General features: G+C 38.4%; 38 protein-coding genes and 2 pseudogenes. 12 read left to right on the forward strand and 28 right to left on the reverse strand.

Annotation, left to right across the window (positions count from 1 at the left end; all coding sequences use genetic code 11):
- The 26 genes and pseudogenes from I6F50_RS20350 to I6F50_RS18535 form a co-directional block, all read right to left on the reverse strand.
- A pseudogene (locus I6F50_RS20350) lies at positions 1–236 on the reverse strand (hypothetical protein); the annotation flags it as partial.
- Between the two features lie 115 nt (positions 237–351).
- On the reverse strand, positions 352–1,098 hold the full coding sequence (locus I6F50_RS18415; protein WP_197141863.1) for a hypothetical protein: 747 nt from the start codon (positions 1,096–1,098) through the stop codon (positions 352–354).
- Between the two features lie 100 nt (positions 1,099–1,198).
- The gene (locus tag I6F50_RS18420) at positions 1,199–2,368 is read right to left on the reverse strand and encodes a hypothetical protein (protein ID WP_231613036.1); all 1,170 of its coding nucleotides are present in this window, start codon (positions 2,366–2,368) and stop codon (positions 1,199–1,201) included.
- A gap of 26 nt (positions 2,369–2,394) precedes the next feature.
- Positions 2,395–6,252, reverse strand: coding sequence for a toxin VasX (locus I6F50_RS18425; protein WP_197141865.1), 3,858 nt, complete (start codon positions 6,250–6,252; stop codon positions 2,395–2,397).
- Positions 6,249–7,274: a DUF4150 domain-containing protein gene (locus I6F50_RS18430; protein ID WP_197176955.1), complete on the reverse strand. Its 1,026-nt coding sequence runs from the start codon at positions 7,272–7,274 to the stop codon at positions 6,249–6,251. Before I6F50_RS18430 ends, I6F50_RS18425 begins: the two co-directional genes overlap by 4 nt.
- Positions 7,271–8,170, reverse strand: a complete 900-nt coding sequence (locus tag I6F50_RS18435) for a hypothetical protein (RefSeq protein ID WP_165739414.1) — start codon at positions 8,168–8,170, stop codon at positions 7,271–7,273. Before I6F50_RS18435 ends, I6F50_RS18430 begins: the two co-directional genes overlap by 4 nt.
- Positions 8,160–9,191 carry a DUF2169 domain-containing protein gene (locus tag I6F50_RS18440; protein WP_197176956.1) on the reverse strand — a complete coding sequence of 344 codons (1,032 nt, stop codon included), beginning with the start codon at positions 9,189–9,191 and terminating at the stop codon, positions 8,160–8,162. The genes I6F50_RS18435 and I6F50_RS18440 overlap by 11 nt, the downstream gene beginning before the upstream one ends.
- The gene (locus I6F50_RS18445) at positions 9,181–10,341 is read right to left on the reverse strand and encodes a hypothetical protein (protein WP_197176957.1); all 1,161 of its coding nucleotides are present in this window, start codon (positions 10,339–10,341) and stop codon (positions 9,181–9,183) included. Before I6F50_RS18445 ends, I6F50_RS18440 begins: the two co-directional genes overlap by 11 nt.
- A gap of 4 nt (positions 10,342–10,345) precedes the next feature.
- On the reverse strand, positions 10,346–10,762 hold the full coding sequence (locus tag I6F50_RS18450; RefSeq protein ID WP_165729459.1) for a hypothetical protein: 417 nt from the start codon (positions 10,760–10,762) through the stop codon (positions 10,346–10,348).
- A 17-nt stretch (positions 10,763–10,779) separates the two neighbouring features.
- Entirely contained in the window at positions 10,780–12,801 is a 2,022-nt protein-coding gene (locus I6F50_RS18455; RefSeq protein ID WP_197176991.1) for a type VI secretion system Vgr family protein, read from the reverse strand.
- Positions 12,802–12,826: 25 nt separating this feature from the next.
- A complete protein-coding gene (gene tssH, locus I6F50_RS18460; protein ID WP_197176960.1) occupies positions 12,827–15,562 on the reverse strand; it encodes a type VI secretion system ATPase TssH in 2,736 nt (911 codons plus the stop codon).
- An 18-nt stretch (positions 15,563–15,580) separates the two neighbouring features.
- The gene (gene tssG, locus I6F50_RS18465; protein WP_197176969.1) at positions 15,581–16,564 is read right to left on the reverse strand and encodes a type VI secretion system baseplate subunit TssG; all 984 of its coding nucleotides are present in this window, start codon (positions 16,562–16,564) and stop codon (positions 15,581–15,583) included.
- Positions 16,561–18,279: a type VI secretion system baseplate subunit TssF gene (gene tssF / locus I6F50_RS18470; protein ID WP_197120040.1), complete on the reverse strand. Its 1,719-nt coding sequence runs from the start codon at positions 18,277–18,279 to the stop codon at positions 16,561–16,563. The genes tssG and tssF overlap by 4 nt, the downstream gene beginning before the upstream one ends.
- A gap of 25 nt (positions 18,280–18,304) precedes the next feature.
- Positions 18,305–18,709 carry a type VI secretion system baseplate subunit TssE gene (gene tssE / locus I6F50_RS18475; protein WP_197120039.1) on the reverse strand — a complete coding sequence of 135 codons (405 nt, stop codon included), beginning with the start codon at positions 18,707–18,709 and terminating at the stop codon, positions 18,305–18,307.
- Between the two features lie 56 nt (positions 18,710–18,765).
- Positions 18,766–19,251, reverse strand: coding sequence for an Hcp family type VI secretion system effector (locus I6F50_RS18480; RefSeq protein WP_007584479.1), 486 nt, complete (start codon positions 19,249–19,251; stop codon positions 18,766–18,768).
- 144 nt (positions 19,252–19,395) lie between these two features.
- Positions 19,396–19,899, reverse strand: coding sequence for a hypothetical protein (locus I6F50_RS18485; protein WP_197176977.1), 504 nt, complete (start codon positions 19,897–19,899; stop codon positions 19,396–19,398).
- A complete protein-coding gene (locus I6F50_RS18490; protein WP_024592020.1) occupies positions 19,880–20,212 on the reverse strand; it encodes a hypothetical protein in 333 nt (110 codons plus the stop codon). Before I6F50_RS18490 ends, I6F50_RS18485 begins: the two co-directional genes overlap by 20 nt.
- Before the next feature lie 154 nt (positions 20,213–20,366).
- Positions 20,367–21,893, reverse strand: a complete 1,527-nt coding sequence (tssC, locus tag I6F50_RS18495; protein ID WP_024594497.1) for a type VI secretion system contractile sheath large subunit — start codon at positions 21,891–21,893, stop codon at positions 20,367–20,369.
- Between the two features lie 10 nt (positions 21,894–21,903).
- Positions 21,904–22,425: a type VI secretion system contractile sheath small subunit gene (tssB, locus tag I6F50_RS18500; RefSeq protein ID WP_165729453.1), complete on the reverse strand. Its 522-nt coding sequence runs from the start codon at positions 22,423–22,425 to the stop codon at positions 21,904–21,906.
- Positions 22,426–22,501: 76 nt separating this feature from the next.
- Positions 22,502–24,073 carry a TssA family type VI secretion system protein gene (locus I6F50_RS18505; protein WP_197176979.1) on the reverse strand — a complete coding sequence of 524 codons (1,572 nt, stop codon included), beginning with the start codon at positions 24,071–24,073 and terminating at the stop codon, positions 22,502–22,504.
- Positions 24,070–25,062 (reverse strand): type VI secretion system-associated protein TagF, encoded by a 993-nt coding sequence (gene tagF, locus I6F50_RS18510; protein WP_007584486.1) that lies wholly within the window; start codon positions 25,060–25,062, stop codon positions 24,070–24,072. Before tagF ends, I6F50_RS18505 begins: the two co-directional genes overlap by 4 nt.
- 11 nt (positions 25,063–25,073) lie before the next feature.
- Positions 25,074–28,745 (reverse strand): type VI secretion system membrane subunit TssM, encoded by a 3,672-nt coding sequence (tssM, locus tag I6F50_RS18515; RefSeq protein ID WP_197120036.1) that lies wholly within the window; start codon positions 28,743–28,745, stop codon positions 25,074–25,076.
- Between the two features lie 8 nt (positions 28,746–28,753).
- Positions 28,754–29,476 carry a type IVB secretion system protein IcmH/DotU gene (icmH, locus tag I6F50_RS18520; protein WP_007584493.1) on the reverse strand — a complete coding sequence of 241 codons (723 nt, stop codon included), beginning with the start codon at positions 29,474–29,476 and terminating at the stop codon, positions 28,754–28,756.
- Positions 29,477–29,491: 15 nt separating this feature from the next.
- On the reverse strand, positions 29,492–30,832 hold the full coding sequence (gene tssK / locus I6F50_RS18525) for a type VI secretion system baseplate subunit TssK (RefSeq protein ID WP_165729450.1): 1,341 nt from the start codon (positions 30,830–30,832) through the stop codon (positions 29,492–29,494).
- Positions 30,832–31,299, reverse strand: coding sequence for a type VI secretion system lipoprotein TssJ (gene tssJ / locus I6F50_RS18530; protein ID WP_165729449.1), 468 nt, complete (start codon positions 31,297–31,299; stop codon positions 30,832–30,834). Before tssJ ends, tssK begins: the two co-directional genes overlap by 1 nt.
- Before the next feature lie 21 nt (positions 31,300–31,320).
- Positions 31,321–31,755 (reverse strand): hypothetical protein, encoded by a 435-nt coding sequence (locus I6F50_RS18535; protein ID WP_165729448.1) that lies wholly within the window; start codon positions 31,753–31,755, stop codon positions 31,321–31,323.
- A gap of 336 nt (positions 31,756–32,091) precedes the next feature.
- On the opposite strand from I6F50_RS18535, the gene I6F50_RS18540 reads away from it, so the two are divergent.
- From I6F50_RS18540 to I6F50_RS18590, 11 genes are all read left to right on the forward strand, one after another.
- Positions 32,092–35,661, forward strand: coding sequence for a contractile injection system protein, VgrG/Pvc8 family (locus I6F50_RS18540; protein WP_231613038.1), 3,570 nt, complete (start codon positions 32,092–32,094; stop codon positions 35,659–35,661).
- 11 nt (positions 35,662–35,672) lie between these two features.
- Positions 35,673–36,068, forward strand: coding sequence for an immunity 22 family protein (locus tag I6F50_RS18545; RefSeq protein WP_165729584.1), 396 nt, complete (start codon positions 35,673–35,675; stop codon positions 36,066–36,068).
- 304 nt (positions 36,069–36,372) lie between these two features.
- On the forward strand, positions 36,373–36,894 hold the full coding sequence (locus I6F50_RS18550) for an SMI1/KNR4 family protein (protein ID WP_165729585.1): 522 nt from the start codon (positions 36,373–36,375) through the stop codon (positions 36,892–36,894).
- Between the two features lie 85 nt (positions 36,895–36,979).
- On the forward strand, positions 36,980–37,456 hold the full coding sequence (locus I6F50_RS18555) for an SMI1/KNR4 family protein (protein WP_165729586.1): 477 nt from the start codon (positions 36,980–36,982) through the stop codon (positions 37,454–37,456).
- Between the two features lie 67 nt (positions 37,457–37,523).
- Entirely contained in the window at positions 37,524–37,868 is a 345-nt protein-coding gene (locus I6F50_RS18560; protein WP_165729587.1) for an immunity protein YezG family protein, read from the forward strand.
- 47 nt (positions 37,869–37,915) lie between these two features.
- Positions 37,916–38,713: a hypothetical protein gene (locus tag I6F50_RS18565; protein WP_197176981.1), complete on the forward strand. Its 798-nt coding sequence runs from the start codon at positions 37,916–37,918 to the stop codon at positions 38,711–38,713.
- Positions 38,714–38,733: 20 nt separating this feature from the next.
- Positions 38,734–39,078 carry an immunity protein YezG family protein gene (locus tag I6F50_RS18570; RefSeq protein ID WP_197176983.1) on the forward strand — a complete coding sequence of 115 codons (345 nt, stop codon included), beginning with the start codon at positions 38,734–38,736 and terminating at the stop codon, positions 39,076–39,078.
- A 360-nt stretch (positions 39,079–39,438) separates the two neighbouring features.
- Positions 39,439–40,818 (forward strand): AHH domain-containing protein, encoded by a 1,380-nt coding sequence (locus I6F50_RS20515; protein ID WP_197176985.1) that lies wholly within the window; start codon positions 39,439–39,441, stop codon positions 40,816–40,818.
- Between the two features lie 12 nt (positions 40,819–40,830).
- Positions 40,831–41,355, forward strand: coding sequence for a DUF4303 domain-containing protein (locus I6F50_RS18580; protein ID WP_165723053.1), 525 nt, complete (start codon positions 40,831–40,833; stop codon positions 41,353–41,355).
- Between the two features lie 42 nt (positions 41,356–41,397).
- On the forward strand, positions 41,398–41,730 hold the full coding sequence (locus I6F50_RS18585) for an immunity protein YezG family protein (protein ID WP_197176987.1): 333 nt from the start codon (positions 41,398–41,400) through the stop codon (positions 41,728–41,730).
- Between the two features lie 219 nt (positions 41,731–41,949).
- Positions 41,950–42,294, forward strand: coding sequence for a PEGA domain-containing protein (locus tag I6F50_RS18590; RefSeq protein ID WP_007586203.1), 345 nt, complete (start codon positions 41,950–41,952; stop codon positions 42,292–42,294).
- Positions 42,295–42,349: 55 nt separating this feature from the next.
- Here I6F50_RS18590 and I6F50_RS18595 read toward each other — a convergent pair whose 3' ends face one another.
- A complete protein-coding gene (locus tag I6F50_RS18595) occupies positions 42,350–42,742 on the reverse strand; it encodes a DUF1294 domain-containing protein (RefSeq protein WP_165729441.1) in 393 nt (130 codons plus the stop codon).
- A gap of 52 nt (positions 42,743–42,794) precedes the next feature.
- Here I6F50_RS18595 and I6F50_RS18600 point away from each other — a divergent pair, with 52 nt between their 5' ends.
- Positions 42,795–43,325, forward strand: coding sequence for a hypothetical protein (locus tag I6F50_RS18600; protein WP_197176989.1), 531 nt, complete (start codon positions 42,795–42,797; stop codon positions 43,323–43,325).
- 45 nt (positions 43,326–43,370) lie between these two features.
- Here the strand turns inward: I6F50_RS18600 and I6F50_RS18605 are convergent.
- A pseudogene (locus tag I6F50_RS18605) lies at positions 43,371–43,513 on the reverse strand (IS4 family transposase); the annotation flags it as partial.

The following is a 43,513-nucleotide window of genomic DNA, read 5'->3' on the forward strand; positions in this document are numbered from 1 at the left end:
AACCCCAAAAACATGGGACCAAAGATAAGTGCTCTCATGGGGTCATTACCGCATGAATGGACTTGAAAGCGCTGGGGTTGTGCCTTTAGGCCTAACTTATCGATATATAGCCAATCATAAAGAATACATAATCCACCAAATTTTCTTGTAAGACTTTTACTTGTCTTAGCATTAAAGTATTTATTAAAAATTGTTTTTTTAGCCAGCGGGCCACCTAAGTAATTATAAATAGACATATTATTCCTTTAACAAACTCAAACTATGTATAGCTCAAGCTCAAACTTCCTTTAAGTTATAAAGCGGCTTTTATAATGCGCTTAAGGTATGCCCATAAACAACTACTGCGCTAAGCTATTGCTCATTGTTAGTTTTAGCTAAATTAATTCCATATACTTTACGGTATAGCAACGACAAAAGGGAAAGTAATGTAATTAAAATAAACCACGTTATATTTGAATTTAAAAAAGCGCTTTTAATAAAAGAAGTTGATATGAAACTCAGTGTATTAAAATCTATTTCACCTTTAATATAAAAACTTAAGAAAGGAAATAAAATCATAATAATTAAAGAAAATAAGATTAAAAAACTGTTCAAAAAGAATGATAAGAGTTCTTTTTCAGCAGCCATCCCAGTAAATACGCCTGTTTTATCTAATGTGTTTAAATAATTTCGACAATGAAAAAAACGGTCACTTTTATTCTTTTCTTTTTTATCTTTATTCTGTTTCGAATTAAAGAAACATAACAATGACAAAATTACCCCACCCTCAATCAAGTAATAAAAAACATAAGGGTAATCACCATTAACAAGTATAAAAAAATTAGACAGAAAAAAATAGACACAGAGGTTGAATTTATCAGCCGTTTTTAATACTAAAAAAAATACTATAGACATTACCAGTGGTAATAAAAAAAACGAATCCCAAGGTACTAAACTCGAACATGCTCCAGCTACTGTGTTGCATATATTATTATCGTATGTAGTACTATTAAAACTTAAAATGGGTCTTGAGTTTAATGAATTATAACTCAATAAAAAATAGACAAAAAAACTCATAAGCATTGCGAGTGATAAATTTTTAAATGCAAAGCGATTCATAAAAATCCTTTTAAAGTACCTTAAACAATAAAAGCTCTATTATTTAAGGTTGGTTTTAATAAAGTAAAGCTACTATTTATGCTCAGCGTTGTTTTTTACATCACCATACTTCATGTCTGTTTACTTGGCAGTCATCCGGGTCTAAATAAGGTTTTAGCTCCTCAGGAAAAGCGTGTTTTTCCGTTATATCTTTATCGATTTTGAAGTAGTGCTCTATCGATTGATATAAATGCGTGCCAAGCGGGATTGATGTATCCATAAAAGTCATGGCTGTTGCATATTGCAGCGAATCCCACTCTCGGTTAAAACCACCCACGTAAAATATTGGTTTAGTGAGACGATAACGTTTCGGGTATTTTAACGGCACCATAAGGGACACAAACACGCGTGAACCACCACGGGCTGAGCCGACATTAAGCTCATTTGCACCATAGCAAACAATATCTTCGTAAGGTAAGTAAAACGGTTTTCTAAGTAATGTATGCGGAGTTTTTACAAGCCCAGTATGGCGATTAAAGTAAAACTTATCTCGGTGCGATAAAATAGCTCGGTGTTTTAACGTAAACACTCCTAAACCAAAGAGCATCACATAGATTGAAGCCATCACCCAGAAATATTCAAACCCGTCCATGATAAGAGCAAGAATATGGAAACCAAATACGAGTAATGCGAGGCTCGTACAACCAAAGCCAAGAATAGTAAATAAATTCGACCACCCCCCAAACCATGAAATAGCAAGTTGTTGCCCATCGGTGCGAACCCAATGTCCCTCAAGTGTTGACCCACTATCTGGGGATTCAAGCTCTGCCGCATATTCATCAGTAAAACGCTTACTTTTAAACGTGCGAGTTTTGAACCTGCAACCATTGAGTGCTTCGGCTTTTTTTAATCGCGTTTCATAGCTGTCTTTATGTAAGTAGTCTCTTGGCAGTTGCTCTTCGTAGGTTGCTCTATTATCACGGTATCTTCTTTCGTTTCTAGTTCGCTTTCGTATTTCAGCCACTTTCTCGGGGTTATTTTTTCTAAACTCTTCTCTTCGCACCACCGCTTTTTCATCCAAAGCCAGTTGCTTTATGGTTTTATCTTTTGCTCTAGCGGGGTCTCGACCAGGATTTTCAACGCACCACTGTTTAATTGCGTTAATACGGTTTTCTCTTTTTATTTTTTCTCGTTCTTCGTGAGTTAAACCATCTTCCTCTTCAGCAATGAGACGCTCAGCTAGCTCATTAAATATTTTTTCTTCCTCTACGTTTTTATCATCTATGTTCATAGTTACTCCTTTACGCGATCTACTTCTTATAAATTAATTACTGCTTGGCTGATTACTTGACCAATGCGGTGACTGTACCTGCGGTCATCACCCCAAGATAATGCTCCAGGTTTTTCACCCGCTTTGTAATACTCGATTGGTAAGCCATAGGTACTATTAAAACCTTGAATAGTCGGCTGGCCTTTGCCATTTGGATAAACTGTTGCCTCTAATTTAAGCTCTATTTGGTCGCCTGATTCTAACCCGAGCGCGGCCAATAAAACGTGGTTATTTGTTTCAGCTTGCCAACCTGTTCGAGCTGGCTGCAAAGTCCATATACTTTTAAGAAAAATAACCGAGTCTAAAGGAATTTGACTAAAGTGCTTATGCTTAGTGAACCTTGCCAGTCTAGAGTCATAATCTGTTAATAATGATGCCGCATAATAATTTAGCATTCCCTTATCAGGTGGAAGCATTCGCCAGCTAACTTTTGTATCGACACCTTCTTTCACTGCTACTACGGGAGCTGTTAACCCCATTGAGACTGTTTTGGAATGTTCATTCGCGATTACTTTTGTATAAGGCTTATAAAGTGCGTTATATATATCGAGTAGTGCTAAATCAGGGCGATTTCTCCATTGTTCGGCTCGCACACTTATTGAACCATCGTTAATAAAAGCAGCCTTACCCCATGGGCTTGCATGTAGCCATGCCTCAACCTCTGATTCGCTAAAGTAATAAATAAGCCCTGCCGCAATTAGAATTATCACTAAGCCTGCTATCCCAAATACGGCGATCAATGCAGATGCCCCTTTAGTGACAATGGCAATGCCCGACGCTGCGGTCATGCTTAAAAAGCCTAAAGCCATAACAGAATTAGCCGTGGCAAGATCCACATTACCCTTGTTATATTCATTAACGGCATCTCTTACAGCCACATACGTACTAATAGCACCAGCTACTAATGTAAAAAAGTTTGCAGTGTAAAATAGGGCTACTTTTGCTGATAAAACACTGAGCCTTCCTCTTAGTATTTTTTTACTAAGCTCGCTAGCTGGCACTTTATTGTCAGCATATAAAATCAACTGACCAGAGCTTGGCATACCATAACGACGCTCAATAAGGTCTTTACCTATATTCACCATTATATCAACTAAATCAGCAAACGCTGATGCTTTATCTATCGCACTAACGCCATCACCAGTTATAACGGTATAAAAGTTGATGGCTTCTAGCCCAGAAACAAACGGCAAAACACCAATACTGGCAGAGCCAACTTTGCCCATTTGCTGCTTACCCAATGCTGTTTTCGCGTATTTTTTGAGGGATTTATTATGATCTTTATACCCAGTTAAATCCCAGTTTGTTTTCCCCAGCCTAGCTTCATCTTCTCTTAAATCATCACTAAGTTCATCAAAGCTTTCTTCTAGTGCTGCCAACTTATCCTTATCTAGCACTACCATTTTTTGTATCACTTTGTTCTTGGCGTTGTCTGATTGGTAGTATTGCTTAGTGACCATGGCTTCAAGTTCATTTAAAGAGCCATCTAAGCTTGTAATAAGATCTAAACGAGCGGGTATGGTTACTTTATCGTTAACTTTAAGTTTAACAATGGGCCGCGTTCCGCCATTGCCTGGGTAACTACCCTGGCTCAGTGCTTCGTCAATACCTTCGGTTATTTTATTAAATTCTAAAATTCGTTGTTCGGCACGCTTAGAACGGCTGTCAAAATTAAGCGGGACGACTGAATCAGGTAAGTTACCTTCATAGTAGTCATTAACATCAATATCAATCTCAACGAGTAAACCATCCGAAACCATGTGCGCGAGATGCATTATTTTTTGATAGGGGTTATACGACATCGCAACTGACTTAATACGTGCCTCACTATTAAGCATGTCTAAACCCACACTTTTTAGCGTTGATAAATGCGCACGGGTGACACTACTTTTTGTTTTTGCTTGTTTAAGTAATGTTTTGTAATGATCTAATTCTTTGTTTCTTTGTTTAAGCTGCCTGTTTAATTGCTCGGTGATATCATCGCTATCAATACCTTGGTTACGCGCTTCTTGAATTAGCTCATTGCGTGTTTTTTCAGAACTTTTAATTTCGTTTTGTTTATTTTTTATCTGTTCTTTTAAGTTTGATATTTGTTGCTTTACCTCATTACTTTCTTGCTGAAGGGTAGATTGTTTTTTTCTACGAGCAGTAAACACATCTTTAATTGTTCCGCCACCTTGAGACATAGAATAAGTGGCAGATGGTACTTCCATAATAATATTAAAAAAGCCCCATATAGCTTGGCTACTACGCCTAAATACTTGCGTTAAATCGCCTTCTATATAACCATCAAGTTGATCATCTTGATTCTCCAAAGACTTAAATTCATCAATAGAAAAATCAACATTTTTAGGATCTTTTTTATCTCGAAAACACTTATATTCAGTCAAATTTGGCTTACTACTGGTTTCATCAGGGAATAGTAACTTATGTAGTTTCAATAAATTTGAACGGTCACTGGTATCCTCAGGGTGTGTACCTAACACTTTTAAGATTATGTGCTGTCCTAGGTCATTACTGTCGATTTGCTTAAGCTTTTGCGCGTCTTGGTCATACACTACGCTTGAGCGAAGCAAGTCTGCCGTTAAATCTTTTAGAGGGGCTAATACGTCACACATAAGTTGATATATATCGAGTCGTCGGTTACCTGAGTGGTATGCATAATCTCTTGCACTTTGATAAAAGCTAGAAGCAGTATCTTCATCCTCTATAAGGTCTTTTACATTGGCTCTTAGCTCATTGATATACTCACCAAGCACAAGCACTTTTTCTGTTGCTAGAAACTTTCTGAATGCTGTTTTATCAAATTTATTTTCTACCCACTTTTTATAATCATTAGCAATGTCCTGCTCTTGCTCAGAGACACTGTCTTCACCATATGTTGCTAATTTGTCAGACACAGACTGGGGGAAAGCAAAAAAGGTCTGTTGAACAAACGATGCTAATTCAAGCTCACCTCGCTGCTCTTTTGAGAGCTCATCAACACTCGAAACCGTTTGTCCATTTGCTACTTGCTCAATCGGTAGTGAGCTAATCACTGAGCGAGTAAGCGTGATATCTGCAGCGGCTTGTCTTACTTTTCCTATTGCATCGGGTATAACGGGACAATAAACTCCAGCTTTGTTTACTACATCGAGTACAACATGCTGAGGTAACTGATTGCTACTATAGCCTTGCTCAAAATCATCAAGCTTATCTAACGTAAACAATCTGTTGTTTCGAAGCTCTATTGCATCAGCATTATTATCTCCTGGCTTAACCGGCTCTCCGTAGTTTAACCTTGGGTCTTCAGGATTAAACCCTCCAAATAATTGAATTTGTTTCCACGACCACTGCACTTCAGAAAAAGCAATTTGTACTTGGCAGTTACTTCCATTAAGTTTATTAGGTACTATAATCGTTTTAAGTGTTTCACCAGTCGCCTCACGAAAGCCTTTATTTGTTTTCCAAGTAAGAGAGCCTTTCTGCCAAGCAAGATTAATATCATTAAACCTTGTTACATCTTTATCTGTCGTTACCTTAAGTTCTCGCCATAAATGCCCATCTAAATATACATATAGAAAGCCATTCCTTAGGTTATTTTTATTTCCATCAATTTCATCATCAGGATGCGCGTAGCGAAGAGGAAAAATATGAACAAGCTCAATATCCACTGCAGTGTCATCTGCATCTCTAGCATTTATTTTATAAAGCGGTATCTTATAATAACCTTCTTGGCGACCGTCAATTGACTTATCCTTCACCATTAAAGATACGCTTTTATCCCCTTCAGATTGGCTCTCAAATACCAGTTCTCTATGTTCAGCTATAATATTAACTTTGTTAGCTATACTCATATCACTCATATTATCGACACTCCATCTTCGTCTAACTTTTCAGATCCTGATATTTTTATGACTATTTTTTTACCGACTTGCTGGTCACCCAAACTACTTCTCACTTGCACACTTAACCCTCTAGGTGATGCGCCACCTGATTGCGCTAGCGGCATAGGCGGGGTGTTTTTCGAGTTTGAAATCATTAAGTCACCTTGGCGCACTGCGGGTTTGCCTTCAATGAGCACATTAAATGAGCCTATAATAAATTCAGCTTTACCATCGTTAGTGCCACTCATTAGGCCTTTTTTATCACCTGGCATATCACCCGTACTTTTTGAAAAATTACTTTTTATGTTGGCAGCACCGTTACCATTTATTTTTACTGACCCCGCCACACTTGCTACATCGCTTGCTGCGGCCATATTTGGATAAGGGATTGGGATGACACTTGGGCCTACCGTTGTTAAACATATATCAATAGTGCTTAGCTTGCCGCCGCTACTTTGGTGCACTGCGGTGCGGCCATTAATTAATACATTTTGCCCTGATACTGTGGCTACTTGCGCTGCTTGCGATTGTGTATCTTTGGTTAACTGTTCTTGACTGCCGGCTTGCCACCCTAAGTGACTTGAGACTAAATCTAAAAATAGCTGCGCGTCTGTTATAGGGGTATTAACGTCCATACCCGTTTGTGGCTCGTTCCACGGCAAAATAGGTTCGTTTTTTTCATCATCCCATTCTGGTGGCGGAATTATATAGTCGGGTATGAAGGTGTTTACCATTTCACCGAGTGTTTTTTCACGGTATTTAGGGCGTGCTATTTCATCTAAAAAAGCAGCTTCACCGGCTTCTCTGTCTTCAAAAATAGCAACATTGCTGGCTTTACCTAATGCGCCGTTACTTCGTGCGCTATTATTAAGTCCTAACAAAGTTGGGTTGTTGTGTCGCCATGTTAACGATCCACCTGAGCGCACATCGGCGGTTAGCGCGTCTACATCGTACTGAACACTACCCGCTTGTTTACCTGCGGCTGCATTAATGTATGTCATGAATTTTCACTCCTTGAAATTTTTATTAATTGCTCATTGGGTGAATTAAATAATAAAAACACATGATTTAACCCTTCACTTAATGGGTTATTTAAATAGCTATGCGTAAGTACTAACCCTGTTAGGTTATTAGCAACACCTTGATAACCTATTGTGTTGTTTAAGTCTGCAAGCTCTAGTAATTCATCTTCTGGGGTATATAGCGTTTGTGTATTAGCAAACCATTTTTTTTGCCATGCTAACGACTGTTTACCTGCAAATAAGTAAGTATCATTAACGCGAGCTTCTGCTTGGTTAAGCTGCTCACTTAATTCGCCATTAAAAAGCTGTGCTTCTAGCCCACCTTGCCCATGTGTAAGTAATGCACATCCACCTTCACCATTAATTATACCTGGGGGGCCATTTAAAACTTGCACTACATTATTTTTTGCTTGAGTACTCACATACTGGTAACTAACGCATGAATCTACGGCGATAATGAGGGTATCTGGCGCTATGCTTTTTAAATCAAGCGTTGTAGTTTGTTCAAAATCAGGGACTTGCTGCGAAATCACCTCAGCTAAAAGCTCACTGAGTGTATCGTCACTTATTACTGGGTTGTTTAACTCATCCTGTGGTAATACAAACACTATTTGGCTTATGCGGGATGTTTTTCTAAGTGTTGTAATATCAATATTTTCAAGCAACTGACTTAATAACAGTAAGCATTTGGTTTGCCTATCAAGCTGAGCAAGCTCTTCTATTTCTACCATTATGTAGGGGGCATCTAAGCTTATATCGCAACGTATTAGCGCTTTACTCGGTTTAGAAAACAACATTTGATTTGCAACAGCGGTATACAAGCTACTTGGTGTACATCCACTGGCATTTATATGGCAAAGTACATCAAACTTCATTGTTAGTTTCCTTTTTTGCCACAACTAACTGGCTATTTGCGCCTACGTGTATTGCGTCAATATAACCGCGCCATAACAAAGAAAAACTCTGCGCGTCAGAATCAATAACCAACGTATCGCAGCGCAAACTAATGGTATGTCTGTTTAATGTGTTAACTAGCTGAACAATAGGCTCTTCAAATGGAAGCTCAACTCGCTGATGCTGCCCATAAGCTTGTAACGGGTATAACCCTGAAAGTGAAAACGCCCACCCTTGTGTAAACTCATTTCTTACTCGCTGATCTAGCGGTGCCATATTGTTAAAATGTTCATCAAGTACTGTTTTAAACGGGTAATTGCCTGCCATAAGTGCTTTTTGATCAATGTCGGGCATAAGCTCTATACGCGGTGACCAATGTGATGGTATAGCTGAAAAGCTTGCAACTGGGGTAGTATGGCTCGGTTTACGAAGTAGTTGGTTTGCGTATTCAATGCAAGGTAATTGCTGCCCTTTTGCTTGTTTGTTTTTAAGCTTAAACCCTCTCCCTATCGGATTTTCAAGCAGATAATTAGACTCATCGTTAAAGTCTTTTCCACCAAAGGCATTGCTGTAATTAATGGGTGTAGGCTCAATAATATTAGGATCAGTTGCAACAGGCCCAAGTAAAGAGCGCTTCCAAAAGCGTGCGCCAGTTACACGTAAACGTTTTTTAAATAGTGGCTGCGTTTTATTATGAAGACCAAGCTCTACTTCAATCACTCGTGCTTGTTTGGCTTTAGGTGGGTAAGCTGTAAAGTTGCCATACACTTCAAATCCATGTTTAAAGGCAACTTGCTCGTTTACTTCACTCAGTGGTGTATATGCGGGGTCGCCATCGTAGTCATCAGCTAAAACAATATCGGGGCCGGGCTCGTTTGGTGTTACATTGCCTTTTTCGTCAAATTCAAAATTTTGTTTTACAAGGACAACTTTAGCCAACGTACGGTCACTCAACCAACCATCAAAAAAGCTAGCCTGCCAAGGAGAAAAGTTATTCAGCACTTGGGCTCTCCGCTATAACACTTTGCCATTGTTTGGCGCTCAGTAATACATGGTACAAACCACAGGCCTTTTGCAAAGAATAATGTGGTGCTACAACGCGTTGCACAACTTCACCTGCAAGCATTTTTAATTTTTGTTTTGCATTACTGCACACAAAGCTAACGCCGTTTAACAATTGATCCCCTGGGACAAGTGCAAACGCTTGCCTTACATGCTCTGCATCGTCAAGGTTTATGCCGCTGTGTACGTTTTTTTCGTTATTTGATTCTACTACAGTTACTTTGTTTGCTTGGGCAAGCGCTCTGTTAGTAATAATTAGCCATGCTGCGTAAGCTGGTTTTTGAGTTACCCCATGCGCCATTAAATTAATAAATAAAGGCAATGCACGCTTATATACAAAGTGGCTTAGTACATGTTGGCAAAGCCCGGGGTTAGCTTTACAAAAAAGTAGGCAAGGTTCATCCCAGCGCGGATCGTTAGTAAGCCCTGCTAGGGCAAGTAATTTTGCTTTTTTGTCGTCATCATTTGTTTTAGCAAATACTTTAAATAGTATGTCTGATAAGTTACTTGTTTTATTACAATAGGCATTCACGAGTGCTGCATAAGCAATATCAAAGTTAGCATGTAACATGGCACTATTTAGCTCTGTTTCACTCAATTGCTGTGAAAAAAGTAAAGTAATCGCGGTGCTATCAAGCTGTTCTTTTTCGTTGAGTACACTATTACGCAGTGCTTTATTATCATCTAACTGCCAATAACCAAGTAAGTGCTGTAATACACTGTAATAACTTAAATGTTTATCCGACTTTAAAGCTAAAAAAGTTTCGCCGCTGTTAAGTTCACTTTTTAAATTAAGACTTTGTAGCAATAGCGTGTAGATACTGTGGTGCTCTGGGCTTTCTATCGCAAGGGTAATAAATTCATTAAGCGCTAAACGGCTTACTTGTGTTAAATTTTTACCTGCAAAGTAATCTGTGGGTGCATCACTTTTTAAATCGCTGAGTGTGTATAAATGATTTAGTAATTGGCTTTCAATTACATTGAGTCGCGCAAGCGGATAAACGCCTTGCGCTTGCAACTTATGTTTGTGTTTTAATAGAGTAGTTAAACGCTGCTGATGCTGCTTAACTTTAGCGACTTGAGCAAACATAGTGTTAATTGAGCCTAATTGGCCAGCCAGCCAAAGTAAGATCTTGCTCGCTATTAGCCGTTATATCTCGCCCTTCGAGCACTATCGTCCCGTCGGCAAATACTTCTATCGTCCCTTTAGCCGTTTGAAGGCTAATACTTTGCTGAGCTTCAATAACAATATGGCCTTGGCTATTTTGAATGAATGCAGCGGGTGCTTGATCTTCATTTGCAAGTAGGCCTGTTACTATAAAGCCCTGTGCAGTATGGGTAAGCAGTACTGTGTCGCCCACTTGGCATGGTGTTATATGCGCCGCTTGTGCTACCACATTATGTTCGTCGTTATTTATTGTAACGCCTTTAACTCGGCCAAATTCATCAACTTTACTTACAGGTGCAAGTTGCTGATCGTGATTAAATATACTTTTAACTTTAGCGTTCATTAAATTACTCCTTTAACTTAGTTATTACTAATTGCACTGCCTTTAATTGCTATATTAGTGGCACTTAACGTTATATTAGTGGCATCAATTGTGAGGTTACCCGCAGCATCAATTTCTATACTTGCGCCACCTTGACTTAACTGAATTGAACCCTGCCCATTTGCTTTTATAGTAATGTTACCGCCACTATTTAGCTCTAAATCACCTTGAGGTGCTTGTAGCTCAAGGTTGCCGTCAACCGAGTAAACGCTAATGTCTTGCTGCGCTTGCATTTTAAGCTCATCAGCTGCTGTGAGCTCTAAGTTACCGTCAGCCGCTTGAATACGACTATTTGAGGCTGAGTTTAGAGTTAAATCCGCAGCCGAGGTAACTGTAATATCTCCCTCGCGGGTTTGAATTTGCAGATTGTTTTCTACTCGGGTTGTAAAATTATTAGCGACTGTAAAGTTTGCGTCGTTCTCGGCAACAAACTGAAGGTTTTCTTTCGCTGAAATTTTAACATCACCATCAACAGACTTTAACATTGCCTGGTGCGCACCATTTGTTGCATCGAGTATTAATTGGTTTTTATTGTTTTTATTGGCAAGGCTTATCTTCTCTTCGCCTTTTTTGTCATCCATTACAAAGCTGTGCCCAGCTTTAGTTACTAATTTGTTTTCAGTTGGGTTTTCGCTTGTAACAGGGTTTGGAGCATTTTCATTATAAAGTGCGCCTAAAATTATAGGCCTGTCTAAATCACCATTTTCACCACACACGAGCACTTCTGTACCTTGCGTTAGTGGAAAATGCATACCGTGCCCACTGCCGCCGTAAGGTTGCATTAAACGTGTAGGACGGCTTTCTTGGCCTTCTCCATCTTGGTTAAATGGTAGTTTTACTACGTAGTTACCTTTGTCGTCAATTTCTTGCTCAATTAATGCATTAAACGTTGCAAATACTCGCCTCGCTGGGCGTAATGGAGCTTTATAAGGCTGATTAACACTAGTTAAATAAGCCTGGTTTTTATACGTTAAACCCTTCACATTTGAGCCGTATTCAACCGAAGCACTTTGGCTACCTTTGTGCTCTACACGCGTCACTAAATACTGACCATCATGCTCTGGATGGTCATAAATATTTAAACGCATACCAGGGCGAAGCGCCCTGCAGTCTGTATCTATTATTATTTGCTCACGTTGGCAATCAAACGCTTGCTGTCTGATAGTTGCTAAGTCTTGGCCTTCGTTTGATTGCCCGTAATTATCACCGTAATGACTATCTTCACCAAAACCAATAACTGACGCACTGTTATTTTTTGAAACTTGCAAATTACCCGGAGCTTGGTAGTTGTAATCATCTAAGTGCGTACTTTGTGGAAATAATTGGGCCTGTCTACTTATAGCAAAAATTGACTCACTCGTTCTTACTTGCCCAGATGGCGGTACATAGCTTAGGTTTATTTCATCAAACTCTTGCGCTATACCATTAGAATCATTGCAAATATACAATGTACATTCACCACCCGTTTGCTCTACAAAGCTGTATACAAAACCGTGCTTACGCATTAAGCGTGTTACAAATTCGTAATCAGTTTCGTTGTACTGCACGGTCATATCGAGCATGGTTGAGCTTGCTTGCACATTTAATTTTTGCGCAGGGAAACCTGCTTTTTCAAACACGCTCGAAATAATTTTACCTGCATCCATAGCAGTAAATACACGGTTAGAATGCTGATGCTTAAGTAATGTTAAATGAGAACTCATGATCAAAGTATAGTGGTACCCCTGATGACTTTGACCATGCGCTATAAAACCACTAATTAACCCTGATATAGTCCGATCTAACATTGACCACACTAGTGATAACGATACATCTTTGCCTATTAGCATTTCAGATGTTAAATGCTCAGGGCTCAATACTTGGATTTTAAATTCATAGTCTTCACATAAACGATCGTCTCTAGACTCAAAGTCGGTTACATAGACCATTCCGTCAGGCATGCCTTGTATAGCAACACTAAAGTGACTTTTATTGGCCTTGAGTTCGTTAAATATGTCCATGAATCCCATTTTTACGTCCTTTTATTTAAGCGTTATCTGCAAATGTCGCTGTAATTTCGTCTTGTTCGTCAACAGCCAGCGTTAAAATATCAGGCATGTCTTCTTCTGCCATAAACTCTAAAATTGATTTAGCGATACCAGGGAGTATTTGCTGCTCTATAACTGCATTTACCATACGTGCACCACTATCAGAAAGCGTACATTGAGTAGTCAGTTTTTCTAAAACACTGGCATCTACTCGTAGCTGCATTTTGTGGTTTTCGTGCAAACGTGTAGCAATAGCTTCAAGTTTCAGGCTAACGATAGATTGCAGTGCTTCTGAATCAAGCGCTAAGTAAGGTATAACTTGCATACGGGCAAGCAAAGCCGGCGCAAAAAAAGCAAGTAGCTGCGGCTTAATTAAATCAGTAAGCGCACCGATTGATGGTACTTTCCAAGGTGTTCCGTCTTCATTTATAGGTGCTTGCGTTGGATTTAGCGCTTCGTTAATAGCTGCTTCTTGCTCGCTTTGCTGTACCTGTTCTTCCTCATCATCTTGAGGACTTAGGTCTATAACTGTAGGCGGTGTACACGCATCGATTAACTCTGCTGAGCCTAAATTAGATGTCATGATAATTACAGTATTTTTAAAGTCTATTTCACGCCCTTCACCGTCACGCATGGTGCCACGCTCAAATACTTGATAAAACATGTTCATTACATCTTTGTGCGCTTTTTCAACCTCATCAAGTAAAATTACTGAATATGGACGCTGCCTTACCGCTTCGGTTAATACACCTCCTTCTCCATAACCAACATACCCCGGAGGTGAACCTTTTAATTGCGATACAGTGTGCGACTCTTGGTACTCACTCATGTTTATAGTGGTTAAAAACTTATCGCCACCAAATAATTGTTTAGCTAAGCAGCGAGCGGTTTCTGTTTTACCTACACCTGAGGGGCCTGCCAATAAAAATACGCCTAGCGGACCTTCATCGTTACTTACGCCGGCTTTACTCACCCTTAGCGTTTGCGCTATTTTAGCCAATCCTGCCTGTTGCCCTATAACTTCTTGGCTAATTGTGGCTTCTAGGTTAATTAAATTACTAATCTGATCTTTTACCATTGCCCCTACAGGCACACCGGTCCACTGTGAAATAATTTGTGCAACAGCATCTGCATCTACTTCACTAAATAAGCCGTTGTCTTGTGTATTTTGCTCTTTAAGCGATTGGCGAAGTGTCAGTAATGATTCGCTATCAAGCTCTTGATCAGTTGCCTGCTTTATCTCGTTAATTTGACTCAAAGTCGAAATTTGAGATTCACGCGAGTGAGTAAGTTGCGCCAATTTATTTTGTGCAATAACCAGCTCTTCAACTAAGTGGGTAAGCTTATCTTTATCAACAACTAAACCTTGGCCTAGCTCTATATTAAGGCTATTAATTCTGGTTTCTAAATAATTAATGTGCTCGCGCTCAGACTCAATAGCAGCAGGATCTGTAGCAAACGACATACGCACTCTTGCCGCTGCGGTGTCTAATACATCAATAGCTTTGTCTGGTAATTGGCGACCTGTTATATAGCGCGACGATAAAACAACAGCAGCTTCTATAGCATCATCCGTAATTTGAATATTATGATGCTCTTGATATTTATCTTTTAAGCCTGCTAGCATTAATTGAGCAGCTTGCTCTGTTGGCTCATCTACTTTAATAAGCTGAAAACGGCGTTCTAGTGCGGCATCACGTTCAAAATATTTTTTATACTCGCTCCATGTTGTAGCAGCAACGGTTCTTAATTCTCCGCGCGCTAATGCTGGCTTTAATAAATTTGCCGCATCACTCATGCCTGCATCACCACCGGCACCAATTAAAGTGTGTGCTTCATCAATAAACATAATTATTGGCGTTGTTGAATTTTTAACTTCGTCGATTACTGTTTTTAAGCGGCGCTCAAACTCACCTTTAACTCCGGCACCTGCTTGCAATAACCCCATATCAAGCACCAATAAGCGTACGCCTTGCAAATCACTTGGTACTTGCCCATCAATTATACGCTGGGCAAAACCTTCAACCACTGCTGTTTTACCTACACCTGGGTCACCCACTAAAATAGGGTTATTTTTTCTTCGACGGCATAACACATCGACCATCATACGAATTTCGTCATTACGACCGAGAACCGGGTCGATTTTACCCTGTTTTGCTTTTTCAGTTAAATCTTCACAGTACTCATCAAGCGCAGCTGTACCGTGCGATGAATCTGCTTGATTTGCAGACTTTGATTTAGCTACTGGGTTTAAACGCTCTGAAGATTGCTGACAAATTTTATCTAAATTTTCAGCTAAAAAGCGTGAATCTATTTTATCCAGTAAAGCCGGTAGTTGAAGTACAGGGCTGTAAGGTAATAACTCTGTTAATGAATCAATAAGCGCAGCACCTGTTATAAAATCACTTTTATGCTGAACATTAGCACTTAACCATGCACGCTCTAGCCATTCGTATAAACGACGAGAAAATGTAGGCTTACTTTGATTACCGGCAGGCTGTTTATTTAAAAAGTCTAATAGCTCATGCCATACTTTATCTTGATTAATATTAAAAAAATGAAAAATGTGCTCAAGGTCACCATTACTTCCTTCTTCCATCAACTTAATAAGTAAATGCTCAGGAAGCACTTCAAAATGACTACGACTACTCGCAAACCCAGCGGCTGATTCAAGTGCTGTTGCGGTGTGGCCATTTAATTTATCTATGAGTTGTTTTATACCTTTAGCATCCATTTTTTTATCCTTAATTCCTTAGTGTTTATACTGTTGATGACTGTAGCTATGTGTTGTTGTATTTGCAGCTGCAGCCCCTAAATATGAATTGTGTCCAAGTACTAACGGTTGCTGACCAAGTGCTTGCTCAGCAACCGCCTCATTAGCTACCTTTATTTGGCAAACCCACTCTACATTACTTGGTAGATGCGCAGTCAGAAGTGCAGCCATTTTTATACCTTCTTCGCTTCTTGGCGTTAAGCTCATGGCTGTATCACTATTAACTGGGCCTATATCTATTGTTAAAATACTTCCGCTAACCAATACCTGTGTACCAAGTACTGCAGAGTTACCTAAAACCATTTGGCTCTCTTCGCCTATTGCACTTGGCGTATCTATTTTTTGCCAATTAGCTCGTGTGTCGTCAACTTTTAGCGTGTCTATATTTAAGCTATGTTTAAGAAGCTGCGCTAAGCCTGCTGCACTAGTTTGCTTTAAACTGGCAATACCACACTGAATTTTTTGATCTGTTTTACCCAGTAAAATAGATTCAACTAACCCATCAAATTGGCTCGCGCCTCTACCCGCTATATTAATCTGCGACTTTTTCCAGGCCTGAAAAAGTTGGCAATAAAGTACATGATTAAATATATCTAAAAACTGACGAACGCGATCACCGCTTTGTTCATCGCTTGCTGCTTGCTCTAATACATAATGTGGCATGGGTGCATCTACACCATACAAGCCTAAAAAAGAGGTCGATAAGCTTAATCTTCCCCTGCCGTCGTTTTCTAATACACATTCGCGTACATCAGTAGCCGGAAAACCAAGCTCTTTAAAAGGTTTAAAAACAACTCTGTTACTAATCCCTTGCTCTAACTCTTGAGATGCGGCCCAATGTTTTTCTATTAAGCTCATCGCTTTAAATAAGTTAAACCGCCAAGGCTGCTCTATAAGTAGCTCTATTGGGGCGGGTAACTTAGACCAAACAGGATGCGCATGGCTTTTCTCAGCATAACTCATAGCTGATAGCTCTTACCTGGTTCAATATCCCAACTCCATGACTTATAACTAGGAATTGCATTAACACGCGTTTGTACGCTTTCGTTTATAGGGGCATACATTAAAAAGAATTCATGTAATACATTACAAAAATGATATAAATCGGCATCACCAACAAATTTGCTTTCATCAATATCAATAAGTACATCAACACCTTTGATAAATATTCCGCGCTTAATTTGACTGATTGGCGTTGCTGTTATTTTTAAAATGCTTTCAATTCTTAATCTATTCTCAGCTTTATCAGACCAATCAAACAACACAAGTAACCTTTTTAGCTCTGTAACTTGCGTAATTTGCGAAAACTTTACATTTAACAAGCTAATAAGCTGCCAATGCTTTGGCTGACTTGGACATGCTAAATAATTAGTTGGGCGTATAACATTTTTAACCTCAACGATGCTCGGCATATCTTTTCCGCCTTCGCTCAAGTCTCCCTCTTGCAAAAGCTGACGAGGCCAACCAGCATTAAAAGAGGTTAAATCAACTGATAGAGTTTCTTTTTCATCTTCTAAATTAAAAGGGAGTTGTAAATAATGAGTTGGGGCTGCTGCACCTACATCTTTAGTGAGCACAGTAAATAGCTTTTTCTCGTCTTCAAATACGCTTTGATAACGAGGCGTATAATCATACGATTGCCCCGTTACAGAATTTCGACCGGCAACTGCATCAACCGTGTAGCTAAAAACGTGGTCAAAACGAGTCTGATCTGCACTTATCATATAATCAGTACGGTTAGGCTCTATTTTAATTGGCTCTGCAGCTTGGCTAAATAAATTAACTGCTGGCACGCAATTGATTAAAATGTTCTCTTTACTTAACTGATGACCCGGCGGTAATTTATTATCCCCCCTAAATACGATTTCAAAACGGTCAATATGCTCAGGAAACTCTTCGTCTTTTAAACCATCAAATGTTAAAAAATAAAACCTATCTTTTGCATTAAAATAATCAAGTAAAAGTGCATATCCGGGATGACTTTTAGCCGCGCTAGGCAGTAAAGCGCCATCTATATCTAAATAAGTAGCGCTGCAACCTTTTGCTTTTAACTTTTTATTGAACTCAAAATGGTTAGCACCAAAATCAAGTTCTGCTTGTTTATTAGGTGTTTTTAATAATTGAAATAAGGCACTGCATAATGGTGTATCGCCACGTAAATAAAAGTTTAGTTTAGATAAATCAAAATTACTGCGTTCACCTTGGCATACAAACTTAAGCCCTATTCGTAGCTCTGCACCTAAGTGCGACTCTTGATATCGAACATGCTCAACATCTAATGGGACAACGTCTAAACCGTGAGTTGTGCTAAAAATTATTTTTTTATTATCGGCCTTTGCTTTAGGCGGATTAAGCTGTAAACCTTTTGAAATAGAGTGTGTTTTTTGCATAGCCAATTTAGGCTTAAATTGCACCACAGTACTAGAAGGATAATAACTTAGGAGTATTGGACACAGTTGACGCAGCACTTGCTCTGAAACTTCAGGTACTGACTCATCTAAACGCTTTTGAGTATGGGCAGTTAAGTACGCCACGCCTTCTAATAAGCGCTCAATATGAGGGTCTCTATCTTTTAATGCATCAATGTTAAGCATTCCTGCATGCTCAGGATAAAACTGAGCAAACTGCTTACCAGCTTGGGTTAACAAGCGCATTTGTGCATCAAAATATTGCTGCATTCATCAATCCTTTAAATAATATTAATTATTGTTTTTTTGCATGTTGCATAACGTCTGCTTTACCGCCAGATTCAAATCGAGTGTTTAGCTTGATACTTTGTCCGCTCGTTAAAAACGCTTGAATATCTAGCCTTATTACACAATTATCTTCTTTAATTTCAACAGGTGTTACATTTGCATATCGTACGCGTGGTTCGTACTTTTCTATCAATTTTTTAACCTCAAACGCTAACGTGTGTTGTGAATATGGTAACCCCTCGTAAATATCCTCTACATCGGGCAAACCATAGTCAGACAAGTGCTTTAACACGCCTCTTCTTGCATTTAAAAGCTCATTTAAATGCTTGCACACACTAACCTGCTCATCAGTTTGAAAACCATGATGGCCATTGCGTGTAACTGGTTGAGTTAAAAAATCGAATAACGCCATATCTACATCTCAATAAAAGGATATGCTTGCGCATATCCTTCAAAATTACTGACTAATTAACGACCTTCAGTCCAAGAGTCAGAGAACTCGATGTTGCCATCTAAGTAAGTCCAAGTAATGCGTTTGTAACGTAGACAAACTGTTTCAAGGTGCGGGTAACGCTCCTTGTCTAAGTCTTTAACGTTATGCATTGTTGGTGAGATCGAAGTGATTTTTACATCTTCCAACTTGTGGCAGAAATATTCACGCTCAGTCCCTGTGTCATCAATACGGTACCATTTAAGCTCTAATTGCTTAAGTGTTTGACCGTTTGAACACGCTTTGTACAAGTACGGCGTAGCCGCATCAACAGCTTTTGTAATTACAAAAGGTTCATGCTTACGAGTACCTGTAAGTTCACCTGTATCGTTATCCGTAGGAATACGAAGTTCATGATCAAAGTGTAGGATCTCAATTGAACCTTCACGCTCTGCAACAGTTACAGAACCTTTGATGTCATTACCTTGGTCATCCTTTAACCACATGTACGCTGGAATTGCCATTTCATTATTCTCCTTTTAGAATGAAGTGTTTCCTGTTAGTTGGCATTGGCATAAATAGTAATATTTATGCCCCCCAAAAAGCCCTCTGCTTCATGCCACTGGGGAATATGTCCCAAGTTGGATGCAACCAACTTGGGGCAATTTTTACAAAGACGGATTATCTAACTCTAGTATTAACGACATCGCGTCAAATGGAGTTTGCAAAACAGCTAACTTTTCGAAGTGTTGCTGTACACTTTTAGGTAATTGCTTAAACTTATACTCTGCGTCTAATTCAGATACCCAAGTATTTGAAACAAAGCTATCAATATCACCAATATCCTTACTTAATGTAACTGTTTTGTAAAAGTAACCTGCTTTTAAATAATTTTCGTACTGAACTTTCATGCAAGTACTCAGCGCAGAATAATGCATATAATCAATAGCTGTCTTTGTCATCTCTAAGCTAATACCATCATTTTGTAACTCAGTACTGCTTACTTTATTCGCATTTGAAAAACATTTATCCATCTGCTTTTCAAATGCGACTGTTGCTAGCTGTAGCTTTTTCTTCGCAAAAAAAACTTTATTATCACTGGCCACTGCGTTTGCAATGCAAACCAAAAACAAGCTGAACATACACAATATTCTAATCATTTTTACAACCATTTATCATTGCCTTCCAAAATTCTCGCTCTTTATAAGAACTACTATTTCTATAAGCACTATATGAAATTTTTTGTAGCTCATATCTTTTAATTTTTGACACTGAGGATAACGACTCAGCCATCAAAGCAAAATCTGTATTAGATATATTAAATTGTGCGACCAAGGCCCCATTACCTACAAAAATTGCAGCTAGACTACCGAAGCTTAGTGCTTTTGTAAGTTGATCTGTATGTCTAGTAAGTTCTCTAGCTTTATCTAAATACTCTAGATTTTTTTTAGAAAACTCCAATCCACTTAAATTTGGGCACTTCATTTTTAAACTCCTTTTAATGTCCCAAGTTGGTTGCAACCAACTTGGGGCAATTTTTTAGACTATAAGTCTTAATCCTTTATGTACACCAGCCAACTACTCACCAAATAGACGCATTTGATAGTACTTAAATCCGTTTCATTGGCGGCGTAGCAGTTCATTTTTCGCCAGGCATTTGCCCTACTAGCGCTAAACGAACATCAATCCCTTCAACTTGGAAATGAGGTACAATGTACGTACTTACTCTGTAATAACCAGGGTTACCTGGAATCTCTGCCACAGTTACTTTTGCATCTTTTAGCGGATGCGTAGCAATAAGAGATTCATCTGGGTTGTTCATTTTAGTTACTAATGCGCCAAGCCAATCATTAAGCTGCTGCTCTAATTCATGACGAGGTTTGCTTGAACCAATATTTTCACGTTGTAAAACCTTTAAGTAATGCGCAATACGCGATACTAAGAAAATATATGGTAAGCGTGAGTTAATTCTTGCATTAGCTGTTGCTTCATTTGTTTCAAAAACCTGCGGTTTTTGGGCACTATTAGCTGAAAAGAAACATGCAAAATCTGAATTTTTATAATAACTAAGCGGTATAAAACCTTGATTAGCAAATTCAAGTTCTTTAGTTTCAGAAATCAGTACTTCAGTTGGTATTTTAGTTTCTACACCTTTACCAGCTTCAAATGAATGCAGCGGAAGATTATCAACTTTACCACCTGATTGCGGCCCACGAATATTTACAGCCCAACCATTATCATGGAAACTACGGATAATGTTTGCAGCAAATGCAAATGTTGCATTACCCCATAAGTAACGCTCATGATGCTGCGCACTTACATCTTCTTGGTAATTAAAGTTACGAAGTGGATTTGTCTCACCGTAAGGTAGACGTAGTAAAAAGCGTGGGAATGCTAAACCAATGTAACGAGAGTCTTCTGATTCACGGAAGTTTTTCCAACGAAGAAACTCAGCGCGTTCCATGTAAGAACCCAAATCTTGGATTTTAGACACTTCTTCCAATGAGTCTTTAAGAAAAAACTTAGGACCTACACTACCCATAAACGGACAATGCGCAGCTGCAGATACACGAGATATTTCTTGCAGTAACGATACATCGGGTGCCGAACAATCAAATTCAAAGTTCGAAACCATTGTAGATACTGGCTCACCACCTGGCGTATCGTAATCTGAGGTATATACATGCTTGTATAGTGCAGATTGCGTTGTATCTGGCGCCTCTTCAAAGTCATCTCTTAGAGTTTCTTTATCTACATCAAGCATTTCTATTTTAATATTAGCGTTGTTAGGCGTACGGCTAATTAAGTAGCGTAACGAGCGCCATGCTGATTCCATTTTTTGAAAATTTGGATGATGTAAAATTTGGTCTAACTGCTGAGAAATAATAATGTCTACTTTTGCGATGTAATCATCTAAAAGTAATTTATCAATTCGCGTTACTTCTTGACCGCTACTGCTAGCCATATCTAAAAATACATTTATAGCTGCTGTTAAGCGCTCATTTGCACGAGTTTCGGCTAGGTTGCTTGCATCTCTAAATGAATCAAGTTTGATTTCATCTGAAACTGGAGAAATATCAACCATTCCACATATATTTTCATAAGTAGATAAAGGAGCTTGCTCCGTGGTATGCGCGGCAACATTTAATTGTTCTTGCATTGACATGGTAATCTCCTTATTCAGTTATTGGTTGTTTTTCATCTTCAGAAGCCAGCGGCGCAATTTCATCCAGTTTAGCTTTTAATTCATCTAGCTCTGGTTGATTTTGTAATACACGCTCTAATTCTTTACGAAGTGATGAGTTATCTAATAAATTAGATTTAAGGTCGCGAAGTAAATTACGCATAGCCATCATTTTATTAAGCTCTGGCACTTGAGAAGCAACTGATTCTGGGTCAAACGATTTAAAAGAATCAAACTCAAGGTTTACGCTAATTTCGCCCTCACCTTTAATTTTATTTGCTACCTGAAAGTTCGCTTTAGGCGCCATATCTTTAAGCACTTGCTCAATATTATTTTTATTAATTGTTACGCGCTCACGCTCAGATAGTTCTTGGCTATTTTGACCATTTGAGTAGTCACCAATTACTAGCATTTTTAATGGCAATTCACTTTTTTGTGAAGCGCCATCTGTATCAAGCTCTAACGAAATATTGATCCGAGCTCTGGGGATCTCTTTTTGAAATGTATCACTCATGTTTTTTCCTTTGCAGTTTGGTTATCTACCGACTCAATTCCAATTAAACCTCGACATATTAGTCAAGCCCTTGTAACTAAACCCACGCTAATGCTTGTGCTGGGTTAGTTACCATCATTTGCTGACTAATATGTTTAGCAGCTAAACTCATTTCATCTTCTGGCGTTTGTGACAAACTTGCATAACACTGCTTGGAAAATCGCCATACTTCCATGCAAAAACATTGTTGCCATTGCGCTAAATCATGCGCTTTTATTTGTTTTAGTAACACCCCTAACAACGCTAAAGCATGTTCGTAATGCTCAGCTTTTATTAATAACTTAGCCTTTAATAATTGCGCTTGAGCTTTGTCAAAATCGTTTAAAATATTTATTTGATCGACTTTAATTAATGCCGTCGATAACTGCCCTTTTTCGACGTCTTGTATTAATTCGCTATATTGCTCATCAAACGCACTACTTTGGGAGCTAACAGACTCTGTTTTTGCAGAATGTGATAACTCTTTTAAAAACTCTTTATTTACAGATGAACATAACGGGCTTCCATCGTCATACTGTAGGGAAACTAAAGCAGGAAACTGCTCATTTAAATTCACTAATTGTTGTTCAAGCCAATAAACTAGCGGCAATTTATTTAATTTTTTTAATGCATTTAAACTAAGTACTTGAAGGTTTAAATTAAATTGCATAGCTCCTTCCATAAATAACCCTTCGGCTAAATTTAAAGCTTGTTCAGGTTGATCACTTGCCAATGCATTTTCAATTGGAGCAAATGCTGCAGCTCTTGGAGCGGGTAAACGCGTTTTTCCATTTTCGTTAGCCGGTAATGCCAATCTTGTCCAACGTGCAGCTCGCGATAACTTTATTACTCGTTCAATGTTATTTTGTTCTTTATCAAAGTTAAGTAGCTGCCTAACCGCACTTAAATACGCTGTATCTGAGGCAATATCAGCATTACCAATACTAACCTGGCTAGCAACTGCGGCTGGTGCCGAATTATTAGTTTCTGATTTTGGAGCCGTTACAGCTGAATTCTCAGCTAATTTTTGCTCTGTGCTAATCGCTTTTTCTTCTTGCTCTGGTTCAGCTACAGGCACTGGGTTTCGTTTTTCTTGTTCTTTAGCCCACTCATTCAAAGTCGATAGAGGGCCAGATTCGTTATCTAGCAACCCAACACACTGCTCGTTGTATTGGGTTAAAGCAGCTATAAGCTCAGGCCATTGCTCAGCGTTTGTATTATGGCCTTGGGCAACACCTTTTAAACGCTCTTGCTGTTGCAAAAACCATGTATTGACTGCAGCGCGCATTCTGGCTTTTAGTGGGTGTACCTCATCCGTATAAGTAGTCAACAAACGATTAAATAACAATAACGTATGCGTTAAACCTGTAACCCCAAACTCACTTGTTGCAGCTAGTGCTAAATAACTTACTATGCGTAAATCTTTACTTTGAGTGTTGAGTAAATCGGATGCTTGTATAAACATCACTTTAAAGTCAACTTCCCCCACCCCTGATGAAGATGCTTTTAATGCTTTAAATGTTTCTTCATATTTTAAATCTTCTCCACACTTGTTCCCCGGCAGAGGAGCACTTAATGCTTCAAGCCATTCAATCCAGGTGGTATGTGTATGCGGCGCTTTATTACTCATGATTTACACCAACGACGAAGTGCATCGTAAACACTCACGTTATCCATATCAGCAAAATTAAGTGTTTGTGAAGACGGCTGTTTTTCTACTTTTAAATTACATAGATCAACAATATCGTTTGTTTTTTTATCGTATTCCCACACACTATTAAAGTATGACGCTGGAATAGGCCTACAAAAAATGGTTAAGCTTGGCGCTTGATTCTCATCACCTAACTGATAAAAAAACCAAGGCTGCCAATTATGATCTGCCACCATAGATGCAACTAAGTGCAACCAAAACCCGGCAACTAAGGCACTTTCATGACTAAAACTAGGCATTGGTAGGCGAATACCAAACTGACTTCTTAAACACCCTCTATTTGCAATCGATTTAAGCACAGCCGATAGCTCTTCAATTAAAATTGCTCTTTTAGCAATATCGTTCAGGCCTAAATGCTGCCAAAAAACGCTCATCGGAATAGTTCTAAGTTTATCAAGCTCTAGAGTTAAGTTTGGTTGCTGTTTAAGTGCATCAGCTACACGGTTATAATCTTGTGCTTTTTGCTCCATTTCATTAATACTGGCAGCTTGTTTAATATTTTCATTTACACCTAAAAGGTGCTCTATTACTTGGCTTGCAAATAAAAATAGAAAAGCCGGGTGACGCTTATATGTATCAAGCCCACTATGTACAAAAGAGCTAAATGGGTAAAACCGACCACTGCTATCTTTACTTGGCTGCAAAACGCCAAGTAAACCACCATCATCAGCATTGCCAGATATAAAGAACAACGACTTAGTTCCATTCAAGTGGCTTGTATCCGTTGTTTTTCTACCACGGTTTAAATGTGCAAAGCCCTCTTGCAACCAATGATCAAATCCAACCGATTCTCTAGATGAAATATTAAGCTTTACAAAGTCTGGTCTTATTGGTGTTTTACCCATAAAACCAAAGCTGTGTTGCTTAACCAGTGTCGGTGTTTTCTTTTTAGTAAATAAATTAAACATTGCTAGGCGGCCTATTGCATCGTTCGCGATTGCGATTGAGCCAAACTAGGGCTTTGCGAAAACAAAGAGCTTGGTAATGCAAACGACGTAAGCATGTATTTTGAAAATATACCGCTGTTGCGACCTGATTTAAGAGAAAACTGCACCGTTAACGGCTTTTCAGATTTATCTTTTAATTCCCAGGTTGCTAAAAACTCCGTGCCTTTAATCCATTTAACGTTGGCTGAGTTAAGTACTTTTAGTAGTGCCCAAGGCCCGTCTTGCTCGATAGAAATACGACGCCCTTTATTATCTAAACCATACAGAACCGCTTTTTCTGCAGCCCCTCGACCAGGCCACGAAAAATTACGCCATTCTTCAGGCTCATTACGATAACGATAACCTTGCTCACTAAAGCCTAGGTACGTTTCACGAATACCTCGGTGTGGAACCGGCATCATTTGAAAAGTAAAACCAGCACTATCAGCACCGCTAGAGAACAACGAACGAGTTACTTTATTTGCTTTAGTTAAACCATCAAGTAATTGCGCGCTAAAACCAATACCTACACCATTCCATTGTTTTTCTTCCCACACACCGCGGCGTACTTTCATAAATGGTTTGAGTTGGGTATTAATAAAGCTCCATAAAATCCCAGATTCAGAATTCAAAAACTCAGACACATCTGCTATAGCAGCATCAGGGCCTGTTAAGTTAAACGGGTATTTACCAGCTAAACTACTGTTGTACATAGTATAAACTTGGTTTTCCCATTCTTGATTAAGCTGAGTACGTGCTTTTGCCATGACAGTCGCTATACCACCGTGAAGCGGGGCTTTAAATAGCTTATCTAGCGTTTCTTTAGTTTGAGGGTCTAATGCTCGGGTTTGGCTCTCAATAATAATCCACGAAGACTGCAATGCATTACTTTGGCTGTTACCTGAAAGCAAGTCCTGCGCAAATATCATTGCTTGAGCATCATCTTCATTACTCGCTGCCATAGCTTTAATGTCTGAATGAATGCTACTTAATGAACTAATGTACTGCCTTAAGTAATCAGAAGAGTTTTTATCTTCATTAGGCTGCGCAAAACGTCTTAAATCAGCAAATCGGCTTTCAAGCTCTGGCGCTCTAACCGTACTCATTTGAGTAATTGTGGGTGTATTTAAAGCTAATTTATTTGCAACATCAGCAGCCGTCTTACCTATTGAAGCCTGGCTTTTCAAAGGCGCGTCAGCAAGCGTAATATTGTCGTTAATTAGTTTCATTAAATCGTTAAAAGGGCCGTCCATCGATGAAAGGCGTGCAAAATCAATACTTGCATCGTTTAGATCTCTAAATGCAGGTACTTTTATGCTATCTATAAAAGCGAACCAGGTATTGCCGTAGTCTTTAAAGTAATATGCACGCATAGCCTTTGCCAAGGTTTCAGCTTGTGCTTCGTCAACAACATTTTGACCATTTTCATCGCTTGAACCCATAACCCAGTCACCTGAGAATACCAAACGTGAAATACGTTTAATCTCTGGGAATACATATTCCTGCCAACCTAAGTTTGTATAAACATACGGGATTTTATACTTACTTTTAAATACATCACGATTTTTAGAAATCATAAAATCGTTTAATAACAATGGCTTTTTACGTTCAGCAAAACTTGTAATTACTTGTTGATATAACGGGAAAGCCTCTGGCTGGGTATTTAAGTTATCGCGCGCGAGTGCTATTGATGTTTCGTTAGTTTGCCAAAATGCAATTTTACCTGGTTGCTCTATATCGCTACCCATATTTTGTAGGTACATATCAACTAAGCTACTCAGTTGTGTATAAATTGGCGCTTGCTCTTGTGCATTTATGTCTATATGAAAATGCTCAGCAATAAAATTAAGCAATTGCTCTTTAGCAAACTCCGTTGAAATATGCTCAGGGTTCGTACTCATCATTAAATGCATTTTTAGTGCATCATAATACTGCTGACGAATAGTTGCTTTTGCTTCATCTTCATTGTCAAACCACTGAGTTTCGTACTGCTTTATTTGTGCAAGTAGATGCTCTTCACCTGGGTAAGTAATAAGTTGATTCATTTGATTAAATAGTACATTTGCAACACTATTTAAGGTTTCATCACCTTCATAAATACCAAATATAAAATACCACGGAAGTGAATCTTCGTAAGTTTTAAGCTGACCATAGTGCTCAAATAAAGCTAGCGTAGCCGCGAGCTTTTGCTCATCTTTAGCCTTACTTACATTAGCTTCAACAACAGCTTTTACACGTGACTCACCTTGATTAAGTAATAGTTGATTACTCGTGTATGACGTAATAAGAAGTGCTGTAATTGCGGCAATAGATGCCAAGCCCGAAGTAACGGTTAAACCTTTTAACCAGCGTCCTACTAACCGTTTTTTTCTGTTTCCTCGCGTTAAATCCTGCAGCTTAAAAATAACATCATTAAATACGCGGTTAATAAAATAACTTTGAGTAATGCTTTCTTGTTTTTGGTCAACTACAACCGCACCAAATTGATCTCGTACACCATTAGTAATGCGTTCAATAGGCGTTCCTTCTTGCGTACCCGATGTAAAATAAACACCAGCAAACCAAGGAACTTCTTGATACGGATTAGACTTAAACAGCAAGTTAACAAACTCAGTTAACTTAGTTGAAGCCGATTGAAATTGGTTAGGAAAATCTAGTATTAGTTGCTTACGATGCTCATTGCGCTCGCGTGCAACTTTACTTAATCGTTGCTCGCACAGTCGCTCATATAGCTCCTGCATACGAACTTCAAACATTTCCGCAGGATCATTTTTTTGATCTTCACTAATATCGAGTAAGTAAGCACCAAATACTTGCTCACGCTCTTTTTCAGATAAGTCGCTAAAAAAAGGTTCAAAACCACTTATTAAGTCAGTTTTAGTAAAAGTAATATATACAGGAAAGATAACGCCAAGTTGAGTAATTAGCTCCTCTATACGCTCACGTACTAATTTTACATGTTGACGAATTTCTTCACTGTCGGAAGTTAATACATCTGCAACGCTAATAGCCACCATTACGCCATTTATAGGCAGCTTTGGCCTGTATTTTTTAAGGAGCGCTAAAAATGACAACCACTCTTTGTTTTCTGACTGCTCAGTTGTGTAACGCCCTGCTGTGTCAATTAAAATAGCTTGATCTGAAAACCACCAGTCACAATTGCGCGTTCCACCAAAACCTTGGATATGCAATTCACTCGAATTAGAGTAAGGAAAATGTAAGCCCGAATTTGCAAATAAAGTACTTTTCCCTGTAGCCGAAGGGCCAATAATCATATACCAAGGCAAAGCGTATAAAGCGGTATTACCACGATAACCCGCACCTAAATGAGATGCTTTTAAAGACCCCAATGCTTCTTGCATTTTTTCTTTAATTTCGCTTAATTCAGCACTCGAACCGGCATTATGACTTGCTAATTCAGAAGCTAACTTATCGCCTGAGCGCTTAGTCCATAACCAACGAATAAAAATAAATAAAACAAAAACAGCGGTTACAGCACCCATCGCAATTAATTTTTTATCGGTAGTATCTAAACCCACCATGCGACCGGCAAACCACACAATACTCAAAACGGCTATAAAGCCAATAAGTTGACCCGTTGCACGCGATGATACCAAGCCCAATAAAAAATGAACTAAACCGCTTTTATTAACTCTTCCCTGCATTGTGTTACCTATCGTGTTTCGTTGGTTTTATTGAGCTGAGTCAGCACTTCAATTTGGTTGTCTATTACCTGAGTACTCTGCGTTGCTTGCTTATTAATTACATAATGAAATCCAGCAAATAATGAGGCAATAGAACCCAAGCAAATAGCCAAAATCACCCAATAAGGAATATTACGCCCCACCTTCATAGCAAACCCTTCTGCAGGTATACCGTTATCAGATAATTGAGAACTCGGTGTTCCTTTTATATCTTCAATTTGAGCTCTAACATCAACAATTAACGCTTTTAATTGCTCAATGCCTTTAACTTTGTAAATGCCTTCAAAGCCAAGCTGCAGACAAATATAATAAACCTCTAATGCAGCTAGCTTTTGCTCTCCGCCGGTACGCAACTTACCTAAACGTTCAAAAAATTCTTCACCAGCTCGGTTGTTACCAAAAAATTCAAGCTGTAGCGGTCGAGACATCCAATCCATTCTAAAATGAGCACCTGAACTCATAACAAATTCATCACACATAGCCGTAAGAGCAAACTTAACTTCTTGCATTAAACTTGTTGTTACCTGTTGCGAGTAACAATTACGCTCATAGTCATCAAAACTAGTTAGTAAATTTTCTCTAAACTCTTCAAGCTCTAAGTTAGTAGATTGCTTTAGTTTTAATGGTGTTAGCGCATTAATTACAGGCGAAATACACGCGACTAAATCTTGTTCTTTTTGTGCTTCTTGCATAATTTCAACTCAACGTTAATTACGTGCTACGGTAACAATTTCAATTTGTGCACTTTGCAATCCAAATGGTACAAATAGGCTTAATGATTGCTCTTCAATAATTTGCTGCCAAATGAAACCATGCGACTCAAGCCTGAAGTATTCATACCCACTTTTTATGGCCAGCTTATTCGGAGGTCGCTGACAATGCGTTAGTTGTACACCCGCTAAAGCAGATGAAATCATGATATCGAGCTTTTCGCTTGCTCCAACTTTTACTTGGTCACTAAATGTTTCAATCCATTTTGTGTCTTCAGATTCAAAATACACAGCTAAATAAAAGTCGTTATTTGTAAAAGTGGCAGAATCAATAGTGGCAACTTGATAAATAGCGTTAGAGGTTTTTTCAAGTTTCAAGCCCACCATTTTCTTAGGAACAACCCCTTCAAGTAAACGAGTTAATAGGCCATCAAGCTGACCGAATACATTACTTAAATTTTTATGCTGGTATGGTGGTACTTGGTTAACTAAATCGCTGTGCTCAAACATTGAAACTGAACTAATTAAATCAACAAGCTCACAATACAAACGTTCCGGATGAACCAATGACAAGTTTTTAAGATGATCTAAACGCTTGGCTGATGGAGCCATTGCATTAAGTAACAAAAATGTATTCATTTCATTTGGCCCAAAGTCAGTAACTGAGCCATAATTTTTACGTCTACTAAGCAGCACGTTAACTTTTGCATTAACTAAATTAGCAGTTCTGTTTAATAATTCAGTCAAATAAGCAGACGCACTAATATTTAATAAAGGAGGCACAAACTGTTTATTTAAAACAAATGATCCATCTTCCGAGCGACTTATTTTCAAACAGGCAATGGTGTCAAAATAAGTTTTTACATCTGAGTCAGACAGTAATATAAATTTAGGTTTTGCAACTAATACCTCACGACTACGCGACGCATCATGATTATCTTCTAAATCAATATAATCCGCTTCATATGCGCTCAATTGCCCACTCGCCGCATAACCTTCAATATTGCTAACTGTTTTATTTGCAGCAATAGCAATATAAATAACACTCTCTTGGTGGTTATTATCAAGCTCTAGTTTTAAATCATCTTGATGTTGACGATCGAAATCAAGCAAACGGCCATTTTCTAAAAGTAGCTTAAAACTGGTCACTTTTAATATGCCGCGAGCAAGTGCTGATTCATCAATAGCAAAATGCTGTAAACCAAATGCCAACGGTGATATTAGCGCTTGACGTACAACCTGATTTTGATCGTGATAATCGTCAAATAGTTGAAAATGTTGCTGGGCAAGCAAAACACCTTCAGCCCAAACGGGCTTTGCGGGAGCTTTTAAATTCATTACTCAGCCTTATCCACGCCAGGTAACTGAACTTCGTTATTGGTAACCAAAACATCTAATGATGTAGATAACTTAACAGGGCCATCTGCAAGCGGGTAATACGCTTTCCAGTTGTCTCCACTGCGGTCTCTAAATAAAGCCACAATAGCAACAAATCTTGCATTTTCAGCCTGTTCAAACTTAATTTTAGATTGTTCAGAAGGGTGAATTGTTCGCTCTTCTAATGTAATTAAACTATTAGCTAAAACTGACTTATCTGACTTCCATAATTCTTCAAACGTAGCTGTTTTAAAGGTTTGTATATCCGACAATTGATATACCTTTAAAACGACTGGTAACGCTTCATCAAATTGGTTTAAATTTAAGTTATCTGTTGCCTTAACATCTAAACTTACGTTAGTACTCATACAACCAGTTAACATTATAGAAAGTGATAAACCTATAATCGCATTTAAAATAAAGCGCATTTTTTACCTCAATAAATATTTTTATTTAAAATTAAAATTAGTTTTGCAAAGAGTAGCTTCATAAACTGGGCAAATAACTTTATTGAATCTTACATTCGCACAATCAGACCATTTATTAGTTTTAAAAAATCCGAACAAGGTCTTCTTTCTGCTTTTTTCTTGAGAATCAACTAGCAAAGACTGCGTAACAACATCATCTATAGACATAATTAACTTAGTATTTATTAGCGAAAGCTCTTTTATATAAACAGAAACATCACCGTTAATTAAAGTAACTTTTTCATTGCTTTTAGGAGGATTATTTAAAAAAAAGAAAAAGTGTTCTATAGAATTTTCAGAAAAAACGCGATGGGCAGGAATACCTACCTGATCTAGCAGCGAAGAAACGCTGGCAGTAAGTGACCAAGCTAAGGAGTACAAGCTATTTATTTGATTTATAAACTCTTTTTTATTCACAACATGCTCCTTGTCATCAGTTAAACTAAAAAACTCTTAGTCTAAGGCTAGTAATAAATCCATTTATTTGGCGCATAATACAAACACCTAACCGCTATTGTCAACCTATATAAGGTTTAAAATATTAGAATATTAATGCGATTTACGAATTAGAATAAACATTCTAAAAAACAGTTATAAATGAATAATACGCAATAAAACAAAACAATCCCCATTTATGAAACAATCAAAAAGATAATTCAATTTATTTTTAGAGTTACAATTATCCAGTTGATCATTAACACACAAAAAGGTATGTTTACGCCACTAATTTTACCGAGCAGGGATTGCAACGTTTTGACTAAATCTAATTTTTTTTTGAAGGTTAATGACAAAGACTTTAATGTTACTTACCTACATGGCTACGAAAAAATTAATAAAGGCTTTAGTTATTTACTCACCGTTGAATCTTCAGTAAAAATTAATACAGATATCCTACTTGCTAATGCCAGTGTTATTTTTGTTAATAAAAACAAAAAATATCGAGAGCAATGCGGCTTGATTACATCTGTTACCAATATGGGTGTATTCAACAATCTACATCGCTTTAAAATAAACATTCAAGATCGATTATCCACCTTAAAAGACACCTCAAACAGTAAAGTCTTTATTACCGTAAACGTACAAGATGTATTAAATTACTTAGCACAAAAAGCAGGTTATTCATCAGGACAAATCGTTTTTAGGACAAGCTCCGCCTTACCGCATTTAAAGCAATGTGTGCAAGCAATGGAAAGTGACTGGGCCTTTTTTAATCGCTTGATGTCTCAGCATGGTCTTTTTTACTGGATTGAAAGTGAATCAAACACCGAAACACTTGTTATAAGTGACAGCAACCTCAATAGCCCCTACTTAAGTACGGGTGTATTAGAAGTTAAAGCAAACGCGGGGATGAACGCCCAGTACTGGGGTAACTTTGTCGGCTTTATGCACAGTGAAGTAACACAAACCTTATATAATAATGCAGCGCAAAGTAATGCCCATGGACAATTTCAAAAAGTAGCCAGTAACAGTCAATCTTTTTTCGAGCCTGCTGCAAACTCAGACGCCGAAGCATCAGCGCAAACACAAAGCTTTAGCAATGCATTAGCCACACACAATAAACTGGTTACGCTTACGGGTAATGTATCTGATGTATTTGCAGGCTGCTCAATTTCGCTTGACGATAATATGGGGTTTGCTAGTGGTGATTTGCTATGCATTGCAATAGAGCACACCCTTAATCAAGCAAATGACGAAAGCAGCCATGAAGGTGAAACGCACTATCACTGCGTAGCGCAATTTATAGAGCGAGGCACACCTTACAAAGCAATGCCGGAGCCTCATACACCTAAGCCTATGGTATTTCCAGCAACCGTAGAATCTCTCACAAGTAATGCATTTGTAGATGAACACGGCCAATACCGTATTCGTACCGAGTTTGATAAAACAGCTCGCCCAGTAATTCAATCAAGCCCTGCACTAAAAAAACTAGCGCTATATGCTTGTGAAAATCAACCTCAAGCCACTGGCTGGCACTTTCCACTCGTTGGTGGTTCTGAGGTACTTATTGGGTGTATTAATAACGACCCAAATAATACATTTATAATGGGTTTTGCACTAAACGCCGACCAGCCAAGCGTAGTTACAGCCGCTAACCCAACGCATAATCGCTTATTAAGCGCAGCGCAAAATGAACTCATGTTTGATGACGATAAAGATGTACCCAAAGTCATCTTACAAACACTCGCCAGTGAGCACTATATTGAATTAAATGCTATAAAATCAGGCCGCCAATTTATTCAATGGATAAGTCAACTCGGTACTATAAATTTACACGCAGGGCGCGACCTGTGCCTTGAAACCGAACAAAACAATGTTCAGTTTGTTATTAAAAACAATCAATTTATTGATGTTAAAAATACCGTATCGCAAACCACAACTAACAACCATGTAAATTATCAAAGTGGTGGCAGCCAGGCGTTCAGTGGTAAAAATGCAACCCTTACGAGCGAGAATGAAATATCACTCCTCACCGGACGTGCAGTAAAAGTGCATGCACAGAGCGACATACTCCTTAAAACCAATAACAGCGACTTAAAGCTTAATGTACCTACTGGCTCTACGTTTTTACAAACAAACAATAATATAAGCATAACGGGTTCTGGTAATGGCGATTTAATTATTCACAACGCGGGCGGCGAGATAAAACTCGACAGCCAAGGCAATGTTGATATTACCGCCACTAACGTACTCACACTCGATGGCACATTTATAACCTTTGATGGCCCGGTTGATTACGACATAACCAGCCCACAAACAGCGCGGGCACCAAGCAATGCAAGCCCTGCCAATATTAGCCGCATTAGTGATATAACCATTAATGACTCCGGTATTGCTGCAACAACGTCAAGCGTAGTAGATTTACTTTATGTTTATCAAGATGGCAGCCCTGTAAAAAACGCACCTTATACAATTAAATTTGATGATGGGACACAAAGCACAGGCCAGCTAGATGAAGACGGTATAGCGCAATTAACCGATGTACCAAATGGTCAATTTACTATTCAATACGGGGAAGATACACGTGAGTATGAACCACAAGATAACACCACACCAAATCCGCTTTATAAAAGAATAACCCCCGCCTCTGCCATACAAATGAGCAGAGCTGGGCAAACAGCAACACTTGATGAAGCAAGCAACATAGCCAGCCAAGCAGGTGATTGGTTATGGGGAGCACTGCAAGGCGACTTTAATAAAGATCCCACCACGGCACAGATTGTAGTGGGCAGTATTATTTCAATGATACCGGTTATTGACCAAGTCATGGACGTGCGGGATATTTTAGCCAATGTAATGCTACTGACTGATGACGATAAAGCCAACGACAGTGATGGTTGGATTGCCTTTACGCTCACCGCAATAGGTTTAGTACCGGTGCTCGGCTCCGCGGTAAAAGGCGTTGGTAAAGTGGTGATTAAAAACAGCGGCGACACAATAGAAGCCGCAATTGCAGTGTTACGCAAGCTAGGCAAAGGCGACCCTGTTCAGTATTTACGCAAAATCAACTGGCAAGACCTAGGTAAACAAGCAGCCAGCGAAGTAAAAGCCTTTATAAAAGGCCTGCGCGATACGCTTCACGAAATATCAACAAGTTGGCAATACGACCTACTGCTGCCACAGCTTGCCATAGACGGTATGCAAGCAACCATTAAACAGCTTGATGAAATAGCACCTAAAATAGACCAAGGCGTTAAAGGCGCAGCCAGTGAAATTGGCAGTCGCGTAAACAAAGCCCTTGATGAATTCGAACCACCGAAAAGCACCGGTATTGTGGGTAAACCTAAAAAGAGCGTTGCGAATGAATTAGATGCGCCTAAAGGAAATGATTTAAAAGGGGTTGAGAGTAAAAAAGAATTCAATCTTTCAAATTTGAAAGTTAGTGATATCCCGACATTCGATTCAGGAAGCTTCAATAAGTGGTTTGACTCCAGAACACCAGAAGAGTTAGCCGAAATGTATAAAAAACAAGCCCTAAAAAGTAAAATTTCTGATGGCCTTAGAGGAGCTCGCGGTAATCACGAGTTTTTAATGGTTGTAGAAGCGCCTCAGTGGAGTAAGTGGGGAGTTAATGCCAAGCAAGTACAGAATGATTTTGCAATATCAATCTCAGCCTTGAACGAAGGTGGGTTAGCCAAGGGGTGGAAGCATTCAACTGGCTTAAAAGGTTCAAAATCCCCAAACTCTAAACGCGTACACAATGAGCTTCAAAAGATAATTCAAAACTCTAATAGTTTAGATGATTATAAAAAAAATATGTTCTCGTGGGCTGAAAAATGGATCGAAGGCGGTTACAATGGCTTACCAGAAGGTTTTCATCAATAAAGGAATATCAAGTGTCTAAAGTAGATTACTCGAATGAAGTTGATTATTATGAACAAGGTTTCGAAGAGGAAGGTATTGTTTCTGTCTGGTTAGGGATTGAACCTTTGACTAATGACGAAGAGACTGACGTTTTACAGGAGCTTTGCGGTGTAGGTTATTATGATATATCAAGTCAAGAAGGTGAGTGCTTTGATTTTCAAGATACCGATATAACATCTTTAATACACAATATGTCATATTCAAACTCCTTTATTGATTTGGTTGTTGAAGCTGCTAAAAGAAAGAATATTAATTCTGCTAAATGGGTCACCCTACAATACGACTTTAATTATAACCCAGAAAAAGTCAATCGAACTATTTCACCAGACCCCTTATTTATCGGAGCCTTTCCATACAAAGAAGATTAATCAAACACCTATTAGATAGTAACTATTCAGTTTTTAAATTATAGACCTGACTTTTCACCTTGGTCTAAAGGTTCCATCAATTTTAAACCAAATCAATTAGATGGTACTTCAGCTGACTTTGATGCCGTTTATGTGTATATAGCTAAACAGAAAGGTCTTAAAAGTAAGAATGCGGTAAAAAACCTGTTAAAAACTTGGTTTAACTCCACATCATTCGAGTGGTACATTAATCCAGCTTGTGCCTACAAAACTACATGGTAACTACACATTGGAGCTGCTTCTGATTTAAGGAAAGGAATTTAAAATGATTGATAAATTAATCACCGCCCTAGATGCTTCAGCGCTTTATATAAGTAGTGAAAAGGTCACAACAATAAAGGATGTCGAGCATGAGTTTAAAGTTGCTTTGCCAAAAGAATTAAAAAAATTACTATCAAGATTTGACTCTTCCATTATTTTTAACAATGGGGCAAAGATCATCCCCTTTCAGAAAACTCCTTATACAAATAATGACGGGTACCTGCCATTTGAAATAGTTTATGGTCTAGAAAATAGTGATAATAACCTTGTAAAAAAGAATCGCATGTATAAACAATTGAATGATGAAGGTTTTTTTATATTTGGTGAAAGTAGCGGTGGTGACCAATTATGCATCCATAAAGAAAATATGAAAGTTTATTGTTGGGATCACGAAAGCAGCGAAAACAATAATGAATTTTTTGAAGTATTTGCTAATTTTGATAACTTCCTCTCTAATCTAGAGCCTGACAATGCAAATATGGCGCAAAAAGAGATTGATTCTGCTAACTCATTTTTAGACTTTTAGTTTTTAAAAATGCTCCATTTAATAATACATGCACCTACAGCTAAGGACAGCCTATGCAACTCGACATTATAAACACCCTAAAACTATGAAAAAATTAAATTTAAAAAAAAGAGTTTCAATTACACATGATGAGTTAGATTCATTAGAAATGTTTTTTAATATTAACTTACCGATTAGCTACAGGGAGTTTATTTTAGAATTTAATGGTGGATGCCCAGATAAAATTACTATAAAAATTAACTCTGAAGAGCGCGTATTGGAAAGGTTTTTAATAGTTTCAGAAGATGAAAAGCTCGGTAATGAGTTTAAGCAATACGAAGTTAAAGTCGTAATGGCTCAAATTGAGGAAAGACTTACAGATAACGAAGACTTGGTTGGAGCCGAGACCTTACCTTTTGCTTACCTTTTTGGTGGTGATTTTTTATGCCTAGATTTCAAAGAAGATGCAATAAATCCTAAAGTAGTAATATGGGATCATAATGAGTCTGAAGAGTTATCGCCTGTTTTTTACAAGGCTTTTGATAATTTCCAAGAGTTTCTTGATGCGATGCCTTTCGGCTAACACATATTTACAAACTTTATGCTTGATCATTCAATTTAAAACTCATTTATGATGCTAAGGAAAGCCAATGCAACCCGATATTAAAAACATCCCGCAACACCTAGGTCAGTACCTTTATCAGCAAATAGATGAGCCATGGCATGAAGCTCAGCTTATTTTAGATTGCGATAATAATAATGCGATCGAGTGCAAGTCCCACTTTATTAAATCAGATAACGAAACACAGCATGCAATTGCTGTATCTAAAAATATAACTGAGTTATTCAAAACGTTATTTGACCACGCCATTAAAAATGAGACTGAAAATTGGCAACGCGCTATTTTTACTATCACTCGTCAAGGCCAATTTAACCTAAACTTTGAGCGCGATAATGATGAAGAAGCAATCGCTGCTGTTGAAATACATAAATAAATAAGATCAATCACAATCAAACTTCACCACCCTTTTTAGAGATATTTATGACTACTTTAACTAAGCAACTTATATTTATATCCCTCGCTTTAACGCTAGCTGGGTGCGATAAAGTGACAGTGAGCACCGTTACTGCATTATTAGCGCCCGCTGAAAAAATACAGGCGGCCTCCCCTGAAGCAAGTGACTTTCAAGTTAACGGCTGCAATTTAACTTATAAAGACCAATCACTGATTTTTAATACCAGCATTGATGAATGGGTTAAAATACTTGGCCCATACGACAGAGTCACTCACTTGGCAAACGATGTGTACTTTTGGGATGACTTAGGTCTCGGCCTTTTTTCTAGCACTGGCAAACACAGAGCTGATGAACTTCAGTTCGAATTTAATGAAACTATTGCCTTTAGTGAAACAAATATTAAAAATACCTACTCAGAAGACATGAGAAAAACAAAAAGGGAGGCTAACGAATCTCGCTCTAAAACGCCATTTACTCAAACGCTTTGGGTTAATGGGGCTGCAATTAAAGGTAACTGGGATATGAGTAAAGTAAATAATCAACTGTACGCATTTAATCCAAAAAATTCCCATTACTTTGGTGAGGCGTATATGCCCACTATTTTTGGTTCACGTTTTGCTTGCGATAAAGAGGCTCCCCCCTACTTTAATGAGGGCGAAATTGGCATTAGAGTAGATGTAAACCCACAGAATAAAAATGAAATAAAAGTACTAACTTTGCGTGTTAAACTTTTTTCTGAGGAATACCTAAAAGATAGAAAAGCCACACCGTCTTTATCATCTCGTTATTTTAAAAATGTCGCTGAGCGAGTCGTTGTTCAATAACTAAACGATAAGGAAAGCCAATGCAACCCGACATTAAAAACATCCCGCAACAACTTGGTCAGTACCTTTATCAACAAATAGATGAGCCGTGGCTTGAAGCACTCCTCATTTTAGATTGCGAGAATAACAATGTACTTGAATGCAAAGCCCACTTTATTAAACCAGATGACGATACACAGCATGCAATTGAAGTATATGAAAATATAACTGCGTTGTTTAAAACGTTATTTGACCACGCCATTAAAAATGAAGTGGAAGATTGGCAACGCGCTATTTTTACAATTACGCGTAAAGGCCAATTTAACTTAAACTTTGAACGCGATAATAATGACGAAGAATTAATATCCGCTGTTAAAACATATTAAGTATTAATGTAACCCGCTCTTTAACAACACGGATGTTGTGAGGTTAGGCGCTAAAAATTAGCGCCTAACCTTTCAAGTAATGGTTGCTTTTGACGGTTAACGCCCTCATTTACTTCTCATAATAATATAAGCATTGCAGGCGGCGAGATAAAACTCGACAGCCAAGGTAATGTTGATATTACCGCCACTAACGTACTCACACTCGATGGCACATTTATAACCTTTGATGGCCCGGTTGATTACGACATAACTAGCCCACAAACAGCCAGTAGCCCAAGCACCGCAAGCCCTGCCAGTATTAGCCGTATTAGTGATATAACCATTAATGACTCAGGTATTGCTGCAACAACGTCAAGCGTAGTGGATTTACTTTATGTTTATCAAGATGGTAGCCCTGTAAAAAACGCACCTTATACAATTAAATTTGATGATGGAACACAAAGCACAGGCCAGCTAGATGAAGACGGTATAGCACAATTAACTGACGTACCAAATGGTCAGTTTACTATTCAATACGGGGAGGATACGCGTGAGTATGAACCTCTAGATAACACCACACCAAATCCACTTTATAAAAGAATAACCCCCGCCTCTGCAATACAAATGAGCAGAGCTGGGCAAACAGCAACACTTGATGAAGCGAGCAACATAGCCAGCCAAGCAGGTGATTGGTTATGGGGAGCACTGCAAGGCGACTTTAATAAAGACCCTACAACGGCGCAGATTGTGGTAGGCAGTATTATTTCAATGATACCGGTTATTGACCAAGTCATGGACGTGCGGGATATTTTAGCCAATGTAATGCTACTTACTGATGACGATAAAGCCAACGACAGTGATGGCTGGATTGCCTTTACGCTCACCGCGATAGGTTTAGTGCCTGTGCTCGGCTCCGCGGTAAAAGGCGTTGGTAAAGTGGTGATTAAAAACAGCGGCGACACAATAGAAGCCGCAATTGCAGTGTTACGCAAGCTAGGCAAAGGCGACCCTGTTCAGTATTTACGCAAAATCAACTGGCAAGACCTAGGTAAACAAGCAGCCAGCGAAGTAAAAGCCTTTATAAAAGGCCTGCGCGATACACTTCACGAAATATCAACAAGTTGGCAGTATGATGTGCTATTGCCACAGCTTGCCATAGACGGCATGCAAGCCACCATTAAACAACTTGATGAAATAGCACCTAAAATAGACCAAGGCGTTAAAGGCGCAGCCAGTGAAATTGGCAATCGCGTAAACAAAGCCCTCGATGAATTCGAGCCGCCGAAAAGCACCGGTATTGTGGGTAAGCCTAATAAGACCGTTGCGAATGAATTAGATGCGCCGAAAGGAAATGATTTAAAAGGGGCCGCAGTGAAAAATAGAAAATTTGGTCCTGTGGAAGGTGAAACAGAACCAAGCTGGGGTAAACTACTAAGAAAATATGGCGCAGGAGAACCACCTGAAAGTATGCAGAACCCGCATGCCCATCATTCTATATTTAAAAAAGGGCGGGGTAAAAAAATGATTGAATATCTTGACGAAAGTAAAGATATTGTAGAAAGGTATGATATAGACTGGTACAAAGGGCCTGAAAACTTAGGATGGGCGCCGAACAAAAACCATAGTACAAAAGCAGCAAAAGCTGTCAGAGATTACTTAGTTAAAGTTGAGCAAAACAGCCCATCAAAAGAGTCAATAATTAAAGCCTTACAAGAAATCAAAAAGCATTTTGCAAACGATACTATACATACACTTTATTAAAGAGAGAAATTCATGGATATGCCTTTACTTAGAAAAAAAATTGAATCGGCTATTAAAGATTGTTGCTTAGAACTAAAAGCAAATCATGGGCAGTCCAATTTTTATAGTTTCGCATTATATAGTGACTCTGAAGCAGCATCTGTAGCCCCTTCTGCAAATACTAAAGATTATCTAAATGAATTAATAAGTGATGATCCAAGTGATGCAACTTATTATAAGTGGAGCCCAGGAGAATGGCAGTTTGAAGGTGTAGGAGCAAAACATTTTAATGAAATATCTAAGGAACTATTTTTTCTAAGTAGTAAAGCCAATAGCAGTTCCGAAAAATCAAAACATAGAAACATTATCTTTAACTGTATTGTTGAGGCACTAATCAATGTTCATCAATCTGGATTTTTTAATTCATTTGCACAAAACCCAATAATAGTTTTTTCTGTAATTGGAAATGAGGATATAAAAGAAGAAGTACGTTGGATCTCAGAACTTAACAGCATAGAGGAGGCTGAAGAATTTGAAAGTTGGATTTATACTCTATAGCTAAAACAGTTTCTCTCTCAAAAGTAACGCTAAGGACAGCACATGCAACCCGACATAAAAAACATCCCGCAACACCTAGGTCAGTACCTTTATCAACAAATAGATGAACCGTGGCTTGAAGCTCAGCTTATTTTAGATTGCGAAAATAGCAATGTACTTGAGTGCAAAGCCCACTTTATTAAAACGGATGACGAAACACAGCATGCAATTGCTGTATCTGAAAATATAACTGAGTTATTTAAAACGTTATTTGACCATGCTATTAAAAATGAAGTTGAAGATTGGCAACGCGCTATTTTTACTATCACTCGCCAAGGCCAGTTTAACTTAAACTTTGAGCGCGATAATAACGATGAAGATACTTTATTACTTTAAATAAGCAGTACAAGCATAGCGTTCAATTTATTTAATACTTCATAAATTAATAACAATAATTGAACCTGAGCTGGATACATATTAAACTGTACGCCAATTTGTTTTTTAAACAAACGAAAGTCAAGGAAGACGAGTTAGGTACCCCAACTTATTAATACTCCTCCATGATATTTCGTGACATTTAACATTTATTATTTAAAATAATTTTACGGAGTACCTATGAAAAAATTAAGCGCACTTTTGGGTTTACTGTTATTAAGCGGTTGTTCTACACCTCCTCCAGCCCAAGAAACTGAGCAAGTAGTTTTAGAACCTATTGCAGAGATTAACGAAGTAGCTGCACCAATTTCATTAACTGTTATTACTAACCCTGCTGATGCTCGCGTTCGTATTATGAATATCAACCCTGTTTACAAAGCTGGTATTGAGCTTAAAGAAGGTAAATACGATATTGAAGTAAGCAAAGCAGGATACCTTACTTACAGAAAATGGGTTTCAGTTGATAAAAAAACAATACTAACTGTTGAACTCGATACAATGGAAGCAAGCCAATCGGCTCAGTAAGCTTCTCAGTACGTTTTAGTTTATATGCCTTAGCCTGGTTAATTTAATAACTGGCCTAAGGCATATTAAATCCTTCATAAAGCCACAAATATCCTACTGCGAAATAACTACCAACATTCACTAAAATACATAACCACAACACAATAATAAAACGTCGCTTTTGCGATTTATGACGAAGTAATTGTTGAGCAAGTAATGCCCCCGGCCATCCTCCAAATAATGTAAGTAGCTGCAGTGTACGCTCTGGCGTGCGGTTTACTTTTGTATGTGAAGAGCGCTTAGCTTGTCGCTTATCCCACGCGTACATTAAAAAAGTTATAGCACTTAATACACTTATATAACCAGGTACATATATTGGTATATAAACAGGTAAGTATTGCAGCGGGTAAGCTAACCAAATGGCAGCTAAATAAAGCAATGAGAATGTGATTAATATTTTCTTTATCAATTAATTATCACCTATACTGGGCTTATAAGAGCCTAACAACGAGAGCCAAATTATGACATATTTTAAATCGCTATTCTTAGCATTATGTTTATGCACATTTAGTAGCTTTGCTAATGAAACTGCCAGTAACCTTGATAAAGAGCTAGAAGTGTTTAAACCTTACTTAGGAACGTGGCAAGCAGACTTTAAAGTACCAGAAGGCGCTAAAAAAATACAAGATGTTGGCCGTTGGGAACGCGCTTTAAACGGTAAAGCTATTCGTACCATGCACTCGATTAACGAGGGTGAGTATGGCGGTGAGTCGATGATTTTTTATGATAGCAAAAAGAAGTCACTCGTATTTTATTATTTCACTACGGCAGGATTTTACACTAAAGGCACAATAACGGTATTAAGCCCTACTCAGTTTGTAGCCTATGAGGAAGTAACAGGCAGTAAAGAGGGAGTGACTAAGGTTAAATCTACTAGTGATTTAAAAGACGATAAGTTTATTGTATCGACCTCTTACCTTAAAAAGGGTGAGTGGACAAAGCCCGAACAACGTATTTATACACACAGTACAAAAACGGTTAAATTTAAATAGCCGCGATTTATAAACACAAAAAAGGCAGCCTAGGCTTAATGCCAGTCAGTTAAGCTGACTGGCATTTTTCTTTTTATGGGGATACTTAGATGGTTTTGGCTTAACCCATCGGGGATATCTTCTATCCTCTCGTCTAGCTGGAAGCTTAAATAAGACCAGTGTATTGAGTAAGTGCTGCCAGTGTATTG

Source organism: Pseudoalteromonas sp. NZS127_1, assembly GCF_015864295.1.
GTDB lineage: Bacteria > Pseudomonadota > Gammaproteobacteria > Enterobacterales > Alteromonadaceae > Pseudoalteromonas > Pseudoalteromonas arctica.

Coding starts and splice junctions, on each gene's coding strand:
- I6F50_RS18590 (WP_007586203.1), top strand. CDS start 41,950: ATGAAAAAATTAAGCGCACTTTTGGGTTTACTGTTATTAAGCGGTTGT.
- I6F50_RS18570 (WP_197176983.1), top strand. CDS start 38,734: ATGCAACCCGACATTAAAAACATCCCGCAACAACTTGGTCAGTACCTT.
- I6F50_RS18450 (WP_165729459.1), bottom strand. CDS start 10,762: ATGAACGCTAAAGTTAAAAGTATATTTAATCACGATCAGCAACTTGCA.
- I6F50_RS18455 (WP_197176991.1), bottom strand. CDS start 12,801: ATGGACATATTTAACGAACTCAAGGCCAATAAAAGTCACTTTAGTGTT.
- I6F50_RS18485 (WP_197176977.1), bottom strand. CDS start 19,899: ATGGTTGTAAAAATGATTAGAATATTGTGTATGTTCAGCTTGTTTTTG.
- I6F50_RS18415 (WP_197141863.1), bottom strand. CDS start 1,098: ATGAATCGCTTTGCATTTAAAAATTTATCACTCGCAATGCTTATGAGT.
- tssG (WP_197176969.1), bottom strand. CDS start 16,564: ATGAGTTATGCTGAGAAAAGCCATGCGCATCCTGTTTGGTCTAAGTTA.
- icmH (WP_007584493.1), bottom strand. CDS start 29,476: ATGCAAGAAGCACAAAAAGAACAAGATTTAGTCGCGTGTATTTCGCCT.
- I6F50_RS18435 (WP_165739414.1), bottom strand. CDS start 8,170: ATGAAGTTTGATGTACTTTGCCATATAAATGCCAGTGGATGTACACCA.
- I6F50_RS18480 (WP_007584479.1), bottom strand. CDS start 19,251: ATGGCAATTCCAGCGTACATGTGGTTAAAGGATGACCAAGGTAATGAC.
- tssM (WP_197120036.1), bottom strand. CDS start 28,745: ATGCAGGGAAGAGTTAATAAAAGCGGTTTAGTTCATTTTTTATTGGGC.
- I6F50_RS18490 (WP_024592020.1), bottom strand. CDS start 20,212: ATGAAGTGCCCAAATTTAAGTGGATTGGAGTTTTCTAAAAAAAATCTA.
- tagF (WP_007584486.1), bottom strand. CDS start 25,062: ATGTTTAATTTATTTACTAAAAAGAAAACACCGACACTGGTTAAGCAA.
- I6F50_RS18555 (WP_165729586.1), top strand. CDS start 36,980: ATGAAAAAATTAAATTTAAAAAAAAGAGTTTCAATTACACATGATGAG.
- I6F50_RS18560 (WP_165729587.1), top strand. CDS start 37,524: ATGCAACCCGATATTAAAAACATCCCGCAACACCTAGGTCAGTACCTT.
- I6F50_RS18420 (WP_231613036.1), bottom strand. CDS start 2,368: ATGAACATAGATGATAAAAACGTAGAGGAAGAAAAAATATTTAATGAG.
- I6F50_RS18565 (WP_197176981.1), top strand. CDS start 37,916: ATGACTACTTTAACTAAGCAACTTATATTTATATCCCTCGCTTTAACG.
- tssJ (WP_165729449.1), bottom strand. CDS start 31,299: ATGCGCTTTATTTTAAATGCGATTATAGGTTTATCACTTTCTATAATG.
- tssF (WP_197120040.1), bottom strand. CDS start 18,279: ATGCAGCAATATTTTGATGCACAAATGCGCTTGTTAACCCAAGCTGGT.
- I6F50_RS18430 (WP_197176955.1), bottom strand. CDS start 7,274: ATGACATACATTAATGCAGCCGCAGGTAAACAAGCGGGTAGTGTTCAG.
- I6F50_RS18580 (WP_165723053.1), top strand. CDS start 40,831: ATGGATATGCCTTTACTTAGAAAAAAAATTGAATCGGCTATTAAAGAT.
- tssB (WP_165729453.1), bottom strand. CDS start 22,425: ATGAGTGATACATTTCAAAAAGAGATCCCCAGAGCTCGGATCAATATT.
- I6F50_RS18585 (WP_197176987.1), top strand. CDS start 41,398: ATGCAACCCGACATAAAAAACATCCCGCAACACCTAGGTCAGTACCTT.
- I6F50_RS18550 (WP_165729585.1), top strand. CDS start 36,373: ATGATTGATAAATTAATCACCGCCCTAGATGCTTCAGCGCTTTATATA.
- tssE (WP_197120039.1), bottom strand. CDS start 18,709: ATGGCGTTATTCGATTTTTTAACTCAACCAGTTACACGCAATGGCCAT.
- I6F50_RS18600 (WP_197176989.1), top strand. CDS start 42,795: ATGACATATTTTAAATCGCTATTCTTAGCATTATGTTTATGCACATTT.
- tssH (WP_197176960.1), bottom strand. CDS start 15,562: ATGGATGCTAAAGGTATAAAACAACTCATAGATAAATTAAATGGCCAC.
- tssC (WP_024594497.1), bottom strand. CDS start 21,893: ATGTCAATGCAAGAACAATTAAATGTTGCCGCGCATACCACGGAGCAA.
- I6F50_RS18425 (WP_197141865.1), bottom strand. CDS start 6,252: ATGAGTGATATGAGTATAGCTAACAAAGTTAATATTATAGCTGAACAT.
- I6F50_RS18505 (WP_197176979.1), bottom strand. CDS start 24,073: ATGAGTAATAAAGCGCCGCATACACATACCACCTGGATTGAATGGCTT.
- I6F50_RS18445 (WP_197176957.1), bottom strand. CDS start 10,341: ATGTTTGCTCAAGTCGCTAAAGTTAAGCAGCATCAGCAGCGTTTAACT.
- tssK (WP_165729450.1), bottom strand. CDS start 30,832: ATGAATTTAAAAGCTCCCGCAAAGCCCGTTTGGGCTGAAGGTGTTTTG.